The sequence below is a fragment of the Isoptericola nanjingensis genome (assembly GCF_050311635.1).
Lineage (GTDB): Bacteria > Actinomycetota > Actinomycetes > Actinomycetales > Cellulomonadaceae > Isoptericola > Isoptericola nanjingensis.
In genome coordinates, this window is the sequence record NZ_JBNOZL010000011.1 from 1 (window position 1) to 54733 (window position 54733).

48 protein-coding genes and 2 pseudogenes are annotated in these 54733 nt (G+C 72.5%); 21 read left to right on the plus strand and 29 right to left on the minus strand.

The features are described from left to right. The 3 genes and pseudogenes from ACQP6G_RS20500 to ACQP6G_RS20510 form a co-directional block, all read left to right on the plus strand. A pseudogene (locus ACQP6G_RS20500) lies at window positions 1–143 on the plus strand (carbohydrate ABC transporter permease); the annotation flags it as partial. A gap of 44 nt (window positions 144–187) precedes the next feature. Further along, complete coding sequence (locus ACQP6G_RS20505; RefSeq protein WP_429767135.1) at window positions 188–1369, plus strand: Gfo/Idh/MocA family protein; 1182 nt, start codon at window positions 188–190, stop codon at window positions 1367–1369. Further along, on the plus strand, window positions 1366–2331 hold the full coding sequence (locus ACQP6G_RS20510) for a DUF6807 domain-containing protein (protein WP_429767136.1): 966 nt from the start codon (window positions 1366–1368) through the stop codon (window positions 2329–2331). The genes ACQP6G_RS20505 and ACQP6G_RS20510 overlap by 4 nt, the downstream gene beginning before the upstream one ends. 156 nt (window positions 2332–2487) lie before the next feature. On the opposite strand, the gene ACQP6G_RS20515 is transcribed toward ACQP6G_RS20510, so the two are convergent. Next, window positions 2488–3870: a hypothetical protein gene (locus tag ACQP6G_RS20515; protein WP_429767138.1), complete on the minus strand. Its 1383-nt coding sequence runs from the start codon at window positions 3868–3870 to the stop codon at window positions 2488–2490. A 12-nt stretch (window positions 3871–3882) separates the two neighbouring features. Further along, the gene (locus ACQP6G_RS20520) at window positions 3883–4596 is read right to left on the minus strand and encodes a hypothetical protein (RefSeq protein ID WP_429767140.1); all 714 of its coding nucleotides are present in this window, start codon (window positions 4594–4596) and stop codon (window positions 3883–3885) included. A 282-nt stretch (window positions 4597–4878) separates the two neighbouring features. Between ACQP6G_RS20520 and ACQP6G_RS20525 the strand changes: the two genes are divergently transcribed. Both ACQP6G_RS20525 and ACQP6G_RS20530 read left to right on the plus strand, forming a co-directional pair. After that, window positions 4879–6158 (plus strand): IS3 family transposase gene (locus tag ACQP6G_RS20525; RefSeq protein WP_429767141.1). Its coding sequence is split into 2 segments (ribosomal slippage): window positions 4879–5182 and window positions 5182–6158, totalling 1281 coding nucleotides; the frame shifts between segments, so codons are not numbered across the junction. Window positions 6159–6183: 25 nt separating this feature from the next. After that, a pseudogene (locus ACQP6G_RS20530) lies at window positions 6184–7304 on the plus strand (IS3 family transposase); the annotation flags it as partial. Window positions 7305–7375: 71 nt separating this feature from the next. On the opposite strand, the gene ACQP6G_RS20535 reads toward ACQP6G_RS20530, so the two are convergent. The 3 genes from ACQP6G_RS20535 to ACQP6G_RS20545 form a co-directional block, all read right to left on the minus strand. Next, on the minus strand, window positions 7376–8080 hold the full coding sequence (locus tag ACQP6G_RS20535) for a GNAT family N-acetyltransferase (protein ID WP_429767143.1): 705 nt from the start codon (window positions 8078–8080) through the stop codon (window positions 7376–7378). 168 nt (window positions 8081–8248) lie between these two features. Continuing rightward, window positions 8249–9211 carry a hypothetical protein gene (locus ACQP6G_RS20540; RefSeq protein WP_429767145.1) on the minus strand — a complete coding sequence of 321 codons (963 nt, stop codon included), beginning with the start codon at window positions 9209–9211 and terminating at the stop codon, window positions 8249–8251. A 327-nt stretch (window positions 9212–9538) separates the two neighbouring features. Beyond that, window positions 9539–10279, minus strand: a complete 741-nt coding sequence (locus ACQP6G_RS20545) for a restriction endonuclease (protein WP_429767146.1) — start codon at window positions 10277–10279, stop codon at window positions 9539–9541. A 637-nt stretch (window positions 10280–10916) separates the two neighbouring features. Here ACQP6G_RS20545 and ACQP6G_RS20550 point away from each other — a divergent pair. Both ACQP6G_RS20550 and ACQP6G_RS20555 read left to right on the plus strand, forming a co-directional pair. Further along, a complete protein-coding gene (locus tag ACQP6G_RS20550) occupies window positions 10917–11078 on the plus strand; it encodes a hypothetical protein (protein WP_429767147.1) in 162 nt (53 codons plus the stop codon). Further along, window positions 11075–11773, plus strand: a complete 699-nt coding sequence (locus ACQP6G_RS20555) for a DUF6338 family protein (protein WP_429767149.1) — start codon at window positions 11075–11077, stop codon at window positions 11771–11773. The genes ACQP6G_RS20550 and ACQP6G_RS20555 overlap by 4 nt, the downstream gene beginning before the upstream one ends. On the opposite strand, the gene ACQP6G_RS20560 is transcribed toward ACQP6G_RS20555, so the two are convergent. Next, window positions 11770–12726 carry a DDE-type integrase/transposase/recombinase gene (locus ACQP6G_RS20560; RefSeq protein WP_429767150.1) on the minus strand — a complete coding sequence of 319 codons (957 nt, stop codon included), beginning with the start codon at window positions 12724–12726 and terminating at the stop codon, window positions 11770–11772. The two genes, ACQP6G_RS20555 and ACQP6G_RS20560, sit on opposite strands and share 4 nt — an antisense overlap. Window positions 12727–13662: 936 nt before the next feature. Between ACQP6G_RS20560 and ACQP6G_RS20565 the strand changes: the two genes are divergently transcribed. The 8 genes from ACQP6G_RS20565 (at window position 13663) to ACQP6G_RS20600 (ending at window position 21471) form a co-directional block, all read left to right on the plus strand. Continuing rightward, window positions 13663–14133: a hypothetical protein gene (locus ACQP6G_RS20565; RefSeq protein ID WP_429767151.1), complete on the plus strand. Its 471-nt coding sequence runs from the start codon at window positions 13663–13665 to the stop codon at window positions 14131–14133. Beyond that, window positions 14130–15677: an ATP-binding protein gene (locus ACQP6G_RS20570; protein ID WP_429767152.1), complete on the plus strand. Its 1548-nt coding sequence runs from the start codon at window positions 14130–14132 to the stop codon at window positions 15675–15677. Before ACQP6G_RS20565 ends, ACQP6G_RS20570 begins: the two co-directional genes overlap by 4 nt. Further along, window positions 15674–16735, plus strand: coding sequence for an ArdC-like ssDNA-binding domain-containing protein (locus ACQP6G_RS20575; protein ID WP_429767154.1), 1062 nt, complete (start codon window positions 15674–15676; stop codon window positions 16733–16735). Before ACQP6G_RS20570 ends, ACQP6G_RS20575 begins: the two co-directional genes overlap by 4 nt. Next, window positions 16732–17322 carry a hypothetical protein gene (locus ACQP6G_RS20580; RefSeq protein WP_429767155.1) on the plus strand — a complete coding sequence of 197 codons (591 nt, stop codon included), beginning with the start codon at window positions 16732–16734 and terminating at the stop codon, window positions 17320–17322. Before ACQP6G_RS20575 ends, ACQP6G_RS20580 begins: the two co-directional genes overlap by 4 nt. Beyond that, window positions 17319–19076: a type IV secretory system conjugative DNA transfer family protein gene (locus ACQP6G_RS20585; protein WP_429767157.1), complete on the plus strand. Its 1758-nt coding sequence runs from the start codon at window positions 17319–17321 to the stop codon at window positions 19074–19076. The genes ACQP6G_RS20580 and ACQP6G_RS20585 overlap by 4 nt, the downstream gene beginning before the upstream one ends. Before the next feature lie 123 nt (window positions 19077–19199). Continuing rightward, window positions 19200–19757 carry a single-stranded DNA-binding protein gene (locus ACQP6G_RS20590; protein WP_429767158.1) on the plus strand — a complete coding sequence of 186 codons (558 nt, stop codon included), beginning with the start codon at window positions 19200–19202 and terminating at the stop codon, window positions 19755–19757. Continuing rightward, window positions 19754–20470 carry a hypothetical protein gene (locus ACQP6G_RS20595; protein ID WP_429767160.1) on the plus strand — a complete coding sequence of 239 codons (717 nt, stop codon included), beginning with the start codon at window positions 19754–19756 and terminating at the stop codon, window positions 20468–20470. Before ACQP6G_RS20590 ends, ACQP6G_RS20595 begins: the two co-directional genes overlap by 4 nt. Beyond that, entirely contained in the window at window positions 20470–21471 is a 1002-nt protein-coding gene (locus tag ACQP6G_RS20600; protein WP_429767162.1) for a hypothetical protein, read from the plus strand. The genes ACQP6G_RS20595 and ACQP6G_RS20600 overlap by 1 nt, the downstream gene beginning before the upstream one ends. A 378-nt stretch (window positions 21472–21849) precedes the next feature. Here ACQP6G_RS20600 and ACQP6G_RS20605 read toward each other — a convergent pair whose 3' ends face one another. From ACQP6G_RS20605 to ACQP6G_RS20650, 10 genes are all read right to left on the minus strand, one after another. Beyond that, window positions 21850–23121 carry a tyrosine-type recombinase/integrase gene (locus ACQP6G_RS20605; RefSeq protein ID WP_429767163.1) on the minus strand — a complete coding sequence of 424 codons (1272 nt, stop codon included), beginning with the start codon at window positions 23119–23121 and terminating at the stop codon, window positions 21850–21852. Window positions 23122–23367: 246 nt separating this feature from the next. After that, complete coding sequence (locus ACQP6G_RS20610; protein WP_429767164.1) at window positions 23368–23739, minus strand: metal-sulfur cluster assembly factor; 372 nt, start codon at window positions 23737–23739, stop codon at window positions 23368–23370. A 26-nt stretch (window positions 23740–23765) separates the two neighbouring features. Then, window positions 23766–24230: a Fe-S cluster assembly sulfur transfer protein SufU gene (gene sufU / locus ACQP6G_RS20615; RefSeq protein WP_429767165.1), complete on the minus strand. Its 465-nt coding sequence runs from the start codon at window positions 24228–24230 to the stop codon at window positions 23766–23768. Between the two features lie 20 nt (window positions 24231–24250). Then, the gene (locus tag ACQP6G_RS20620) at window positions 24251–25549 is read right to left on the minus strand and encodes a cysteine desulfurase (protein ID WP_429767167.1); all 1299 of its coding nucleotides are present in this window, start codon (window positions 25547–25549) and stop codon (window positions 24251–24253) included. Between the two features lie 46 nt (window positions 25550–25595). Beyond that, window positions 25596–26363, minus strand: coding sequence for a Fe-S cluster assembly ATPase SufC (gene sufC, locus ACQP6G_RS20625; protein ID WP_429767169.1), 768 nt, complete (start codon window positions 26361–26363; stop codon window positions 25596–25598). A 42-nt stretch (window positions 26364–26405) separates the two neighbouring features. Beyond that, window positions 26406–26753: a non-heme iron oxygenase ferredoxin subunit gene (locus ACQP6G_RS20630; RefSeq protein WP_380316062.1), complete on the minus strand. Its 348-nt coding sequence runs from the start codon at window positions 26751–26753 to the stop codon at window positions 26406–26408. Between the two features lie 7 nt (window positions 26754–26760). Further along, window positions 26761–27957 (minus strand): Fe-S cluster assembly protein SufD, encoded by a 1197-nt coding sequence (gene sufD / locus ACQP6G_RS20635; RefSeq protein ID WP_429767170.1) that lies wholly within the window; start codon window positions 27955–27957, stop codon window positions 26761–26763. Then, on the minus strand, window positions 27957–29420 hold the full coding sequence (gene sufB, locus ACQP6G_RS20640; RefSeq protein ID WP_429767171.1) for a Fe-S cluster assembly protein SufB: 1464 nt from the start codon (window positions 29418–29420) through the stop codon (window positions 27957–27959). The genes sufD and sufB overlap by 1 nt, the downstream gene beginning before the upstream one ends. Continuing rightward, the gene (locus ACQP6G_RS20645) at window positions 29417–30193 is read right to left on the minus strand and encodes a helix-turn-helix transcriptional regulator (protein WP_429767173.1); all 777 of its coding nucleotides are present in this window, start codon (window positions 30191–30193) and stop codon (window positions 29417–29419) included. Before ACQP6G_RS20645 ends, sufB begins: the two co-directional genes overlap by 4 nt. Window positions 30194–30343: 150 nt before the next feature. After that, window positions 30344–30982: an HdeD family acid-resistance protein gene (locus ACQP6G_RS20650; protein WP_429767175.1), complete on the minus strand. Its 639-nt coding sequence runs from the start codon at window positions 30980–30982 to the stop codon at window positions 30344–30346. A 179-nt stretch (window positions 30983–31161) separates the two neighbouring features. On the opposite strand from ACQP6G_RS20650, the gene ACQP6G_RS20655 reads away from it, so the two are divergent. From ACQP6G_RS20655 to ACQP6G_RS20680, 6 genes are all read left to right on the plus strand, one after another. Continuing rightward, the gene (locus ACQP6G_RS20655; protein ID WP_429767206.1) at window positions 31162–32079 is read left to right on the plus strand and encodes an ABC transporter ATP-binding protein; all 918 of its coding nucleotides are present in this window, start codon (window positions 31162–31164) and stop codon (window positions 32077–32079) included. Continuing rightward, complete coding sequence (locus ACQP6G_RS20660; RefSeq protein ID WP_429767176.1) at window positions 32076–32867, plus strand: ABC transporter permease; 792 nt, start codon at window positions 32076–32078, stop codon at window positions 32865–32867. Before ACQP6G_RS20655 ends, ACQP6G_RS20660 begins: the two co-directional genes overlap by 4 nt. Window positions 32868–32954: 87 nt before the next feature. Then, window positions 32955–33926 (plus strand): COX15/CtaA family protein, encoded by a 972-nt coding sequence (locus ACQP6G_RS20665; RefSeq protein ID WP_429767177.1) that lies wholly within the window; start codon window positions 32955–32957, stop codon window positions 33924–33926. Between the two features lie 29 nt (window positions 33927–33955). Further along, the gene (locus tag ACQP6G_RS20670; protein WP_429767179.1) at window positions 33956–34684 is read left to right on the plus strand and encodes an aminotransferase class IV; all 729 of its coding nucleotides are present in this window, start codon (window positions 33956–33958) and stop codon (window positions 34682–34684) included. Between the two features lie 89 nt (window positions 34685–34773). After that, on the plus strand, window positions 34774–35772 hold the full coding sequence (locus ACQP6G_RS20675; RefSeq protein WP_429767181.1) for an ATP-binding cassette domain-containing protein: 999 nt from the start codon (window positions 34774–34776) through the stop codon (window positions 35770–35772). Next, the gene (locus ACQP6G_RS20680) at window positions 35769–36617 is read left to right on the plus strand and encodes an ABC transporter permease (protein WP_429767182.1); all 849 of its coding nucleotides are present in this window, start codon (window positions 35769–35771) and stop codon (window positions 36615–36617) included. Before ACQP6G_RS20675 ends, ACQP6G_RS20680 begins: the two co-directional genes overlap by 4 nt. Here the strand turns inward: ACQP6G_RS20680 and ACQP6G_RS20685 are convergent. From ACQP6G_RS20685 to ACQP6G_RS20745, 13 genes are all read right to left on the minus strand, one after another. Further along, on the minus strand, window positions 36599–39997 hold the full coding sequence (locus tag ACQP6G_RS20685) for an AfsR/SARP family transcriptional regulator (RefSeq protein WP_429767184.1): 3399 nt from the start codon (window positions 39995–39997) through the stop codon (window positions 36599–36601). The genes ACQP6G_RS20680 and ACQP6G_RS20685 overlap by 19 nt on opposite strands. A gap of 22 nt (window positions 39998–40019) precedes the next feature. After that, entirely contained in the window at window positions 40020–40670 is a 651-nt protein-coding gene (locus tag ACQP6G_RS20690) for an NUDIX domain-containing protein (RefSeq protein WP_429767186.1), read from the minus strand. Beyond that, window positions 40667–42349: a CTP synthase gene (gene pyrG, locus ACQP6G_RS20695; protein ID WP_429767188.1), complete on the minus strand. Its 1683-nt coding sequence runs from the start codon at window positions 42347–42349 to the stop codon at window positions 40667–40669. The genes ACQP6G_RS20690 and pyrG overlap by 4 nt, the downstream gene beginning before the upstream one ends. A 58-nt stretch (window positions 42350–42407) precedes the next feature. Further along, window positions 42408–44096, minus strand: a complete 1689-nt coding sequence (murJ, locus tag ACQP6G_RS20700; protein WP_429767190.1) for a murein biosynthesis integral membrane protein MurJ — start codon at window positions 44094–44096, stop codon at window positions 42408–42410. 4 nt (window positions 44097–44100) lie between these two features. After that, window positions 44101–44985, minus strand: coding sequence for a hypothetical protein (locus ACQP6G_RS20705; RefSeq protein WP_429767192.1), 885 nt, complete (start codon window positions 44983–44985; stop codon window positions 44101–44103). Next, entirely contained in the window at window positions 44985–45995 is a 1011-nt protein-coding gene (locus ACQP6G_RS20710) for a copper transporter (RefSeq protein ID WP_429767194.1), read from the minus strand. The genes ACQP6G_RS20705 and ACQP6G_RS20710 overlap by 1 nt, the downstream gene beginning before the upstream one ends. A gap of 93 nt (window positions 45996–46088) precedes the next feature. Then, window positions 46089–47282 carry a putative cytokinetic ring protein SteA gene (steA, locus tag ACQP6G_RS20715; RefSeq protein WP_429767195.1) on the minus strand — a complete coding sequence of 398 codons (1194 nt, stop codon included), beginning with the start codon at window positions 47280–47282 and terminating at the stop codon, window positions 46089–46091. 5 nt (window positions 47283–47287) lie between these two features. Continuing rightward, window positions 47288–49057, minus strand: coding sequence for a DNA repair protein RecN (gene recN, locus ACQP6G_RS20720; RefSeq protein WP_429767197.1), 1770 nt, complete (start codon window positions 49055–49057; stop codon window positions 47288–47290). Window position 49058: 1 nt separating this feature from the next. After that, on the minus strand, window positions 49059–50024 hold the full coding sequence (locus ACQP6G_RS20725) for an NAD kinase (protein ID WP_429767199.1): 966 nt from the start codon (window positions 50022–50024) through the stop codon (window positions 49059–49061). Further along, the gene (locus tag ACQP6G_RS20730) at window positions 50021–50932 is read right to left on the minus strand and encodes a TlyA family RNA methyltransferase (protein WP_429767200.1); all 912 of its coding nucleotides are present in this window, start codon (window positions 50930–50932) and stop codon (window positions 50021–50023) included. Before ACQP6G_RS20730 ends, ACQP6G_RS20725 begins: the two co-directional genes overlap by 4 nt. Before the next feature lie 5 nt (window positions 50933–50937). After that, on the minus strand, window positions 50938–51213 hold the full coding sequence (locus ACQP6G_RS20735; RefSeq protein ID WP_429767202.1) for a hypothetical protein: 276 nt from the start codon (window positions 51211–51213) through the stop codon (window positions 50938–50940). 253 nt (window positions 51214–51466) lie between these two features. Next, window positions 51467–52480: an HAD-IIA family hydrolase gene (locus tag ACQP6G_RS20740; protein WP_429767204.1), complete on the minus strand. Its 1014-nt coding sequence runs from the start codon at window positions 52478–52480 to the stop codon at window positions 51467–51469. After that, complete coding sequence (locus tag ACQP6G_RS20745; protein WP_429767205.1) at window positions 52477–53355, minus strand: hypothetical protein; 879 nt, start codon at window positions 53353–53355, stop codon at window positions 52477–52479. Before ACQP6G_RS20745 ends, ACQP6G_RS20740 begins: the two co-directional genes overlap by 4 nt. Window positions 53356–54733 lie beyond the last annotated feature (1378 nt).

The following is a 54733-nucleotide window of genomic DNA, read 5'->3' on the forward strand; positions in this document are numbered from 1 at the left end:
TCTACGTCGACCAAACCTCCGTGTCCGACTACGGCGCCCAGATGGCCATGGCCGTCCTCGCCCTGCTGCCCGTGATGCTCTTCTTCATCCTCTTCCAGCGCTACATCGTCGACGGCGTCGCCACCCAAGGCCTCAAGGGCTAGCTGGGGAATCGGCAGTCAGGGCAGCAACTCGACGAGGGAGCAGTATGAAGGTCACGATCCTGGGCGCCGGCGCGATCGCCGGCGCCCACGCCCAGGCGATCCGGGCCCTGGCGGCCCACGGCGGCCCGGCGGGCGTGGAGCTGACGCACGTCGTCGACGTCGACGTCGACGCCGACCGCGCGGCCGCGTTCGCCGCCGAGCACGGCGTGCCGCACCACGGCACGGACCTGCAGGCGCTGCTCGACGCCGGCGAGGTGGACGTCGTGCACGTCTGCACGCCGCCGTCGGTGCACCTGGACGCGGCCGTGGCGGCGCTGCGGGCGGGGGCGCACGTGGTGGTGGAGAAGCCGGCGGTGCTGTCGCTGGCGGAGGCGGACGCGCTCGCCGACGCCGAGCGGCAGGCGGTCGACGCCGGGCTGCCGGGCCGGTTCACGCAGGTCGTGCAGCACCGGTTCGGGGCGGGGATCCAGCGGCTGCGCCGGTTCCTCGACGACGGCACGCTGGGGCCCGCGTACGTCGCGCAGTGCGACACGCTGTGGTTCCGCACCCCGGAGTACTTCGAGGTGCCGTGGCGGGGTCGCTTCGACACCGAGGGCGGCGGCACCACCATGGGCCACGGCATCCACCAGTTCGACCTGCTGCTGGCCGTGCTCGGCCCGTGGACCGAGGTGCGGGCGATGGCCGGGCGCCTCGCGCGGCACACGGACACGGAGGACGTCTCGACGGCGCTGGTGCGGTTCGCGGGCGGCACGATGGCGACGATCACGAACTCCGCGATCTCGCCGCGCCAGACGTCGCGCCTGCGCTTCGACACCGAGGCCGCGACCGTCGAGCTGGAGCACCTGTACGGCTACGACGACACGAGCTGGACGGTCACCCCCGTGGCCGGGCGGGAGGACGTCGCCGACGCCTGGGCGGCGGACGCGGCGGCGCACGAGGCGTCGGACGGCGGCGCGAGCGGCCACCTCGCCCAGCTCGTGCCCACCTACCTCGCCCTCGCCGAAGGACGCACGCCGCCGGTGACCATCGCGGACACCCGGGCCACGCTCGAGCTGGCCGCCGCGATCTACAAGTCCGCGTTCACCGGCGCCGTCGTGCACGCCGGCGAGATCGTCGACGGCGACCCGTTCCACGCGTCCATGGCGGGCACCGGCACCCCGTGGCCGCCGGTCAAGGACTTCGCCACCGACCTACTCCCCCACGTAGCCACGGTGGCCTCCCGATGAGCCTGCTGTGGCACGACAGTGGCGACGCGCTCGCCGCGCACGGGGCGGACGGTGCGGAGCTGTTCACCTACGTGTACCGGCCGGCCGACGTGTCGTACGAGAGCCCGCGACCCTACCTGCACCCGCTGCGCACGCGGGGCGGCGACCTCGTCTCGGCCTACCGGCCGTGGGACCACGTGTGGCACAAGGGAATCGCGTGGTCCCTACCCCACGTGGGACCGTGGAACTTCTGGGGTGGCCCCAACTACGTGCGCGAGCGCGGCTCTTACGTCGATCTCGACAACGACGGGTCGATGGATCACGAGCGATTCAGGTCGATCGACGACACGCACGTCGTCGAGGAGCTTTCGTGGCGGACGCCAGCGGGACGCGTCGTCGTCCGGGAGCGTCGTAAGCTCGCCGCGTATGTACCCGATGACGATCCGTCGGCGTGGGTTCTGACGTTCCGTTCCACGATGACCAACGTGTCCGACGGCCCGCTGCCCATCGGCAGTCCGACGACGAACGGCCGGGAGAATGCCGGTTACGGCGGCCTGTTCTGGCGCGGACCGCGGTCGTTCACGGGCGGGCACGTGTTGCGCCCGGATTCCCACGGGTCCGTGACGAGCGCCGACGCCGAGGCGGCACGTGGCCTGCGGTCGCCCTGGCTTGGGTATGTCGGACGGCACGACGGTTCCGCGACCGGAACCGACGGCGGGTCTCGCGCCTCCACGGTGCTCATCGTGGACCCTGGCACAAATCCGGGACGAACGCCGCAGTGGTTCGTGCGTTCGGAGCCGTTCGCCTGCCTGTGCCCTGCTCCGGCCTTCAGCGAAGAGATTACGTTCGCGTCAAGTCAGATTCTGACCTTTGAGTACGCCGTAGTCGTCGCGGACGGCGACAGCGACGGGACTCGTGCAACGGCACTGGTTGACCTCGGCCGAACGAGCTTCGACCTACTGCGATTGGCCCACACGGCTTAGGCCACGGCAGTCTGCAGCCTGTCCATCTGGTCGGCTGTGCTGCTCTCCGCCGCTCAGCGAAGCCGGTCACGATTCCGGTGCGGGATCGCGTTTCACGCATCGCAGTTCGGCTTCGACACACATCGGTTCAGAGTGCGACATCACGGTAGAGACACCTTATGACGTCGACAAAGCTAGGCTTGAGGCCTGAGCCCGTGAACGTTGGACGGCATTTGAACTGCCATTCACCAGTTCGGCAAAGCGTAGCCGCGACCGTACGTGCGACCGGGATGGCTCGGGAGCGGCGACCTCCGGCCGAAGGTCCGTCGCTAACACCAGAATCCGCGGGTGAACATCCTTGGTCACTGCCACGTGACGAGGAACGCACCGGCGTATTCCCCCCGGTCCAGGCACCGTACCGAGCTGCGTGCCTGCGGGAGCGAAGTACAGGTGCTTGGCCACACCGCGATGAACTGCCCAGGAGACTCGGTCGTCGGTGAAGCGGAATACGGCGGACAGCCGCTCCAGCTGCGCCGTGGAAAGCTGGCTGACACCGTTCATCCGCTCCATGCCGACGTGGACTTCGTCGAGGACCTGTGGTCCGGTGCCGAGGGTCCCGGCGAGGTTGATCAGCTCATCGAAGAGCTGGCGGTACCGCTCGGAGCGATCGGCGAAGGCGCGCGCAAACCGGATATCGCCTGCCGCTCCGGCGAGCTGCGATGCGGTCACCGAAATCTCGCCGTGGAGGCGGACCAGGGTACGCAGCACCGAGGCGCTCGGAGCGCCAGCCGTCAGGTAGAGCGCGGCATTGCGCAATGCGGCGATCGCGCCCTCGACGCCGTCGGGATGAGGGCGGGGTGTGAGCATCGGCCGTGGGTGGGCGCCGCGCAGGTCGATCTCGTACCCGGACGGTTCGATCCGGGCGTCGGCCCACCTGGCGCAGTTGCGGACGTTGGCGAGGAGTCCGACCACGCGCCCGGTAGTCCGCGGCCTACTTGGATGGGCGCGGCTGCTTGCACCTGTGGTGCTCCGGCCGAGGTGACGCCAGCCGGGGAACCGACTGCAGCGGTCGTCGAGTTGGACGATGGCGGTGGCGAAGTCAGCGACGTCCTTGAGGACGACGATCTTCTGTGGGGCTAGCAAGCGGTCGATGACGATGGTCAGGTCGCGCTCTCGTGCCGTGAAGGCAGTGCACGCCGCCTGGCGCCAGAGTTCGACGAAGGGTGTGTCGCGGCGGGTGCCCATCTCCCAGGGGTCGGCCAGCCGTGCTCCGGGCAGGGTCTCGATGCTTGGTCCGCCGGCCTCGAGCCAGCGGAGCATCCGGCGGGGCGGCTCCTGCTTTGGGCGATCGTTCGCCGCCGCGCGCGTGAGGTCGACGAGGTATCGCCACAGGACGGCACGGTAGCGCTGTACGTGGTCTGCCCGGAACTGCACCGCTTCAGGGTCGACGTTCTCGCGACGGTGTGGGTGTGGTCCGCCGATCGCGAAGTACGGATACCGCATCGCCAGCAGGTCGGTGAGGATCCGGCGCAACTCGGATGAACTCTGCCCGTAGGTCATGGCGCGTCCTCGTCACGCAGGAACGCCAGGTGGTTCGCTCGCCCAGACGGCGTCGAGCCGGTCGCGGGCGGCAAGGAGCGCGGCCGGGTCGGGCCCGTGCCCGCTGAGCTCCTGGATGGCGGCGCTGGCCGCGGCTCGCATGACGGGCCGCGTGACACTGACGAGAGGTAGCGCCGGGACGAGCGCCGCTGGTGCCCTCAGCATGTCGACCCGGTCAAGGACCTCGGCGTAGCCGGACCACTGCTCGAGTGGTGCGGTAGTGCACAGGCCGGCGAGATGGGTTCGCGCGATCTCGTATGCGACGTGGTGCCTGTAGTACAGGGTCGAGGTGCCCGGCGTCTCGTGGTCGGCTGCGTCGGCCGATGGCGTGGCCGTCAGGTCATGGCCCCAAGCCTCGTCGAGCGCAGCGAGCAGGTGTTCGACCCGCTTCCACGGTGTCCCGAAGGCTACAAGGGTGCCGATGGCTGCGCGTGCGGCGTCGTAAAGATCGTCGCGGTTCGTTCCTTCGGTGAAGGTGGTAGCGATCTCGACGGGATAGCCCACGATTTCGAGGGCGTCGGATGCTCCAGCTTCCGGTGGCCGGTCCGCATTGCCCAGCGCATGCTCGATGACTGTGAAAGCGTCGGCGGCCGCCTGGCTGCGGGATGTCCGCTTGAGCGCGGCGACGCAGCTGGCGGCCGATCGACGGGCCGATCGGTGGGCGGTGCTCCATCGTTCGGTTGTCATGTCACTCCCCCGTCAGGTGGCCGGCGGCGCGATGCGGCGCGGCATATCTGTCAGGTGTGCAACCGTCCCCGGCCACTGTTGCTAGGCACGTGGCCTGGGACTGCTGCACGGATAGGTGACACCTGACCTGTGGTGCCGTGAGGCACTGCTGGAAGGATGTGTCCCGTGCCCAGACCCCACCCCAAGGAGTTCCGCGACGACGTCGTGGCGATCGCCCGCCAGGGCGAGTGAATCGCCCTGGGTTTCTTGGAGGCTCCTGACCTTGGAAACGAGGATGGAGCCATGCCGAAGGAGCAGACGCCCGGGAAGCCGCAGACGCGGCGGTACTCGGATGAGGAGAAGGCCGCGGCGGTGCGGATGGTGCGCACCCTACGGGCGGAGCTGGGGACCGAGCACGGCACGGTGCAGCGGGTCGCCTCGCAGCTGGGCTACGGCGTGGAGTCGGTGCGCCAGTGGGTCAAGCAGGCCGAGATCGACGACGGCTACGCGCCCGGGGTGCCCGCGGGCGAGGCCCGGCGGATCAAGGAGCTGGAGCAGGAGAACCGGGAGCTGCGGCGCGCGAACGAGATCTTGAAGCGGGCTGCGAGTTTCTTCGGGGCGGAGCTCGACCGCCAGCACAAGAGGTAGTGGCGTTCATCGACGCCAACCGTGGCGATGTCGTCGACGGGGCGCGGCTCACAGTCGTGTCCATCTGCACCGTGCTGCGCGCGGCAGGGGTGCAGGTGGCTGTGAGCACGTACTACGCCGCGAAGAAGCGCCCTGCCTCGGCGCGGGCGTTGCGTGACGCCGAGCTGCGCCCGCGGCTGCGGGCGCTGTGGGATGACAACTACCGGGTCTACGGGGCGCGGAAGCTGTGGAAGGCCGCCCGCCGCGCAGGGCATGACGTGGGGCGTGACCAGGTTGCCCGGTTGATGCGCGCCGAGGGCATCGAAGGTGCCCGACGGACCAAGCGGGTCCGCACCACCAAGGCGGCCGAGGGCGTGCCGCGGCATCCGGACCTGGTCGGTCGGGACTTTAACGCCATGGGGCCGAACCAGCTGTGGGTCACCGACCTGACCTACGTCCCGACCTGGGCCGGCGTGGCCTACGTGTGCTTCATCATCGACGCCTACTCGCGCATGATCGTCGGCTGGCGGGTCGCGGCGCACATGCGCACCACGATGGTCCTGGACGCGATCGAGATGGCCCGGTGGTCTCGCGGCACCCGCCTCGAGGGACTGAGGTGTCACAGCGACGCCGGATCTCAGTTCACGAGCCTGCGCTACGGCGAACGCCTGGCCGAGATCGGCGCGGTTGCGTCGATCGGGACGGTGGGCGACTCGTATGACAACGCGTTAGCCGAGACCGTCAACGGCTACTACAAGGCCGAACTCATCCGCGGACCCGCCCGACCCGGACCGTGGAAGAGCGTCGAGGACGTCGAGCTCGCGACCCTGGGGTGGGTCCACTGGCACAACACCGAGCGCCTGCACGGCTACCTCGGCGACGTCCCGCCCGCCGAGTTCGAGAACGCCCTCTACGCTACCCAGCAGGGGTCGAGGGCCCTGGCCGAAATCAAATAACCAGAGCCTCCATCAGACCCAGGGCGATTCAGAGTCCACGGTCAAGCAGGTCGCGAAGGACTTCGGCATCAGTGAGTCGTGCCTGCGCAACTGGCTTCACCAGGCTGACGTCGAGGACGGCGCGAAGCCCGGCGTGACCTCCTCGGAGTCCGCCGAGCTGCGCGAGGCAAGGAAGCGTGTGCGGCTGCTGGAGCAGGAGAACGAGGTCCTGCGCCGCGCCGCGGCGTACTTCGCCCAGGCGCACCTGCCGGGAAAATGACCTACCCGCTCGTCCGTGAACTTGCTGCTGACGGTGTCCCCGTCGCGGTGACGTGCCGGGTCCTGGGCCTCGCCCGCCAGCCGTACTACCGATGGCTCGCTGACCCGGTCACTGCGACCGAGCTCGAGCAGGCCTACCTCGCGAACGCCCTGTTCGACGCCCACCGAGACGACCCGGAGTTCGGCTACCGGCTGCTCGGCGACGAGGCCCGCTCGGTGGGTCACAAAGCGTGTGACCGCACGATGTGGGCCCGGTGCGCCGAGGGTGGCTGGTGGTCGGTGTTCGGCAAGAAGCGCGGGTCCAAGGGCGGCAAGAAACCCGGCCCACCCGCGCACGACGACCTCGTGCTCCGTGACTTCACTGCCAGTGAACCCAACGAACTGTGGCTGACCGACATCACCGAGCACCCCACCGCCGGCGGCAAGGTCTACCTCTGCGCGATCAAGGACGTGTACTCCAACCGGATCGTGGGGTACTCCATCAGCGACCGCATGAAGTCCTCTCTCGCGGTCGACGCCCTGAACTCCGCGGTCGCCCGCCGTGGCATCGACGGCAGTCAGGTGGCCGGCTGCACCGTGCACTCCGACCGCGGATCCCAGTTCAGGTCCAGGAAGTTCCTGGCCGCGCTGCGCCACCATGACCTGGTCGGATCCATGGGCCAGGTCGCCTCCGCGGGCGACAACGCAGCCATGGAGTCCTTCTTCGCCCTGCTGCAGAAGAACGTCCTGGACCGGCGTCGCTGGACCACGCGCGAGCAGCTGCGGATCGCGATCATCACCTGGATCGAACGCACCTACCACCGACGTCGCCGCCAGCAACGTCTTGGACGCTTGACCCCCATCGAGTACGAAGCAATCATCACGACTCAGGTCGCACTCGCCGCCTGACAACCGCTGTCACCTATCCGTGCAGCAGTCCCTCCTCTCCGAGGTGGTGCGTTGGTGGGTTGAGATCGCCGTCAGTTTTGAAGCACTGCTTCCGCTTGTGCGATCGGACAGACGGGGTGCTCCTCGGGCCTGCGCTCGAATGTCACGGCGTATGGAGGTGCGCCGCAGCCCGATTGCAGCAAGCCAGCAACTCGATGAGGCGGGCGAGCACGCCACCGCCGACGACAAACCCCCGTCACAGCGCCCGGACCAGCACGAGCTCCTCGCCCTGCTCGAGAGTTGAAGCGCAGGCCCGACGGCGTGAAGCCGAGCTTGGCGTAGGCCGCCCGGGCGCGCGGGTTGTCGACATGCACGCCCATCCGAGCACGCTCGATGCCCCGGCCCCGCGCCCAGTCGAGTAACCCGTCGATGAGCCGGCCCAACAGGCCGACGCCCCGGTCCTCGGGGCGCACGAAGACACCCACGATCTGCACCTGGTGGCGCTCCACCGGCTGCCCGAGAACGTCCATGGCACCCGGCTCCTCGACGAGACCAGTAACCGTCCCCATCCAGCGGCCGTCCTCGTCCACGGCGACGAACCCCGCCACGACCTCGCTCGTCGAGTTGCCCCGTGCCCGGACCTTCCAGAAGTCGTCCGGACGCGCCGCCGCTTCCTCATACGACTCCAGGAACGCGACCGGGGCTGCCGGGTCCCGCAGTGCTGTGAGCCGAAGGTCTCGGATCTCGCGCCACTCGTCGGCACTGGTGTGGCGTACCGTCGGCATCTTCGTAGTCATGCCGAGGACCTTGCCACTCGCCGCCGCACCGTGTCCCCGAAATTCCTGTTGCTCGCTGGCGAGGTTTCGAAACATCCAGAACCGGCTTCTGGTGCACCTCAGAATCGGTCGATTCTGAGACGGTCGACGTCGCGCGGTCGAGGCCTGTCGTCCGGGCAAGACCACGCGCTAGCTTTCGGCCTTCGTGCGCGATATGTGGCCGGCCTGGAAGTACTGGACCAAGGTGACCGCCGCGAAGGTCGCCGCTTCCGCGTCTGCGCCACTGACTCCGAGAGGGACCTCCGGGTCATCGGTCCCGTGACGGTCGAACTCACTGCGCCACACCATCCCCATCAGGTGGTGGATCGTGTCGCGTGAGTCGTTGTGCTCGTCGCCATCGAGTCGGACGCAGAAGTTCGAGCGGCCAGTACGAAGGTTGCTCATCAGCTTCCCGAGAGTCGCGTCGTCGTCATCTGGAGCGAGCGTGCTCTTGCCCGCGGCTTCGATCGCCTTCACCGCGTGCCAGTAGGCCCCGCTCGGATCAGGGTGCAGGCCGTAAAGCTTGGACCAGGCCAGGCGCAGGTGTTCTCCCGCTCGTCGTTTCGGACCTGAAGCCGCCAGGTGGGCCGCGGAATCGGCGGTCGGCGAGACCTCCTGGCGGAGGCCGTAGTAGCCGCGACCGCGCTCGTCGGTGCCAAGCATCACGACGCGCCAGACCGAGTGAGCCTCTTCGAAGAGACCGCTCAGCATCTGACGTCGCTCAACGGACTGGTCGTCGAGGTCACTGCACAGCCCGCGCAGGGTGAAGTCGATGAAGTGGAGGAGGGTGGCTTGCCGGTCTTCCAGTTCCAGTTGGTAGAGGAGGGCCTGGGCTTCGTTCGTCGGCGCTCCGAGGCGAGGCCCAGTCGTTTTGAGGGCATCGTCGTTCTGCACGAGGAACGTCTTCAGGGCGCCGTACGCCTCAGGGGTCATCTGGGTCCGCGTGGGGTAGAACAGTTCCAGCCACTCCCGCAGCCATCGGCGACCATGCTCGTTGAAGGTCCTGCGCGGCGTGAGCCACTCGTCGATGGGGGTCCACCCCTCCCGGACCGGCAGCGGGAGCATCCATTCCGCACTCTGCTGATCGTCGACGGTGTCGCCCTCGTCACCCATGCGAGGAGGCTACGCGGCGACGGGAAGAAGGGGCGCGGCGCGGTGCCCCTTTCACCCGTGGCCAGCTGCAGAAGTCTCGGCGGAGGCCTTACAGCACCTACGCCACGAGGAGGGATCTTCTCAAGGAATCGTGCATCAGATGCACGAAATCTACGGTGGCCTGCGGTGACACGGGCAAGAGGCCGGCGAACCTGGCGACGTCAGGACCGGGCGATGGGCGCCCTGACCTGCACAGACGGCGATCTTCGCCGCGGGGTGCGAGCACTTGCATCAGATGCAACTCGCACTCCTCCCAGGCCGATAAACCCGATTATGCCGGATTGTCTGTTATGAGGCGTCTCGCTGGGCCCTGTCTTTCTCGTCCCGATCGCGCGCCTCCAGGTCTTCCAACTCGACCTCGAACTCGTCGAGCGTGTGGGCGAGCCCGTCGATGAACGCCGCCAAGTCCCGGGCGAGACGTGTCCGGTCATTCGCGAAATCCCAAGCGTACGGCGCGGGCCAACGCCCAATCTCTGCACGCTGTAAGCCGTCTTCCACGATGGCCACGGTTGCGCTGAGCTGCAAGGGCTCCCAACGTCCGGGCGGAGTCTTCGGGTAGCTGTGCGACATCTGCCCGGGGCCGTGGTGGCGTACCTGACCGATCTTGCCGAACCGCTCGCTCAGAAGTGCCAGGCGCCGCCGGTACTGGCCTAGGCGGAGCTCCAGCAGTTCGGCCGTGGTCCTCTCGCATAGCTCGGCCAAGCTTGTGAGAGTGAGGTTGCTGTTGCTGGCCATCCGCGGGGCGCCCGACTGGAAACCTGCCTCGGTGAGGATTATCCCGCGATCGGCGCCGACGTCGTTCACGATCTGTGCCAGGAGCGCGACGCGCGACTTGTCCACCGGGCGCTTCCAGTGTTTGCACTCCACGACCCACGTCTGGTCGAGTCCTGCGCGGCGGAGGCGCACGACGACGTCGATGTCATGCTCGCCGCGTGCGCCCTTGACGGTCACGTCCGTCTCCGCCTCCAGACCCAGGGAGCGGTAGAACGCGGCCGCCTCCTCTTGGTACTCCTGCCACGTCGTCGCCACACGACCAGTGTGGACGGATCTGCGGCTTGTGCACACTAGCCGTCCCCCACCACCGTGAGTCGAGCTTGACAGCGCATGGTGACCTGGACCGTGCGTCGCCGGCCACTGGGAAGTTCTGGCACACGACGACCACGTCCAGGTTCGTGTCGGTCAAGGACGTCGCGGCCGTGCTCGCGATCACCGAGACGGCCGTGTACACGCTGCTCAAGACCGGTAGCTGCCGGCGAATCAGGTCGTGCCGAAGCGGGTATGGCGGATCGAGCCGGCGAAGCTCGAGGAGCACATCGAGCGGCAGTACGCGGCCGCGCGTGACGCCCTCTCCAAGGGCCAGGTCGCGCCCGAGGACGACGAGGAAGAGGTCAGCCGCGCGCCGCCCGGGCGCCGGACTTGGCTTCGTTGCCGAGTTTGAACACTTCGCGGCCAGGCGCTCACTGGACGCGGATCGTGATGAGTTGCTCGCCGTCCTGGAGCTGTTCGTGGAGGAGTGCGCGCCCGCCCTCGTATGTCGCGGCCTCGACCTCGACCTGCCGGCCTGCAGTCGCAGGATGAAATCAGCTAGGCTCGGCGGCCTGGCGGATGGGCTCGAAGCCGATCCACCCACAACCCCGAGCGGGCCGAGCGGACACAGGAGTGCGCGATGAGTGACAACGACAAGTCCATCCTCAGGGGAGTCGACCCGTCCAAGCGGCAGGAGCTCGAGGAGAAGAGCCTGATCGGCTCGGGATACTCGTTCAACGACAGCGGCCAGGCGACCAACGTGGTTAAGCAGGACCTGCAGAACGACGACAACGACGATTGATCCCCAGCGGCTCTGCGGCGCTCGTCAGCTTCTTGCTGCTCGTGGCGCCAGGGATGGTGTGGCAGTTCCAGCAGGCACGTCACGAGCCGGCCGTGAAGGAGACGGTCCTCGTCGAGGCCTCCCGCGTAGTCATTGCCTCGCTCGTGGCCACGGGTGCGGCCGGTCTCGCGTTGTCGTGGATGTGGGTCCCCCTCTACGAGCGTGTGCGGACCGCAGACCCCGACGCCCTCTCTCTTCCAGGTGCGACGGTGCCCTACTTCGCGGCGGCCGCCGCCACTTCGCTGCTCGCCTGCGGGTTGGCGCTACTTGCAGCCGCTTTCAAATGGCCGGGCCGGGCGCCCATCAGTGCGGGACGGGCTTGGAGCCAGGCATTCGTGGGCCGGCGGCCGCCCAACACCGAGCAGCCCTGGCTCATCGTCGAGCTCCTGGACGGGACCGTCTGGAAGGGAACGCTGCAGCACTTCGATACCGACCCTGACGACGACCACCGGGCGCTGCTGCTGGGCGAAGACCTCATGCGCAGGGACCCCGGCGCCAAGGAGTTCAAGCCGGTCGGTGACGCAGGCCGGAACGTCATCCTCCCGGAGTCCCAGATCAAGAGCACCCAAGTGCAGTACATCGCTCTGAGGCCGTCCGAGGTCGCGGCGCCCGCGGGTGCCGAACCATCGGACGGCGAGACAGAGGTAGGTCGTTAGGACCAGCGAGCCCGGCGCTCGAACGACGTGGCGGCGAACGGTCGACACCGACACGCCCGGTGACGATGATCTTGTCCCCGTCGCGGACGACCAGAACCTCGGCGAAAGCGTGCTGACCGCCGACGAGGTAGGTGACCTTGCTCAGGGTGAAGGTGCCGGCGCTGGTCAAAGTCTTGACGAGGGTGTCTGCGGGCAGGTTCGAGGACACCTTCTGCGGCACGGGCCGCGGCCGCCGGGCGGTGGGCGGGGGGTCCGGCTTGGGGCGCGGCGCGGCGGCCTTCGGTGTCGCTTCCCAGGCCGTCAGGGGGGTGACGCGACCGGGCAGCGCCTCGTGTGGGCGCTCGGTGTTGTGGATGCGGTCGAACTCGTCGACCTGGGCTGTGCAGTTGCTCGAGCGTGTCGGCCAGGGGCTGCTTGTCGAGGTAGCGGAACAAGGTCTGGTGGAACCGTTCGTTCTTGCCCTGGGTCGTCGGCTTGGTCGGCTTGCCGGTGATCGGCTCGGTTCCCAGAGCGCTCACGTGTGCCACGAGCTGGCCGACGTAGCCGCGGCGGGACGGGTTGAGCGCCGCGCCGTTGTCGCTGAGCAGCCGTTGGGGCACGCCGTGGGCGGCGATGGCCTTGTCCACTACGGCGATCGCGCCTTCGGCGGTCTCGCCCCATGCCACGTGAGACGCGACCGCGTAGCGCGAGTGGTCGTCGATGAGCTGGAAGATCACGCACTCGCACCCACCGGTCAGGACGTACTCCGTCGCATCCAGCTGCCAGCAGGCGTTCGGCGCCGGATACACGAACCGCCGCCACGCTGAGCGGGGCTTCTTCTTCGGCTCCAGGCGAGCGACGCCAGATCCGCGACAACGACGCCGTCGAGGGCACGACGGGCAGCCCCATCGCGTGCATCTTGTCGTGCACGCTGATCGGCCCGTGGTCCAGGCCGGAGGCCTCCAAAGCCGCACGGACCCCGATCGCCTGCTTCTTGACCTCCTCGCTCAACCTCGCCGGGCTCGTCGCGGGGCGCCGGGTCCTCGGTTCGAGTACTGCGGCCGGCCCCTCGGCCCGGGCACGCTTGCGCAGCTCGTAGAACGACTTGCGGGAGATGCCGTGCTCGGCGCAGAACGTCGTCACCGCCCCGCGGGGCGCGTCAACGGGCCACTGCGAGATCGCGAGGCGGACACGAGGATCGATGGGTTCACTGACAGCCACCGACGAAGCCTGGGGGCTGAAGTGTCACCATCAAGACGACTTGAAGTGTCACCGATGTCCTGATGCAGAACTGTCACCGATGTCCTGCGACATGACACCGGCGCGGTCATGGTCACCCGTCCAGTATCGAACAACTGTTCGAGTCGGCTCTACCATGAGGGGGTGACAGGCGAAGGGCGGCGAGACGATCGCCAGGTGTGGCAGCGACCCGACGGCAGAAAGTACTGGCCGGCGGAGCGGCCCCTGAATGTCGCCCCCGTGCCGCGGGCAGTCCCCGTGAGGCCGCAGGGTTCCTACGCGGTGATCGTTCGCCTTCTCTGGGAGACGTGGGAGGAGATGATCCCGGGCACGGCCATCCGGTGGGCCGAGGGCCGAGTTCTGGTGACCGTGAAGCCGCCGAACGCCCCGAGCAACGTCACCGAGCTGCTGTGCTGGCTGCACCAAGAGGACGTCTACCGAACCCTCCCCCGGCGCCCCCGCGCAGTCCCGACGTTGGGCGACGAGGGCGCGCACAGTTGAGTCGCTTGCAGGCACGACAGAAGTGCGACGCCACGCCGACCGCCCGGCGCTCCCAAGCTCCGATAGAAGCGCCGACACGATGGGCCGGTCGGACATCCGCCGGCTTCCCTCCTGCCACTGGGTCGACAGGCACACCTGTTGGGTGCCCACCTGCGCCCTGGAGGTATTCGATGCCGGACTACGAACGTCCTGTGACGTCGGCCGAGGAGGCCGGCGAACACCTACGAGCCTTGGCGCACGCGACACGCTGGTTCGACAACCCCGGGGACACGTACTGGGTGACCGCCGACCTGCTCGCGATCACGCGGCGCCTGGGGTCAGTGCTGGTGCACGTCGCGTCGGCGCACCTATGCCACCGGGAGCAGGCTCACACCGACGACGGCAACGTAGTCGAGGGCGCCGAACATGCATATGACGCGGCGATCTTGCTGCGCAGGGCGTCGCTGCAGCTAGATCGCGTCCAGGCTCTTGTCACCGAGGCGCAGTCCCACTCGGGACGGATCGCCTGGTACGAGCCAGCCGCCCAGGCGCCAGGAGCGGACGAGACGGCGCGCCCTGCTCCGCCGCCGACCGAACGGCGGAAGGTGGTCGACCTCCCGACCAAGCACGCCCGGGACGCGCGGCGCGGCATCACGCTATGACCGGCCAACGGGTCCACGCGGCCGTGTTGGTCGCACCTGCCGGCGAGCGTCGCCGGTGGCGCAAGGCGCGCCGTCGGGCCGCCGCCCAGGTCGTCGCCCGGGAACGCGCGGCTCGCAAGGCCGAGGCCCAGGCGCGAGGGGATGCCGAACGCGCCGAGCGTCGGGCAACGGTCGTTCTGCCGAAGGCCGGCGAGCGTGGCCCTGCAGCACTGCGCACGGCGGGGCGACTGCGGATCCCGCAGCATCAGGACACGTCGGCGACGTGGGGTGGGGCGTATCCGTTCCTGGCCGAGGGCGGTCTCGGGTCGGACGGGATGTTTGTCGGGCAGGACCTGTACTCCGGGTCGGCGTTCGTCTTCGACCCCTGGGTGCTGTACTCCCGGGGGTTGATCACCGCGCCGAACGTGGTCGTCGCGGGCATCGTCGGATCCGGGAAGTCGTCGCTGGCCAAGTCTCTGTGCACCCGGTCGGTTCCGTTCGGACGGCGGGTGTACGTGCCGTGCGACCCGAAGGGCGAATGGACCCCCGTCGCGGCCGCGGTCGGCGGGATGACGATCAGGCTCGGGCACGGGCTGCCCGCAAGGTTGAACCCGCTGGACGAGGGCCACCGTCCCGGGGGCGTCGACGACGCCGAATGGGCAGCGCAGCTGACGGCCCGCCGCCGCGATCTGCTCGGGGCGCTCGCCGAGACCGTGCTGGAGCGGCGGTTGTCGCCGCTGGAGCACACGGCGATCGACGTCGGCCTGACCGCAGCCGTCCGCTCAGCGCAGGTCCTCACGTTGCCGCTGGTTGTGGACCGGTTGCTGTCCCCCGACCCAGGGGACGACGTCGACGGGCGGCTCGTCGAGGACGGACGCCTGCCCGGTCACGCGCTGCGGCGCCTGGTCGCCGGGGACCTGGCGGGCATGTTCGACGGGCCGTCCACGGTGCGGTTCGACCCGACGCTGCCGATGGTGACGCTGGACCTGTCGGCGGTGGCGGAGAACTCGACGGCGATCTCGCTGCTGATGACATGTGCCTCGGCGTGGATGGAGGCGGCTCTTGCCGACCCGGACGGTGGGCAGAGGTGGGTGGTCTACGACGAGGCGTGGCGGCTCATGTCGTACCCGGCGCTCCTGCGGCGCATGGACGCACACTGGCGCCTGGCCCGCTGGTATGGGATCGCGAACATGCTCGTGTTCCACAAGCTGTCCGACCTGGAGAACGTCGGCGACGCCGGCTCGGCGATGCGAGCCCTGGCATCCTCACTGCTCGCGAACGCCGAGACCCGAGTCATCTACCGGCAGGAGTCCGACCAGCTCGGCCCCACCACGGCAGCACTCGGCCTGTCGCGAACCGAGCGTTCCCTGCTGCCGACTCTGAGCACCGGCCAGGGGCTGTGGCGCATCCGGGAGCGGGCGTTCGTCGTGCAGCACCAGCTCCACCCCGACGAGGCCGCGCTGTTCGACACCTCCGCACGCCTCGAAGGCCGCCCCACCACCTCGCGTCCGCTTGGCGGACCGGGCACACCTGGAAGGCAACCGGACGGCGGAGGAACGATATGACCAGGCACGGGGATGACGAGGCGCGGGCAGCCGCGCGAGCGCAGAAGCTCGATGCCGCGCACACGCGCCTCGTCGACGCGGTCAGTGCGCTCACGTCAGGGGCGGACTGGCGGCGCGCGCTGGCGTTCGCGGCACGGTTCCGGTCGCGGTCGTTCAACAACACTCTGCTGATCTACGTCCAGCACCTCGAGGCGTACGAGCAGGGGCGGGTGCCCGAACCGATGCCGACCTACGTCGCGGGCTTCCACCAGTGGCAGCGCCTGGGCCGGCACGTGCTCAAGGGGCGGGCCGGGTACACGATCCTCGCGCCCGTCACCGCCCGCTACGCCAGCGCAGACCCCAGCGGCGATGAGTGGCACCGCCTCCCGCCACGGGAGCGGCCGGCCCCGGGCGAGGAGGTCCGCAGCCGGATGATCGGGGTGCGGCCCGCGTACGTGTGGGACGTGTCCCAGACCGACGGCAAGCCGCTGCCCGCGCCGCCCGCACCACAGCTCCTGCAGGGTCAAGCGCCCGACGGGCTCTGGGATGGGCTGGCCGCGCAGGTCGCCGCCCGAGGCTTCGCCCTGCGCGCTGTCCCGGCGGCCTCCGCGATCGGCGGCGCGAACGGGCTGACCGACTACCTCGCCCACACCGTCACGGTGCGTGCGGATATGGACGACGCTGCCAGGGCGAAGACCTTGGCGCATGAGCTCGGACACGTGATCCTGCATGGTCCAGATCACGACGATGCCCGTTCGCACACCGGGATCGCGGAGGTCGAGGCCGAGTCCCTCGCCCTGATGATCGGCGTCGCGCACGGCCTAGACACCACCGACTACACCGTCCCGTACGTGTCCTCCTGGGCCGCATCCGTACCCGGCAAGGACCCTGTCGACGTCGTCGCGTCCACGGCCTCCCGCGTGCGGGCCGCCGCCCTGTCGGTCCTCGACCAGCTCGACACCACCCAGATCGGCACCGGCGAACCGCCAGGTCTCAACACCGCCCTCGAGCCACCGCGGGAGCGGCCGCTCACATCGCGCTCCCGCGGCGCGGACCGGGCGGCGACGGTGACTCGATGACGCGCCACGCCACGGAGGTGCAGACCGACCTGCCTCGCCTGCAAATCTCGTACGCGACCGACTGGACACCGACCCTCACACTGAACAGCGAGCCCTACGAACTGCCGACACCGACACCTGGGGTGAACCGGCGCGACCCCCGCGATCTCGGCCGGCTGGTCGCGCTCGCCCTCGACCGAGCCGTGCACGTCCTAGCCATCAACCCCGAGGGCGGCACCTACACCACGATCGCCGCCCCCGACCCGAGCACCGACGACGGCGGCGGAGTTGAGCGCCCCGTCGCGAGCGCCGAGGACCAATCCGCTGGCACCGCAGACAACGGGACAACGGAACTCTCCGAACCCGAGTGGCGCTACCCCTTCGGCGTCGTCGGAACCGGCTTCCTTCCCGGCGAACCGGTCTGTGTCGCCGTCGTGGTCGCCACCCGCGAGGCACACGACGACGGCACCGCCGAGCTCCCCCTACCCGCCGCGCTGCTCGACCACCTGCCCGCGGCGATCGTGCTCCTCGGTCGCGCCTCGGGCACCCTCGTCGTCCACGACCCCGCCGACGTCGCCCCCGCCACCAACGTCACGGCGTCGGCATGAAGGGCACCTGCGGGTCGGACGGGCTGACCAACCTGGCCCTCGCGCTCCTTGCCACGGCCGCGGGCCTGGGCCTCCTTCTGCGCGCGGCAGGCTCGATCACCGCCCACCTCACAAGCACTACGGCCCCGTCGAAGGGCCTCGCGGGCGGACTGCGCGTCCTGCTCACCCCTACCGACCCCGCCACCGCATTGGACGCGCCCGGGCTGCACCCGGTGTGGTTCTGGACCGTAGCCGCAGCACTCCTTGCTGTCACCGCCACTCTGGCATGGGGTGCTTGGTACGTCTTGCGCCAGTCGCACGGCAAGAGCTCCCGTGATCCGCACCAGTTGGCCGGCACCGCCACCCCTCGCGACGTCGCCAAGGCAGCCTCCCGAAAGGTGCTCCTGGGCCGCTCGAGCCAGCTGCGCCCGTCCCTGGCACGCCCGCGGCCGCAGGACGTCGGCTACCTGCTCGGCACCTGCCGAGGCAAGGACGTCTGGGCCTCGGTTGAGGACTCCGTCCTGGTGCTCGGCCCGCCCCGCTCCGGCAAGGGCCTGCACCTGGTCATCAACGCCATCCTCGACGCCCCCGGGGCGGTCATCACCACCTCGACCCGGCCGGACAACCTCACCGCCACCATGCGCGCGCGCAGCCGCCACGGCCCAGTCGCGATCTTCGACCCGCAGCACCTCGCCGAAGGGCTGCCACGCGGGCTGCGCTGGTCGCCCCTGCGCGGCTGCGAGAACCCGCTGACCGCCATGATCCGCGCCAACGGGTTCGCCTCCGCCACCGGCCTGTCCACCGGCGGCGTCGAGTCCGGCGGATTCTGGGAAGGCAAGACCCGCACCGCCCTCCAAGCCCTCCTGCACGCCGCCGCCCTCGGCCACTGCACCCCCAGAGACCTGTTCGCCTGGTCCCTGTCCCCCGCCGCCGCGGCCGACGCCGTCGCCATCCTGTCCGCCCACCCCGACGCCGCCCCCGGTTGGGCCGAGTCCCTCGAGACCACCATCCACTCCGACCCCCGCACCCGAGACTCCATCTGGATGGGCGTCTCGCTAGCGCTGACCTGCCTCGCCGACCCTCGCGTCATGGACGCCGTCACCCCCCGCCCGGGTGAAGAGTTTGACCCCGTCCAGTTCTTGCGGGCCGACGGCACTCTCTACCTGCTCGCCACCGGCGCCGGAGCATCCGCGTCCTGGTCCCTGGTCGCCGCCTTTATCGAAGACCTCGTCGAGACGGCACGCACCCTCGCCGCCAGCTCTCCCGCCGCGCGCCTGGACCCACCACTGCTGCTCGCGCTCGACGAGATCGGCAATCTCTCGCCACTGCCGTCCCTGCCGACGTTGATGGCCGAGGGCGGCGGCACAGGCATCACCACCATGCCCGTACTGCAGTCGCTGTCCCAGGCCCGCGCGAAATGGGGCGACCACAACGCCGGCGCCATCTGGGACGCCTCCATCATCAAGATCGTCCTCGGCGGCGCGTCCGTCGCCCGCGACCTGCAAGACGTCTCCGCCCTCATCGGCGACCGCGACGAAAACACCGACACCGTCTCCTCCGGCGACCACGGCGCCCGCTCCGTGCAACGCTCCACCCGCCGAGTACCGGTCATGCCACCCGAGACCATCCGCACCCTGCCGTTCGGCACCGCACTCCTCCTGCTGCGGTCGGCAGCGCCCCTGATCACCGACCTGCGCCCCTGGACCGCCAGGCCCGACGCCAGCGAGCTACAGGCCGACCGGGCCCGCCTCGAACGCGAGCTGCGCCGCAACTGACCAGCCGACGCTCGGGCCGAGTACCCAGCGGTGAACGTCCGGTGCTGGTGCACACGACACACCTCCAGGACGAGCGGGCCTTCTTCACGACCAAGCCCGCAGAGGCCCTTCAGGAGGATCGTCATGACCATCCCGACACACGAGTCACTGGCAGGGTTCATCGTCAACGACGCGGACATCTCGTTCACCGACGACGGCACCACCCGCGCCCACTTCCGCGTCGGCGTCGAGCACTGGCACCGCGAGGACGACGGCACCTTCACCCAGCTCGACAGCTCGTTCCACGACCTTCTCCTGTACGGCAAGACCGCCGAACGAGCCGCCGACCAGTTCCGCAAGGGCGACCAGTTCGTCGCACACGGCCACGCCACCACCTTTTACGCCGAACCCCCCGCCCGGCCGGCCGAACGCGAGGTCTTCATCGCCCGCCGCATCGGACACGACCTGGCACGCACCACCTACGAGGTCGACCGCACCCACGCACCCCGCCAGAGCGTCGACTCCGCCCCCACGCCCGCGGCGCCAACGCTCGAGAGCGCGGGTACCTCGCCCTCCGGCGACACCAGGATCGCGCGCCAGGCGCCGTCCCCGCCGACTCCTCCGTCTCCGGTAGGTACAGGCGCCGAGGCACCTGCCCCACAGCGCAGCAGCAGCCCCGGTTCCCGCGCGATCGGCCTGTGACCGACGTGGCTACCCCCGACAGCAATTCGTGGCCGGACGAACGCAGTGCGCCAGCTCCGCAGGATGACCAGGTCGACGACACTTCCGCCGAGCCTGACACGGCGTGGCGCACGCGCCGTACCCTCGACGCCGAAGCCACGGACGAGACCGTCCTTGGGGCCTGGCTCGGCGCCGGACTGGACGACGCTGCACCCGACGCCGATGCACTCCCCACGCCGGCCGAGCCCGTGGACTGGCGAACCCTGAGCGCAGACGACGCGAGGACCGAGTGGCAATCCCTGGACACCTTCGTCAGGTGGTTGCGGACCACCTACGGCCTGCCACCCGCCATCCTGCCGCCACTGTGGCACCGCCACCCCGAGCTCGTGTGGGAGTTGTCGGCCCTGCACACCCACTGGCTCGCCTGCTACGAACCCGGCTCCTCCGGCTCCGGACCGATCGCCTGGCACGCCGACTTCGCCGACGCCCGCGAGCGCCTGCGCGAGTGGGTGTCCACGAGCGGCACGCACGCCGACCGGGACCGACCAACCCGGATCAGCACCTGGCCCGGAGAACCACCGACACCGTCCGGCGAGGAACGGCCCATCCTCGATCGGGATGCCGACTTCGCCGCATTCGTCGAGGCCGACGTCCAGGCCCGCCACTCCACCCATGAGGCCGTACACCCGGTGGACACCCCCATCGCCCAGCGGCACGCACCCGGAGGATCGTGATGAGCGTCGACAGCAACGAACGACGGCGCCAGGCCGACAAGATCGCCGCCTACGACCACGCAAGCACCAGCGCACGACCGGCGCACCGCATCATCGCGCGACACCTGTGGCACGCGCTCCGCGACCTCGGCTTCGACCAGGGACGGGTACTCGCGGTTGGTGAGGACGCAGCAACGCTGCTCGGCCTCCCGCACACCGACGGCTTCTCGTTCGCGTCCCTGGCCGCCGATGTCACCGCGGAACACCGGCCGGGCGACCGTCTCCAAACGGCCCGCTACCGACCCCATGCCGACGATCGCTTCGACGTCGTGATCGGGTTGCTGCCGTACAACGACGTCCGCCTGCAAGACCCGGCCGACGTCGTGCTGCGGCGCGCCACCCAGGGACGTCTCGCGGTCACCCTCGAAGGCCTCACCCGCCCCGGAGGGCTGACCGCAATGCTCGCCTCGCACGACCTCATGGACAACCTCTACCCCGGCGTCCGCGGCCTGATACACGATCGCGGAGACCTCCTCGGCGCCGTCCGGTTGCCCGCAGGCGCTCACCGCCAGCTGCCCGGCCTCGATCTGCCCACCGACCTGATCCTGCTGCGACGCCGCACGTTCAACGAACCAGCCCGCGGGGAGGCCTTCACGGACTCCGTCACCGTCACCGTGGAGGGCCGCACCGCATCGATCAACACCTATTACGACTCACATCCAGTCCACATGCTCGGCACCGTCGCCACCGACCCCCTCGCGTGGGGACCAACGTCCATCACGGTCACCAACTCCCCGGACCAGCTCGGCGACGACCTCGACAGGATGCTCAGCAAGATCATCTCGTCCGCCCTCCGCATCGGGCTCACGGTGACCCCAACACCCTTGCGGGGTACTGAAACACAGCGGCCGAGGGCCCCGGAACGTTCTCCCGTGTCCCGGGCACCCCGCGCCCACGCGCCCTCGCGAGGCGACGCGGACGCAGGCCGGCGAATCCATCGCCATCCAGGGCTTGAACGCTGAGATCGCGTCGCGCAGGTGAGCACCGAGATCGGTCGCCGACCTCGGTGCTCGAGCTATCTCAGCCGGCGCGCCGACCTGTTCGAACGGCGACGACGAGCCGCTCCCGCAGCTCGTCGATATCAACACGGATCAGTCTCCCGATCCGATACCCGGTCACTGTGCCGTCAGCGATGCGGCGTCGGAGCGTCTTGACCGAAACACTCAGTTCGTCCGCTGCCGTCCCGAGGGTGACAAGGCGGGATCTACTCGTTTCCGCAATTCTGGTCCTCGGTGCCATGGCGGCCCTCCTCATGGTTCCTTCAGCAGGGAATGCACGACTGCTGACGATCCTTAGGTGTGCACGCCGGTCCACTGCTGACCACGGTCGCCGGGCGACGATCAGCCGGTTCCGGCATCGCCGTTCGCATCCCTGCCCCGACGCGCACGACGTTCGCTGAGTTCGTCGTGGAATGCGGACCCGACCCGTTCGGCGATCGCGTGCATACGTTCCTCGTCGCCGACGTGCTGGTACCGCAGCACGATCGTCGGGTTGTTGTGTCCGGCGATCGCCATGAGTTCGGCGAGCGTCGCGCCGGCCCGGGCGGCCCAGGTCAGGGCGGTGTGGCGCAGGTCGTGGATGTGCTGGTCGTCCAGGCCGACCTGCACCCTGACAGCTTGCCAGTTGCGCTCGACGATCGATGCGTGCAGGATGCCGCCGCGCTTGGCTCGAAAGACCATGCCATCTGGCCCTGGGCCCGCGAACTGTTCCAGGTGCTCGCGCAGAATCGGCACTACGAACGACGGGATCGCGACGTCCCGTTTGGAAGCCTTCGTCTTCGGTTCGCCGATCTCGTTGTAGCGCCCTGCCTGCTTGAGGTTGGAGGCGGATCCACGCACAGAAACTGAGGCACGCATGGGGTCGTCGAGGTTCAGGTGCCGACGCTGCAGCGCCCGCAGCTCGCCATTGCGCAACCCGGTGACCGCAGCCAACGGGACCAAGGCGGCCAGGTAGTCCGGCATGAGATCCGTCATCTGCCACATCTGCTCAGGCGTGAGCACGACCGGATCATGGACCGCCTCGTACCGCAGTGCCCCTTTGACCTTCGTGGGCGAGGCGTCAAGGAGCTCGTGGCCCACGGCGTCGTTGAGGATCGACGAGAGCACTTGGTATGCCGCGAACGCCGCTCCGCGCCCATCGTGCTTCTCAGTCCCACGACGGTGACGCGCACGCGCCTCCCGAGCGACCTGCGCGCGGAGCTCCGTGTACCAGTTGGTGACGTCGAGCCTCGTCAGTTGTGCGAGTGGGATGTCACCCAGTCCGGGCGCGATCCATTTCCTGAGGTTGTACTCGTAGCGGTACCTCGTGGACGGGCGGAGCTTCTTGCCGTCGATGGATCGTCGCGCCCATTCGCTCACAGTGATAGCTCGAGCCTGCGCCTGTCGGGCCTCGGCCTCGCGCACTCTGGGCGACTTCCACTGGCCGCGCTCGATGAGGATGCGCTCGTCGTTGAGCCATGCTTCAGCGGCCATCTTGTCGGCGAACACCCGCGAGTGCCGAGCGAAGTCGGGCCCGGTGTAGCGCGCCCGCCACCCGGTGGTCTTCTTCGTCTTGGCGTTCTTGCGGGCTTCCAGTTCGCCGAACGTGCGCTTCTGTCCGGACTTGCGTGCCATGGGCGGTCCTCCACCCATCAGGTGTCCCGCCGCCCCCATCTCGGTGGGGGAACGCGCGCACGCCCACACGCCACTTCGGAGGGCCGACCTGCGCAGACGTCCCGAATCTCATGGGGGAACAGTGGGGGAACGGGTGGCCCCTCGGGGCCACCCAGGTCCATCTGTGTCCACCCAGCGATTTCGGGAAATCGCAGGCCAGACGGCGTTTCTGCCGGTCATCGGACCGGCCGAAGCACCGAACCTCCTTTAGACGTTGAACCCCAGCATCCGCAGCTGCTCACGGCCCTCGTCGGTGATCTTCTCCGGACCCCACGGCGGCATCCAGACCCAGTTGATGCGGAAGCCGTCGACGAGCCCCTCCAGCGCGGTGCCGGCCTGGTCCTCGATGACGTCCGTGAGCGGGCAGGCCGCTGACGTGAGCGTCATGTCGATCGTGGACATGTTGTTCTGGTCCACCTGGATGCCGTAGACGAGGCCCAGGTCGACGACGTTGATGCCCAGCTCGGGGTCGATGACGTCGCGCAGGGCCTCCTCGACGTCCGCCGCCGTGGTGGGCGTGGGGGCCGCGGCCGGCTCGGCGACGGGCGGGGCGGCCGCCTCGGTCGTGTTCTCGGTCATCGTGTCCTCTCAGGTTCAGGTCGGCTTCAGCCCAGCGCGCCGCTGCGCGCCAGCGAGTCCTTGAGCGCCGCCCAGCCGAGCAGCGCGCACTTGATGCGGGCGGGGTACTGCGAGACGCCGGTGAACGCGCTCGCGTCGCCGAGGGCGTCCAGCGCGTCCTCGTCGTCCAGACCCTTGCCCCGCGAGGCCATGAGGTCGTGGAAGACGGCGTCCATGCGGGCGACGTCGGACAGGTCGTGCCCGGTGACGAGCTCCGTCATCACGGAGGCGGACGCCTGCGAGATGGAGCAGCCCTGGCCCTCCCAGGACACGCCGGACACGGTGGAGCCGTCGACGTCCACGCGCAGCGTGATCTCGTCGCCGCAGGTCGGGTTCACCTGGTGCGACTCCCCCGACCGGTGGTCGGCGGGCGGGTCGACGAGGCCCCGTCCGTGCGGGCGCTTCGCATGGTCCAGGATCACCTGCTGGTACATCTGCTCGAGCGAGCTCACTGCTGTCCTCTCCGCCTACGTCAGTCCACACCGAAGAACGCGCGCACGCCCGACAATGCTTCCCGGAACGCCGCGATCTCTTCGGCCGTGGTGTACACGGAGGCCGACGCGCGCGCCGTCGCGGCCACGCCGAACCGGCGGTGCAGCGGCTGCGCGCAGTGGTGCCCCACCCGGACGGCGATGCCCTTGTCGTCGAGCACCTGCCCGACGTCGTGCGCGTGCACGCCGTCGACGACGAACGAGACGACCGCGAGGCGGTCGCGCGCGTCGGCCGGCCCGACGATCCGCACGCCGGGGATCTCGCCGATACGCACCAGCTCGGCCGCGAGCTCCCGCTCGTGCTCGGCCACGCGGTCCATGCCGAGCTCGTCCAGCCACTGCGCGGCCACGCCCATGCCGACGGCCTGCGCGACCATCTGCGTGCCCGCCTCGAACCGCTGCGGCGGCGGGGCGTAGGTGGTCTCGGCCATGGTCACGACCTCGACCATCGACCCGCCCGTGGTCACGGGCGGCATGGCCTCGAGCAGCTCGCGCCGCCCGTACAGCGCGCCGACGCCCGTGGGGCCGAGCATCTTGTGCGCGCTGAAGGCGGCGAGGTCGACGTCCAGGGCGTGCAGGTCCACCGGCAGGTGCGGCACCGACTGGCACGCGTCGAGCACCGTGACGGCCCCGACCCTCTTCGCGGCGGCGACCAGCTCCGCCACCGGGGCGATCGCGCCCGTCACGTTCGACACGTGGCCGAACGCCACCACGCGCGTGCGCTCGGTGATCACGCTCGCGACGTCCGACAGGTCGATCCGCCCGTCGTCGTCGACGCCGAACCAGCGCAGGACGGCGCCGGTACGGGCGCACAGCTCCTGCCACGGCACGAGGTTGGCGTGGTGCTCCGCCTCGGTGACGACGATCTCGTCGCCCGGGGACAGGCGGAACCGCTCGGCGGCGGCACCGCCGCGCCCGGCCGTCGCGTTGGAGAACGCGTACGCCACGAGGTTGAGGGCCGCGGACGCGCCCGGCGTCCAGACGATCTCGCCCTCGTCGGCCCCGACGAACCTCGCCACGGCGGCCCGGGCGTCCTCGAACGCCTCGGTCGCCTCCTCGGCGAGCTGGTGCGCGCCGCGGTGCACAGCCGCGTTGCGCTGCTCGTAGAAGTCGACCTCGGCCTCGAGCACGACGTTCGGCTTCTGCGACGTCGCGGCCGAGTCCAGGTAGACCAGCGGCCGGCCACCCCGCACCGTGCGCCCGAGCAGCGGGAAGTCCGCCCGCACGGCCGCGAGCTCCGCCGCGGTGAGCGACGGGCGCACGGTGTCGGTGGTGGTCATGCTGTCCTCCTGGTGACGGCTCCTGGTCGAATGCTCGACGGGGAGGTCAGGCCATCGTCGCGCCGGTGCCGACGTACTTGTCGTAGCCGTTCTCCTCGAGCTGCTCCGCGAGCTCGGGGCCGCCCTCCTCGGCGATCTTGCCGTCGACGAAGACGTGCACGAAGTCCGGCTTGATGTAGCGCAGGATGCGCGTGTAGTGCGTGATGAGCAGCACGCCGACGTCGGTGTTCGACTTGGCGCGGTTCACGCCCTCGGACACGACGCGCAGGGCGTCGACGTCGAGGCCGGAGTCGGTCTCGTCGAGGATCGCGAAGTGCGGCTTGAAGAGCTCCATCTGGAGGATCTCGTGGCGCTTCTTCTCACCGCCGGAGAAGCCCTCGTTGACGGAACGCTCGGCGAAGGTCGAGTCGATGCGGAGGTTCTCCATCGCACCCTTGACCTCCTTGCCCCACGTGCGCAGGGCGGGCGCCTCGCCGTCGATGGCGGTCTTGGCGGTGCGCAGGAAGTTCGCCACGGACACGCCGGGCACCTCGACCGGGTACTGCATGGCGAGGAAGAGGCCGGCGCGGGCGCGCTCGTCGACGGTCATCGCGAGGAGGTCCTCGCCGTCGAGCGTGACGGTGCCGGAGGTCACCGTGTACTTCGGGTGGCCGGCGAGGGCCGAGGCGAGGGTCGACTTGCCGGAGCCGTTCGGCCCCATGATGGCGTGCGTCTCGCCCGAGTTGATGGTCAGGTCGACGCCGCGCAGGATCGGCTTGGCGCCTTCCTTGGTCTCGACGCTGACGTGCAGGTCGCGGATCTCCAGGGTGGGCATGCTTCGTGTCTCCAGGTCTGTGTTGCGAAAGTCTGAGGCAGGTCAGGACGCGACGGCGAGCCGCTCGTCGACGTCCACGAGGATGCGGTCGCCGTCCACGGTCACCGGGTACACCGGCACGGGCTGCGTCGCGGGGAGCTGGACCGGCTTGCCGGTGCGCAGGTCGAACTGCGAGCCGTGCAGCCAGCACTCGACCAGGCAGCCCTCGACCTCCCCGTCGGACAGGGAGACCTGTCCGTGCGAGCAGATGTCCGAGAGGGCGTGCCAGCCGCCGTCGGCGTCGCGGACGACGGCGACCGGGACCGGGGCCCCGTCCGCGCCGTCGAGCTCCACGAGCATGGCCTCCTCGGGGGCGAGGTCGTCGGCCATGCAGGCCAGCTGAGAGGTCATCGCCGCGTCACTCCGCGACGCCGGTGATGGCGCTCATCGACTTCTCCAGCTCCGCCTCGATCGACGCGAGCAGGCGCTCCTCGACCGACGGGACGCCGATCTCGTCGATCAGCTCGGCGAAGAAGCCGCGCACGACGAGGCGACGGGCGTCGACCTCGGGGATGCCGCGGGCCATGAGGTAGAAGAGCTGCTCGTCGTCGAACCGGCCGGTCGCCGACGCGTGCCCCGCGCCCTCGATCTCGCCCGTCTCGATCTCCAGGTTCGGCACCGAGTCGGCGCGGGCGCCGTCGGTGAGGACCAAGTTGCGGTTGAGCTCGTAGGTGTCGGTGCCCTCGGCCTCGGCCTGGATGAGCACGTCCCCGACCCACACCACGTGCGCGCCGGCGCCCTGCAGGGCGCCCTTGTACGTGACGCGCGACTTGCAGCGCGGCACGGCGTGGTCCACGAAGAGGCGGTGCTCCTGGTGCTGGTCGGCGTCGGCGAAGTACAGGCCGACCATCTCGACCTCGCCGCCCTCGCCCGTGAACGTCGCGTCCGGCGTGAGGCGCACGACGTCGCCGCCGAAGGTCACCACGACGTGCTTGAGCTTGGCGTCGCGGCCGATGCGGGCGCGGTGGCTGGAGGCGTGCACGGCGCCGTCGGCCCAGTCCTGCACGCTGACGACGGTGAGGTGCGCGCCCTCGTCGACGACGATCTCGACCGTCTGGTTGAGGGTCGCGTCGCCGCGGTGGTCGATGACGACGACGCCCTCGGCGTGGTGCTCGGCGTGCACCAGCAGGTGCTGCGCCGTGAGGTCCTTCGTCGCGCCCTCGACGCGCACGGAGGTGACGTCGGTGGCGACGGCCTCGGCGGGGAGCGTGACGACGGTGGCCTCGGCGGCCGCGTTCCACGCGGTCACCGCGGTGCGGTCGCCCGGCTTGCCGGTCGTGCCCAGGCGCGGGTCGTCCTTGCCGACGATCTCGACCTTGGCCTCGGGGGCCTCGACGACGGTCGTCAGCACGCCGCCGGCGCCGTGCTCCTCGCCGAACAGCGGCTGGAGCCGCGCCACCGGCGAGAAGCGCCACTCCTCCTCGCGCCCGGTGGGCACGGGGATGTCGGCGAGGTCGAACGACGTCTTGCGCTCGGCGCGCGAGCCCGCCGGCACGACGCCGTGGGAGTGGGCGCCGTCGGCCACGGCGCGGGAGTGATCGGTAGTGATGGCCATCAGCCGACGGACCCTTCCATCTGCAGCTCGATGAGGCGGTTGAGCTCGAGCGCGTACTCCATGGGCAGCTCGCGCGCGATGGGCTCGACGAACCCGCGCACGATCATGGCCATCGCCTCGGTCTCCTCCATGCCTCGGGACATGAGGTAGAACAGCTGGTCCTCGCTCACCCGCGAGACCGTCGCCTCGTGCCCCATGGACACGTCGTCCTCGCGGACGTCGACGTACGGGTAGGTGTCGGACCGGGAGATCTGGTCGACGAGCAGCGCGTCGCACAGCACGGTCGACGCGGAGTGCTTGGCGCCCTCGAGCACCTGCACCAGGCCGCGGTACGACGTGCGGCCGCCGCCGCGGGCGACGGACTTCGACACGATCGACGACGACGTGCGCGGCGCGGCGTGCACCATCTTGCAGCCGGCGTCCTGGTGCTGGCCCTCGCCCGCGAAGGCGATGGACAGCGTCTCGCCGCGGGCGTGCTCGCCCAGCAGGTAGATCGCCGGGTACTTCATGGTCACCTTGGAGCCGATGTTGCCGTCGACCCACTCCATGGTGGCGCCCTCGGCGGCCGTGGCGCGCTTCGTCACCAGGTTGTACACGTTGTTCGACCAGTTCTGGATGGTCGTGTAGCGCACGCGGGCGTTCTTCTTCACGACGATCTCGACGACCGCGGAGTGCAGCGAGTCGCTCGAGTAGATCGGCGCGGTGCAGCCCTCGACGTAGTGCACGTAGGAGCCCTCGTCCGCGATGATCAGCGTCCGCTCGAACTGGCCCATGTTCTCCGTGTTGATGCGGAAGTAGGCCTGCAGCGGGATCTCCACGTGCACGCCCGGCGGCACGTAGACGAACGAGCCGCCGGACCACACGGCGGAGTTCAGCGCGGCGAACTTGTTGTCGCCCGCCGGGATGACCGTGCCGAAGTACTCCTGGAACAGCTCCGGGTAGTCGCGCAGACCGGTGTCGGTGTCGACGAAGATGACGCCCTGGGCCTCGAGATCCTCGCGGATCTGGTGGTACACGACCTCGGACTCGTACTGCGCGGCGACGCCGGCCACGAGGCGCTGCTTCTCCGCCTCGGGGATGCCGAGCCGGTCGTAGGTGGCGCGGATGTCCTCGGGCAGGTCCTCCCAGCTGGCGGCCTGCTTCTCCGTGGAGCGCACGAAGTACTTGATCCGGTCGAAGTCGATCCCGGTGAGGTCGGCGCCCCAGTTCGGCATCGGCTTCTTGTCGAAGAGTCGCAGCGCCTTCAGGCGCGCCTTGCGCATCCACTCGGGCTCGTTCTTGAGCTCGGAGATGTTCTTGACGACGTCCTCGTTCAGACCGCGCTGCGCAGCCTCGCCCGCGGCGTCGCTGTCGCGCCAGCCGTACTCGTACGCACCGATCGAGTCGATGATCTCGTCATCGGACCGCTTCTCGGTGCCCTGCGCCGAAGCCGCCTGGGCGGCGTCCTGGGTGGGAGCGCTCATCGTGTTCCTTCCTGCGTGCCGCGGGTGCGGTGGGCCGGGGTGGGGAGGTTCTGGGGGGACGTCGGGGTGGAGACGATCGGGACGTTCGTGACGCACGCGTGCGCGCCTCCCGCGATCGTGGCGAGGCGCTGGACGTGCGTGCCGAGCAGCTCGGAGAACGCGCGGGCCTCGGCCTCGCACAGCTCGGAGAACTCCTCGGCGACGTGCTGCACCGGGCAGTGGCCCTGGCACAGCTGGACGGTGGGCAGCAGCGGGCCGCTCACCGGGCGGACCGAGGCGGCATAGCCGTCGGCCGACAGCAGGTCGGCGAGCTGGGCCGCGCGCTCCTGCGGGTCGCTGGCGGTCAGGCGCGGCGCGTACCGCGCGACCACGGCGTCGTACCGGTCGGCGGCGAACCGCGCCACGGCGTCCGTTCCGCCGGTCTCGCGCAGGTAGCGCATCACCTGGGCCGCGAGCTCGGAGTAGCCGCCCGCGAGGTCGGACTGCCCGCGGGCACTCACGACGTAGCGGCGGGCGGGGCGGCCCCGGCGGCCCGACGACGGACCGGCCTCGTGCACCGCGATGGTGCCGTCCTCCTCGAGGCAGGCGAGGTGCCGGCGGACGGCGGCGGAGGTGAGGCCGAGCCGGTCGGCGAGCTCCCCCGCCGTCACGGGGCCCTCGCCGGCGACGAGCTCCAGGACGCGGCGACGGGTGGTGCCGTCGGCCTCGGGCGCGCCGTCGAGCAGGCGGGGGTCGACGCGTGCGGGCGTGCGGTCGGTCGTGCTGGTCGGCATGCGCTCACCCCCGTGCGGCTCGTGGACCACCGGGGGCAAACCTCACCCCGGCGACGACGTCGATATAGGGAACATCCTTGTTGCGTAATCCAGGATGTCAAGCAAGGCAAGCCTCACCGGGGCCCGTCGAGAGCCCCGGTGTCGCGAACGTCACTCGTCGGTGACGATGCGGCCCTCGATGACCTCGCCCGGGCGGCCGCCCGCGCCCCCGCCGGACGCCTGCTGCCCGAGCTGGCGCAGCTTGATCCCGAGGGCAATCATCACGATCCCGATGATCACCGCGAACACGCCGATCACGATGGACAGGCCCACGATCGCGTCGGCCGGGTTGACGAAGCACACCACCGCGAGCGCCACCAGCAGCAGGCCCGCGAGCAGGTTCCACACCCACGACGCCCCGCCGCGCCGACGCATGGCCGGGACGACGAACAGCTGCAGGAGGCCGAAGATCAGGGCCCAGATGGCCACGAGGATGAGGACGACGCCGAGGAACACCTTCGGCAGGAGCAGCAGCAGGGCGCCGAACACCAGCGCGACCATCCCGACGCCCGTGTTCACCGAACCCGCCGAGGTGCCGCGCCGGCGGATCCCGTCGACGATGCTCACCAGACCGTCGACCAGCACGAACACCCCGAACACCTGGACGAGCAGCGTCGGCGTCTTGTCGGGCAGGAAGATCGCCAGGAGCCCGAACAGCAGGGCGAGCACGCCACGCACGACCGGCCAGTACCAGAGCCGCCGCGCCAGGGCTGCGACGTCCTGCGGCGGCGTGAACGCGTAGAAGGTCATGTCCGTCGTGCTCCTCGGGTCGTACGAGCGTGCGCCGCCCGGCCGGGCGACGTCCGTAGAATCTTCCGGTGCCCACCTCGATCGCGCCATCGGGCGCGGACGGCGCCACGCCGTCCGCGCACTCTGCCGAGGACCCGCGCGCCGGCTCCGTCGATCCCGCTGCCGGGGCCGCCGTCCGCGTGCGGGGCCTGGTCAAACGCTACGACGGGCGCGACGTCGTCGCAGGTCTGGACCTCGTCGCCGACGCCGGGGCGGTGACGGCCGTGCTCGGGCCGAACGGCGCGGGCAAGACCACCACCGTCGAGTGCTGCGAGGGCCTGCGCTCCCCCGACGGCGGCACGGTGCGCGTCCTCGGCCTCGACCCGGTGGCCGACGCCCGCGCGCTGCGCCCCCGCGTCGGCGTCATGCTGCAGGACGGCGGGCTGCCCACCGGCGCCCGCGCCGGCGAGGTCCTGCGCCACGTCGCCTCCATGTACGCGGCGCCGCGGGACCTGGGCGAGCTCGGCGAGCGCCTGGGCCTCGGGTCGTTCGCCCGCACCACGGTGCGGCGGCTGTCCGGCGGGCAGCGGCAGCGGCTGTCCCTCGCGGCGGCGGTCGTCGGGCGGCCCGAGGTGGTGTTCCTCGACGAGCCGAGCGCGGGCATGGACCCGCAGAGCCGCCACGCCGTGTGGGACCTCGTGCGCGAGCTGCGCGACGAGGGCACCGCCGTCGTCCTCACGACGCACCTCATGGACGAGGCCGAGGACCTCGCCGACCGCGTGCACGTCGTCGACCACGGCCGCCTCATCGCCAGCGGCTCCGTGCCCGAGCTCCTCTCCCCCGACGCCCAGGACGACCGCACGCTGCGCTTCGACGCCGCCGCGGGCCTCGACCCCGCCGCCGTCGCGGCAGCCCTCGACGCCGCCGGCGAGGGGCCTTGGGTGGTCACCGAGCCGCAGCCCGGTTCCTACGTCGTCGCAGGCCCCGCCGGCCCGCGTACCCTGGCCGTCCTCACGGCCTGGCTCGCCGACCACGACGTCCTCGCGAGCCGCCTCACCGTGGGCCGGCGCACGCTGGAGGACGTCTTCCTCGACCTGACGGGACGGCACCTGCGATGACCACCACCACCCCGCACCCGACCAGCGGCACGAGCCGGCCCGGCGCCGCCGCCCCCGCATGGCGCCGCGTGCTGTCCCAGACCGGGTTCGAGACGCGGGCCGTGCTGCGCAACGGCGAGCAGCTCCTCGTCACGATCGTGCTGCCGGTCATGGTGCTCCTCGGCCTGACGCGCACCAGCGTCGTCGAGATCGACACCGGCGGTCTGGACCGGATCGACTTCGTGACGCCGGGCGTGCTCGCGCTCGCCTGCGTCTCGACAGCGTTCACCTCGCAGGCCATCGCCACGGCGTTCGACCGCCGCAACGGCGTGCTGCGACTCCTGGCGACGACGCCGCTCGGGCGCGGCGGGCTGCTCGCCGGCAAGCTGCTCGGCGTCCTGGCCGTCGAGGTCGTGCAGGTCGTCGTCATCGGGGCGGTCGCGCTCGCGCTGGGCTGGCACCCCGCCGCGGGCGGGATCCTCGCGGCCGTCGGCGTCGGGCTGCTCGGCACGGCCTGCTTCACCGCGCTGGCGCTCCTGCTCGCTGGCACGCTGCGCGCCGAGGGCGTGCTCGCGCTCGCGAACCTCGTCCTCGTGCTGCTCGTCGTGGGCGGCGGCCTGCTGGTACCGCCGGCCCAGCTGCCCGGTCCGCTCGAGCAGCTCGCGACGTTCCTGCCGTCGGGCGCCCTCGGCGAGGCGATGCGGGGCGCGCTGCTCGGCACCGGCGTACCCGCGCTCGCGCTGGTGGTGCTCGCCGCCTGGACCGCGCTGCTGGGGTGGGCCGCGGCCCGCTTCTTCCGCTGGCAGTGACCAGGAGCTGACAGGACCGGGCCAACGTCACACCGTGGGGCGGCCGTCGCCGCCCGAACGGTCCGGACCGAGGGATAGCGTGGACCCGTGACCTCGCCGAGCCCCGCCGCGCCCGCCCCCGAGGCGGGTGCCGGCGCCACGCCCGACCGGACCGACCGCCCCGACCGCCTCGCCCGGTTCCGGCCCTGGACCCGCGGCGTGCTCCTGGCGAACGTCATCGGGCAGATCCTCGTCATCGGCACGGGCGGTGCGGTGCGCCTCACCGACTCCGGGCTCGGCTGCTCCACCTGGCCGATGTGCGAGCCCGGGCACTTCACGCCGGTGTTCCACGAGGCGTCCTCGATCCACTCGTTCGTCGAGTTCGGCAACCGCACCATGACGGGCGTGCTGAGCGTCATCGGCGTCATGGTGCTGGTCCTGGTGTGGACCGACCGGCGCCGGACCGAGTCGTACCGGGCCCTGGGCATCGTGCCCCTGGCGGGCGTGCTCACCCAGGCGGTCATCGGGGGCATCGTGGTGCTGCTGCACCTGCACCCCGGCTGGGTCTCCCTCCACTTCGGCGTCTCGGTCGCCCTCGTGTGGTTCAGCGCGTACCTGCTGCACCGGCACGGCGAGGGCGACGGGCCCCCGCAGCGCGTCGCGGGCCGCGGCGTCGCGACCACCGGCGCCCTGCTCGGCCTGCTGCTGATCCCGGTGGTGACGCTGGGCGTGCTCGTCACGGGCTCCGGCCCGCACTCGGGCGACACGGAGGTCGGCTACCGGCTGGCGCTCGACCCGCTGACCATGACGCGGGCGCACTCCGAGTCCGTGTGGCTGTTCCTCATCACCCTCGTCGTGCTCCTGGTGCTGCTGCACCGGGCGCCGGCCGGCCCGCGGGTCGCGGCCGCGCGCAAGGGCGCGTGGGTGCTGCTCGCGGTCACCCTGTCGCAGGGCCTCGTCGGCTACGTGCAGTACTTCACCGGCCTGCCCGAGATCCTCGTCGGCGTGCACCTGGTGGGCGCCGGCTGCCTCGCCTGGGCCACCGCGAACGCCGTCCTGAAGCTGCGCACCCGCGCCTGACGCAGGCGTCCCCGCGCTACGGTGCAGGCGTGCGCATCGAGGTCGACGGCCGCCCCGCGACGGCCGAGCAGGTCGCGTCCACGGACGGTCACTTCACCGCCATGCAGGTGCGTGGCGGCGGTGTGCAGGGCCTGGGCCACCACCTGACCCGGCTCGACGTCGCGCACCGCGAGATCTTCGGTCTCCCGCTCGACGGAGACCGCGTCCGCAGGCTCCTCCGGCACGCCCTCGCCGGTCAGGACGACGCCTCGGTCCGCGTCGTGCTGCGCGATCCGGAGCACGTCGCCGTGCAGGTGGGCGCCCCTCGCCTCGCCCCGACCCGTCCGCAGCGCCTGCGCTCCGTGCCGTACCTGCGCCCGTTCGCGCACCTCAAGCACCTGGGCGGCTTCGCGCAGGCGCAGTGGGCGCGGCAGGTCGGGCGCGAGGGGTACGACGACGCGCTGCTCGTCGGCCCGGACGGCGCCGTCGCGGAGTCGACGATCGCGAACGTCGGCGTGCTCGGGCCCGACGGCGGCGTGCTGTGGCCCGATGCCCCGCACCTGCGCGGCACCGGCCTCGCGCTGGTCGAGGAGACGACGCCGACCCGCACCGGTCCGGTGCACCTCGGCGACCTGCGCCGCGCCTCCGGGGCGTTCCTCGTCAACTCGATCGGCATCGTCGCCGTCGCGTCCGTCGACGGGACGGCCCTCCCGGACGCGACCGGGCGGGTGGAGGAGATCCGGCGCCGGGTCGCCGCCCTCCCGTGGGAGGCGCCGTAGCCGCTGGTCGGCGGGCGCATGACTGCCGAGGCGAGCGCGTGACAGCGCCGTGACAGCACGCTGGGAGCGGCGCCGCGCACGGTGGTGCCATGACCACCACCGCGATCGAGGCCGAGGGCCTCGTCAAGACCTTCGGCGACAACCGCGCCGTGGACGGGGTCGACCTCGAGGTCGCCACCGGCACGGTCTACGGGGTCCTCGGCCCGAACGGCGCCGGGAAGACCACCACGATCCGCATGCTCGCGACGCTCCTGCGGCCGGACGCCGGCCGGGCGTCCGTCTTCGGCCACGACGTGTCGCGGGAGCCGTTCGTCGTGCGCCAGCTGATCGGCGTCACGGGGCAGTACGCGTCCGTCGACGAGACGCTCAGCGCCACCGAGAACCTCCTGCTGTTCTGCCGGCTCAACGGGCTCAAGGGGTCCGCCGCGACGCGCCGCACCCGTGACCTGCTCGAGGAGTTCAGCCTCACCGACGCCGCCGCGCGCCCGCTGAAGAACTTCTCCGGCGGCATGCGGCGCCGCCTCGACCTGGCCGCGAGCCTCATCGCCCAGCCCCCGCTCCTCTTCCTGGACGAGCCGACCACCGGCCTCGACCCGCGCACCCGCGCCCAGATGTGGGAGACCATCCGCCGCCTCGTCGCGACGGGCTCGACCGTGCTGCTCACCACGCAGTACCTCGACGAGGCCGACCAGCTCGCCGACCGCATCGCCGTGATCGACCGCGGCCGCGTGGTCGCCGAGGGCACCGGGGACGAGCTCAAGTCGTCGGTCGGCCAGCAGTCGCTGCAGCTCGCCCTCGTGCGGCCCGACGACGCCCCGGCCGCCCAGGCGGCCGTGCTGGACGTGCTCGGCGTGGCCGCGACGGTCTCCCCCGAGGCGTGCCGCCTCACCGTGCCCGTCGCCGACCCCGCCCGCGTCACCGACCTGCTGGTCCGCCTGCGCGGCGCCGGCGTCGACCTCGACGGGCTGTCGATGGACAAGCCGACCCTCGACGAGGTGTTCCTGACGCTGACCGGCCACGACGCCACCGACCAGTCCACGACCGACCGAGCCGCCGGCTCCCCCGAGCCCGAGGAGATCTCCGCATGACCACCCTCACCACCGCCTCCGCGCCCGTGGCGCCCGGGGGACGCATCGTCCCCGGCGCCGAGCGCACCCTGCGCAACCGCGTGACCGCCGGGCAGGCCGTCTCCGACTCCCTGGCCATGGCGCGCCGCGGCCTCATCAAGATCCGCCGGACGCCGGAGCAGCTCATCGACGTCACGGTGCAGCCGATCATCTTCACGCTGATGTTCACGTACATCTTCGGCGGGGCGATCTCCGGCAGCATCGCGGCCTACCTGCCGGTCATCATCCCCGGCATCCTCGTGCAGACCGTCATCACGGCCTCCGCCGTCACCGGCACCCAGCTGCGCGAGGACATGGACAAGGGCGTGTTCGACCGGTTCAAGTCGTTGCCCATCGCCCGCATCGCCCCGCTCGCCGGGGCCCTGGTCGCGGACCTCGTCCGCTACCTCATCGCCACGACGCTCACGATCGTCATGGGCCTGGTCATGGGCTGGCGACCGGGCGGCGGCGTCGGCGGCGTGCTGCTCGCCGGCCTGCTGGTCATCGTGTGCGCCTGGTCCCTGAGCTGGATCTTCGCGTTCTTCGGCGTCATCGGCAGGTCCGCGTCGTCGGTGCAGGGCATCTCGTTCCTGGTGCTCTTCCCGCTGACGTTCCTGTCCAACGCGTTCGTCCCGGTGGACACGATGCCGGGCTGGCTGCAGGGCTTCGTCAACGTCAACCCGGTGTCGCACCTCGTGACCGCGGTCCGCGACCTCGCCAGCACCGGCAGCGTGACCGGTCAGGTCGGCATCGCGCTGCTGAGCTGCGCCGTCGTCGTGGCGGTCTTCGCCCCGCTCGCCGTGCGGAGCTACATGAAGAAGGCCTGACCGGGCCCGTCCGGCCCGAGCTCCTGGTCCGTCTCCGCCGCGAGACGGACCAGGAGCTCGTCCGCGCGCGCCACCAGGTCGTCCCGGTCGAGGGCCTCGGCCCGCCGCTCCCCCGCGCGCACGACGTCCGCGCCGTGCTCGGCCAGGGCGGTGGCCACCTCCGCGCGCAGCGCGTCGAGCCGGAGGGCGGGCAGGTCCTGGCGCGCCCCCAGCCGGCCCGCGATCGTCAGCAGCTCGACGCCCTCCGTCACCCGCCCGAGGTCCAGGTCGCCCGACCCCACGGGGACGAGGCAGGCCCAGTACGCGACGCCGACCGACGAGGTCGCCAGCACGGGACGGTCGACGAAGCCGCGGCCGCCGCCGCGCACCCTCCGCCCCACGTCGACGATCCGGCGAGCGAGCCCGGTCTCGTCGGCCCCCGCCTGCACCCGCCGGACCAGGGTGGCCGACGCGAGCAGGAGGAACCACGGCGCGGCGTCCCCCTCCGGCTGTCCCGCCCCGAACGTCGCCAGCGACCGCGCGAGGTGCGCGAGCGCCGCCGGGTGGTCGCCCCGCGCCCACGCCAGCTCGCCACGGCCGAGCTCGACGACGCCGCGCGCCTGGGCCTCCCGCCCGTCGTGCGCGCCCTCGGCGGTGGGGACCATCGACGCGACGACGGCTTCGGCCGCGTCGAGGTCCCCGAGGGAGAGGGCGGCGCCCAGCTCGATCCAGCGGACCTGCCACTGCATCTCCTCCGCCCCGATCGCGAGGACACCCTCCTTCGCGGCGGCGACCCAGCGGACCGCCTCCGCCTGCTCGCCCCGCTCCGCGAGGAACGACGCGAGAACCATCGCCGTCATGGCCGACGCCGCGGCGTCGTCGATCCCGCGCGCGACGTCGTGCGCGGCCCGCGCGAGCTCGACGGCACGCGCGATCTCGCCGTCGTTCTCCCGCTGCTGCGCCTCGAACATGTGCCCCAGCAGTGCCGTGTACCCGTCGTCCGACCCCTGGAGCCGGGTGAGGACGGCCTGCGCGTCCTCAGGGGTCCGGGCCAGGACGAGGTCCGCGAGCTCTCGGGTGCGCGACCCCACGGACCCGCTCGTGCGCAGCAGCCGGCGCAGGCGCGCCAGCGGGCGCGCCGCCCGACCGGGGACGCCGAAGACCGAGGACGCCGCGATCGCCTCGAGCGCGATCGCGGTGGCGTCCGCGTGCTCGTCCGGCACCACCCACCCCTCGAGGGAACGCAGCACCCCCGGCACCAGCCCGATGACGCGCTCCTCCGCGCCGCGCACGGCCCAGGTGCCGAGCAGCCCGACGAAGCCGTGCACGACGGCGTCGGGCCGGCCCAGGTCCATCGCGCGCCGCACCGCGAACAGCAGGTTCTCCTGCTCCCGGCCGAGCTCCGCGACGGCCTCGCGCTGCCGCGGGCTCAGCAGCCGCGAGGCGCACCGCCGGGACACGGTCAGCGACCACGCGAGCACGGCCGCGTCGGTGGCCGTCTCCTCCCCCGCCGCGGCGAGCCGCAGCAGCCCGAACTCCCGCACGGTCTCGACCATCCGGTACCGGGTGCCTCCGTCGGCCTCCTCGACGCGCACGAGGGACTGCAGCTCCAGCGTCGTGACGTCGTCGTCCACCTGCCACCCGGGCACGTCGGGCAGCAGGGCGCGCGCTGCCTCCGCCGAGAACCCGTCGGGCAGCGTGGCGGCACGCCGCCACAGCGCCTGCTGACCGGGCGTGAGCAGGTTCCAGCTCCAGTCGAGCACGGCCTCGAGCGTGCGGTGCCGGTCGGGCACCGAGCGGTCGCGCACGCGCAGCAGGGCGAACCGCTCGTCGAGCCGCTCCTCGACCTCGGCGACGCTGAGGGTCCGCACGCGCGCGGCCGCCAGCTCGATGGCCAGCGGGAGCCCGTCCAGGCGGTCGCACAGGCGCGCGACGGCCGCGCGGTCCAGCAGGGCGTCGGGACGCACCGCGCGGGCCCGCTCGACGAACAGGCGCACCGCGGGGCCGCCGTCCTCCTCGTCCGGGTCGGCGCCGAGCGGCGCGGGCGCGTACGTCGACTCCTCGTCCAGCAGCAGCGGCGTCCGGCTGGTGGTCAGCACCCGCAGCCGCGGCGAGACGTCCAGCAGCACGCCGGCCCAGCGGGCAGCTCCCTCGATCACGTGCTCGCAGTTGTCCAGGACGACGAGCGCGTCCGCGTCGCGCAGGCGGGCGGCGACCTGGCTCGCCAGGTCGCCGGCCTGGAGCCGGTCGGCCAGGCGCAGGGTGCTCGAGCCGGGCGCCACGCCCAGCGCGTCGGCGAGCGCCAGGACGACGTCGTCGTCGGCCCGCACGCCGACCAGCTCGACGACGACCACGAGCCCGGTGCCGGCGACCGCGCGGCGCGCCACCTCCTGCGCGAGCCGCGTCTTCCCCAGCCCGCCCGGCCCCAGGACGGTGACGAGCCGGGCCGTCCCGAGGGCGTCGCGCACGGCGGCGACGTCGGCCTCCCGGCCCAGCAGGGGCGTCGGGTAGCGCCGGAGGCCGCGGGCCGTCCCGGCGGCCGCCCGGGCCGGGGTCCCGACTGCTCCCGTGCCGGTCGGAACGGGCGACGGCGGGGCCGATGACGGCGCCGACGGCGTGCCCTCCCTGGCGACGTCGGCGGCGAGCCGCTCGTAGAGCGAGACGGTGGCGGGTCCGGGCTCGCTGGCCAGCTCGCGCACCAGGACCGACCGCAGCCGGGTGAAGACGCGCAGCGCCTCCGCCGGCCGGCCGAGCCCGCCCAGGGCGCCCATGAGCGCGCGGGCGGCGTCCTCGTCCGTGGGGTCCGCGGCGACGTCCGCCCCGGCGACCTCGGCGACGACCGCGTGCCGGCCCGCGGCCTCGGCCGCGTCGCGGCGCACGAGCCGCAGCTCGTCGCGCCAACGCTGCGCGACGGTCGCGAGCTCGCGCGCGACGTCGGCGAACTCGCCCCCCTCGAGGTCTCCGCCGGGTGTGCCCGCCCACAGGCGCAGGGCGTCCTCCGCGGTCGCCTGGGCGGCGGCCGGGTCGCCCGAGACGACCTCGCGGCGCGCCCGGGTCAGCCCGTCGCGCACCCGGTCCAGGTCGGAGGCGACGCCCAGGGCGTAGCCGGTCTCCGTCGCGCGCACGACACCGCGACCGGCGACCGCCCGCAGCCGGGAGACCAGGTTCTGGAGCGCGGCCCGCGGGTCGCCGGGCAGCGACTCCTGCCACAGCCGGTCGACGAGGCCGCCGGAGGAGACACCCCGGGGCCCCGCGAGCGCGAGGAGCGCGACCAGCGCCGCGGCGCGAGCCCCGCGGGGAGCGCGTTCGGCGCCGTCCGGACCCGCGACCCGGACCGGGCCGAGGACCCGCACCGCGGGCGCGTCGTCGGCAACGGGACCGGGGTCGGTGGCGTCACGCACGCCTGTGGAGCCTACCGGCCGATCAGGCGCCCCGCCGCGACGGCCAGGGTGCGTCCGCCGGCCGCAGCGACGCCCACCCGCCCGCGCGGCTCGCGGCGGCGGCGAGGACGCCCACGACGGCCGACGGGTTGTGCAGGCTGCCGTCGAGCACCCGGGCGACCGCCTCGTCCAGCGGCACCCACCGGAGCTCGATCTCGGCCTCCTCGCCCGTGCGCGTGTGGCGGTCGGCGTCGGGCACCGGGCCGAGGCCGCGGGCGAGGAAGACGCGCACCGCCTCGTCGCTGCTGCCCGGCGACGACGCGAAGTCGGCCAGCACGTGCCACCGCGCCGCGGTGGTGTCGGTCTCCTCCGCGAGCTCGCGGGCAGCCGCCTCCGCAGGGGGCTCGCCGTCGACGTCGAGGAGCCCGGCCGGGACCTCCCACATCCGTGACCGCACCGGGTGCCGGTACTGCCGCAGCAGCAGGACCCGGTCGGCGTCGTCGAGGGCGACGACCGCGACCGCACCCGGGTGCACCACGTACTCCCGGGTCACGGTCCCCGCGGCGCCGAGGTCGACGTCGTCGCGCACCAGGTCGACGATGCGGCCACGCTGCAGCACCTCGTGCCGCAGCACCGGCCGCGGGGCCCGCTCGTCCGCGACGGACGGGCCCGCCCCGCCGTCGGGCGCCGTCACGCGCCCTGGCGCTCGAGCGCCGCCGCGACCAGCCCCGAGAAGAGCGGGTGCGAGCGGGTGGGGCGCGACTTGAACTCCGGGTGCGCCTGGGTGCTCACGTAGTACGGGTGCACGTCGGCGGGCAGCTCCACGAACTCCACGAGCTGCGCGTCGGGCGACGTGCCGGAGAACACCAGTCCCGCCTCCTCGAGCTGCGCGCGGTACGCGTTGTTGACCTCGTACCGGTGGCGGTGGCGCTCCGACACCCGCTCGCTGCCGTACGCCTTGGCGACGACGGAGCCGGCCCCGAGGTGGGCGTCGTACGCGCCGAGGCGCATGGTGCCGCCCAGGTCGCCCTCGCCGCCCACGATCGCGAGCTGCTCGGCCATCGTCGCGATGACCGGGTGCGTGCTGTTCGGGTCGAACTCGGTCGACGAGGCGTCCTCGAGGTCGAGCACGTTGCGCGCGTACTCGATGACCATCGACTGCAGGCCCAGGCAGATGCCCAGCGTCGGCACGAGGTTCTCGCGCGCCCAGCGCAGCGCACCGACCTTGCCGTCGATGCCGCGCACGCCGAAGCCGCCGGGCACGAGCACGGCGTCGACGCCCTCCAGCGCCTCCTGCGCGCCCTCGGGCGTCTGGCAGTCGTCGGCGGCCACCCACCGGATGCCGACCTTCGCGTCGTTGTCGAAGCCGCCGGCGCGCAGCGCCTCGGTCACCGACAGGTACGCGTCGGGCAGGTCGATGTACTTACCGACGAGCGCGATCTCGACGTTGTGCTCCGGCTCGTGCACGCGCTCCAGGAGCTGGCTCCAGCCGTCCCAGTCGACGTCGTGGAAGGGCAGGTCGAGGCGGCGCACGACGTAGGCGTCCAGGCCCTCGGCGTGCAGCACGCGCGGGATGTCGTAGATGCTCGGCGCGTCGACGGCGTTGACGACGGCCTCGTTGTCCACGTCGCACATGAGCGCGATCTTGCGCTTGATGGGCTCCGGGACCACGCGGTCGGCCCGCAGCACGATCGCGTCGGGCTGGATACCGATGGAGCGCAGCGCGGCCACCGAGTGCTGGGTCGGCTTGGTCTTCAGCTCGCCCGACGGGCCGATGTACGGCACGAGGGAGACGTGCAGGAAGAAGCAGTCGTCACGGCCGAGCTCGTGCCGCACCTGGCGCGCGGCCTCGAGGAACGGCTGGGACTCGATGTCGCCGACGGTGCCGCCGATCTCGGTGATGATCACGTCGACGTCGGGGCCCGCCTGGTCGCGCATGCGCGACTTGATCTCGTCCGTGATGTGCGGGATCACCTGGACCGTGTCGCCCAGGTACTCGCCGCGGCGCTCCTTGGCGATCACGCGGGAGTAGACCTGGCCGGTGGTGACGTTCGAGGAGGCCGGGAGCTCCACGTCGAGGAACCGCTCGTAGTGGCCGATGTCGAGGTCGGTCTCGGCGCCGTCCTCGGTGACGAAGACCTCGCCGTGCTGGAACGGGTTCATCGTGCCCGGGTCCACGTTGAGGTACGGGTCGAGCTTCTGCATGGTGACGCGCAGGCCCCGCGAGCGCAGCAGGCGCCCGAGCGAGGAGGCGGTGAGTCCCTTGCCGAGAGACGAGGCCACACCGCCCGTCACGAAGATGTGCCGCGTCTGGTGCGTCGCACCCGTACGGCTGGAGGAGCGGGGCTGGAGTCTGTTCGCGCTGTCGGCCACGGAACTCCATCCTAACAGCGGGTCGGACGGCGGCACGCGGGCCGCGCGGTGCGCCTGGTCACTCCGCGGGTCGGTCGGCCGGTTCCGCAGCCTCGGCGGGCTCGCCAGGCTCGCCAGGCTCGTCGGTGGGCGCGGGGCCGCGGCGGCGCACGATCCCCGTCACGGCGGACCGGTCGGCCAGCAGGAAGCCGCCCACGACGACGACGCCCCCGACCACGGCGGCGAGCACCCCGACGCCCAGAGCCGGGAGGATCGAGGCGTCCGCCGGGAGCAGCGCGCCCGACACCAGCGACCCGGCCCACGCACCGAGCCCGGTCGCGACGACGAGCACGACGAGGGTCCGCGGGATCCCCCGCAGCGCCTCGCGGCCGGCGTACCGGCCCACCGCCGCGAGCAGGCCCGCCCCGGCGATCGTCATGCCCAGTGCCGTGGCCAGGCCGAGCTGGGCCAGCACGCCCGCCTGGTCCCGGACTCCCGTCACGGCGGGCAGCGCGAACGCCGCCACGGCCACGACCAGCCACCCGGCCGCCGTGACGACCACCGCCACCCGTTGGTGGTCGATCGCGTACAGCGCCCGCGACAGGTGCAGGATCAGCGCGAACCCGACGATCCCCGGCGCCATCCACGCGACGGCGCCGCCGAGCCCCGCGACCGACCCGCTCGCGATGCGGGCGAACACGGCCTCCACGGCCCCTGACGCGGCGACGAGCGCACCCACGCCCAGCCCGGACACCACGAGCAGCGTGCGGGTGGTCGTGGCGAGCAGGCCGCGGAACCGGTCGTGGCGTCCGTGCGCCACGTGCTCGGCGAGCCGCGGGAACGCGCTCGTCGCGAGCGGGAACGCCAGCACGGCGTAGGGCAACAGGTAGACCTGCTGCGCGAACGTGTACGTGGGGAACGTCTGCTCCGGCCCGAACTGGAACGCCGCCCCCATCACGGCAAGCACGGACAGCTGCTGCGCCACCAGCGCACCGACGCCGGCCAGCGCGAGGTTGCGGGCACGGACGCCCTCGCCCCCGGGGAAGCGCAGCGTGGGGCGCAGCCGCGTCCCCGTCCGGAGCACCGGGAGGACGAGCGGCAGCGCGAGGAACGCGACGCCCGCCGTCGTCCCCCAGCCCAGCCAGCCGATCGCCGTCGTCGAGAGCGCCGCGACGTCGCCCTGGTCGCCGTCGGCCATGCCGACGAACACGAGGTAGACGGCGATCACGGCGAGGCTGGACAGCAGCGGCGCGAACGCCTGCCAGAAGAAGCGCTTGTGGGCCTGCAGGATGCCGCCGAGCACCACCGCGAGCCCGTACAGCGGCACCTGGAGCGCGAACGTCCGCACGAAGGTGGCGGTGACGTCCACGAGCTCGGGGTGCTTGTCGCCCATGAGGAGCGACGCGATCGGCCCGGCGAGGATCGCGAGCAGGGCGCCGAGCGGCACCAGGACGGCGAGGGTCCAGCCGAGCAGCGCCGAGGCCACCCCGGAGGTCTCCTTCGCGGAGCGCCGCGCGATCGGCCCGGCGAGCAGCGGGACGACGGCGCCCGCGAGCGCGCCGCCCGCGGCGACCTCGAACAGCACGTTCGGCAGCTGGTTCGCCGCGGTGTACGCGGGGCCGACACCCTCCGTGCCCACGGCCCACGACAGCACCAGCGACCGGGCGAACCCGACCAGCCGGCTCGCCACCGTCACGACGGTGATCATCGCGGCGGCGCCGGCGAGGGTCTGGGTCGCCGCCCGCAGCCCGCCCGGGCGCGACGTCATGGGTTCACTCCCCCGAGGCGGGTTCCTGCGCCGGGCCCGGCGTCGCCGCCGGGCGGCGACCCCAGCCGTCCGCGGCGCGCAGCCACGGCGTGCGCTCGACGACGGCGGAGAAGCTCACGCGCTCGGACGCGAGCGTGAGCCCGACGACGGACGCCAGCGCGGCGAGCCGCACCGCGCGCGGGGCGCCGAACGCCCACTGCGCGCCGACCAGCGCGCCGAGCGCGTTCGCGCCGCCGTCGCCCAGCATGTCCCGCTCGGCGAGGTCGCCGGGGGCCGCGACGGCGGCCGCACCGAGGACGACCCCGGTCGCCGCGCCCGCGGTGCCGCCCGCGACGGGCAGGCTCAGGGCGGCCGACGCCTTGAGCGCCCTGCCGGGACGCAGGTCGAGGAGGTTGAGCAGGTTGGCCGTGCCCGCGACGAGGGCGCCGTTCACCGCGACGTCCAGCAGGTGCCCCGCCGCGCCACCGGTCCGTCGGGTACCGACCGCGGCACCGACGAGCGCGGTCGCGCCGATGCCGAGCACCTTGAGCCCGCCGGTCGTGAGGCGGCCCTCGGCGAGCGCGCCGAGGTGTCCCCGCAGCCCCTTGACGCGCGTGCTCGTGTCCTCGGCGAGGTCGTCCACGAGCCCGAACGCGGCCGCGCCGGCGGTCGCGAGCGCGGCGCCGGCCCGCTCCCGGCCGCCGCCCGCAGCGAGCGTCCCGGCGACGAGCCCGGCCGCGACGGCCGGGCCTTCGAGCATGCTCACCGGTTCGCCGCGGTGGTTGGTGCGGGTCCAGCGCGCGGCGCCGCCGGGCGGGTCGGTGTCCAGGGCTCGCCGGGCGAGCGCCGTGCCCGCCGCCGCGACGACCGCGCCGCGCAGCAGCGCGCCCACGCCGGCCCCGCCGGCCATCAGCCGTCCCCCTGCGTCTCGCCCTGCTCGACCACCGGCGGGAGGACGGACGCGCCCTCCTCGAAGCCGTACTGGTCGACGGCGCCGGCGTCCTGGGCGGCGATGGCGAGCGGCACGACGATCTGCCCCGTCGTCTGCTCCACGCCGCTGACCGTGCTCACCAGGTCCGAGAGCCCGTCGTCGGCACGGATCGTGGCGATCAGGTCGCCGTCGTGCGTCGTCGGCCCGGCCACCACCGAGGTCCCCGCGATCTCCGCGGACGTCCCCGCGAGCGCGGCGAGGGCGCCCATCCCCGTCTGCTCCGGGTCGGCGTCCTGCGTCTGCTCCTCCTCGTCGGCACCGGTGGCGCCGCTCGACAGCAGCAGGATCGCGTCCGCGGGCGCGCTCGGCTCGGCCACCTGCTCCACGAGGCCCACCTGCTCCAAGAGGTGCTGCTGCTCGAGGGCGGCCTCGCTGAACACGGACGGGCCCGCGGAGCCCGAGGAGCCCGAGGAGTCGGTGAGCGCCACCGTGAGCGACGCGGCGAGCAGCTCGGCCGGGCCGGAGTCCTCGTCGACGACTCCCTCGACGGCGTCGGCGGGCAGCTTCTCGCGCAGCCCGTCCGCGACGGTCTCCCGCATGGTCAGCTCGTCGGCCGACGTCCACGACGCGGCCAGCCGCTTCTGCGCGACGACCGTGCTGTCCGCCGCCTCCAGCTGGTCCAGCACGGCCTTGCGGTTCGCGTCGCTCACCTCGTCCACCTCGACGACGGCGACGTTCATCCCCGCGAGCGACCCGGCGACGAGCTGGTCGCCGGCGCTCTCGATGAAGCGCCGCTGGTCCTGTGCCGTGGTCTGCGCCTGCCCGAGCTCCTCGCGCAGGGTGTTGCGCTCGGTGCGCAGCGCGTCGACCTGCTCGGTGAGCTGGTCCCCGAGGGTGCCCTGGAGCGGGCCGGCACCGAGGATGATGCCCACCGCGAGGGCGAGGAAGACGGAGATCAGCGAGACGAGGTGATACCTGAAGTCGATCACGGTCGGCAGAGGTTCCTTGTCGGGTCGGAGCGGTCGGGTCGCAGCGGTCGGGTCGGGTCGAGCAGGATGCTGGGAGGGCGCGCGGGGGGGGCGTCACCCGCCGAAGAGGCTACCCACCCAGGAGACGAGGTCGTCGATCCGGGCACCGATCAGCCCGAAGAGCGTCTGCCCCGCGGCGGTGGACCACAGCGCCGCGACGACGGCAGCCACGCCCGCCAGGGACAGCAGCGTGAGCTGCAGGTTCGAGATCCGGGTGCGGTACAGCCGGGACACGCCCTTGGCGTCCACGAGCTTGCCGCCCACGCGCAGCCGGGTGAGGAAGGTGCTGGCCATGCCCGCCCGCCCCTTGTCGAGGAACTCGACCAGCGTCGCGTGGGTGCCGACCGCGACGATCAGCTCGGCGCCCTTGTCGTCTGCGAGGAGCATGGCGATGTCCTCGCTGGTCCCCGTCGCGGGGAACACCACGGGCTCGACGCCGAGCGCCTGCACGCGGTCCAGCCCGGGCGAGTTGCCGTCGCGGTACGCGTGCACCACGATCTCCGCGCCCGACGACAGTGCCCGGTCGGACACCGAGTCCATGTCGCCGACGATCATGTCCGGCTTCCAGCCCGCGTCGATGACTGCGTCGGCGCCGCCGTCGACGCCGACCAGCACCGGCCGGTTCTCCGTGATGTAGGACCGCAGCATCGCCAGGTCCTCGCGGTAGTGGTAGCCGCGGACGACGATCAGCACGTGCCGGCCCTCGAACTTCGTCCGCACGTCCGGCACGCCGACGCCGTCGAGCAGGAGGTCCCGCTCACGCCGCAGGTACGTCATCGTGTTCTCGGCGAAGTTCTCGATCTCTTCCGACAGCCCCTCACGCGCCGCGACCATGTCCGCCGCGACGGTCTCCGGGGACTGGCGGACGCCCTCCGCCACGGTGGTGCCGTCGACGACCACGGTGCCGCCGTCGATCCGCACCGTGGCGCCCTCGGGCAGCGCCATCACGGCGGGGCCGAGGTCGTCGACCAGCGTGATGCCGGCGTCGACGAGGATGCCCGGCCCCGCGTTCGGGTAGCGGCCCGACGTCGAGCGGGCGGCGTTGAGCACCGCCGCCGGGCCGACCGCCACCAGCGCGTCCGCCGCGACCCGGTCGATGTCGACGTGGTCGATGACGGCCACGTCGCCGGCGTGCAGGCGCTTGGTCAGGTCCTTGGTCCGCGTACCGACCCGGGCGGGCCCTGTCACGTCGGTGCTCTCGTCGCCGGCGTCGGGCGCACGCTCGGACTTGCGCAGGATCATTCTCATCGCCCCTATCGTCCCACGGTGGAGGACTCCAGGAGCTCGACCGCGTGCTGACGGGCGGTCGCGGACTCCTCCTGCCCTGAGAGCATCCGCGCCAGCTCGCGGACCCGCGCGTCGTCCGTGACCTCGCGCACGCCCGTCACCGTGACGCCGGCCCGGTCGTCGGGAGCGTCGTCGGGAGCGCCGTCGGGGGTGGACTTCGTCACCACCAGGTGCGAGTCCGCGAACGCGGCCACCTGGGCGAGGTGCGTCACGACGACGACCTGCGTGCTGCGCGCGAGCACCGCCAGGCGCCGGCCGACCTCGACCGCCGCGCGACCGCCGACGCCGGCGTCGACCTCGTCGAAGACGAACGTCGGCAGGGGCGCCGTGGCCCGGCCCGAGCCCGCGCCGGACCCGGCCTCGACGCGCGCGGTGGCGAGCGCCACCTCGACGGCGAGCATCACCCGGGACAGCTCGCCGCCCGACGCGCCCTTGCCCAGCTGGCGGGCGGGCGCGCCGGGGTGCGGCTCGAGGAGGAACGCGACCTGGTCGGCACCCCAGGGCCCCGGCTCGTCGGCGGGCGCGACGTCGACGACGAGCCGCGCGCCCTTCATGGCCAGACCCGACAGCTCCTGCGTCACCGCGTCCGAGAGCGCCTCCGCGGCCTTGCGCCGGCCGGTCGTCAGCCGCTCCGCCGCGCCCGCGAGCTCGGCGTCCAGCTCGGCCGTGCGCTCGCGCATGCCGGCGAGCCGCTCGCCGCCGTCGTCCAGGTCGAGCAGCCGCAGCCCCGCGTCGCTCGCCCACCGCAGCACGTCGTCGATGGTCTCGCCGTAGCTCCGGGTGAGCGTCGTGAGCTCCGCGAGGCGTGCGTGCGCGGTCTCGAGGCCCGCCGGGTCCGCCTGCAGGTCGTCCACGTACGACGACAGCTCGGTCGCGACGTCGGCGAGGAGGTACCCCGCCTCGGCGAGCCGGGTCGCGTGGCCGCCGAGAGTCGGGTCGTCGGAGGCCGCCGCCTCCAGCGCCCGACGTGCACGCTCGACCGCCTCCACCGCGCTGCCCGCCGTCTCCACGTCGTCGCCCGCGACGGCGTCGTGCGCCTCCTGGGCCGCGACGCGCAGCTGCTCGGCGTTGCCCAGCCGCCCGACGAGGGCCGTGAGCTCGGCGTCCTCCCCCGACTGCGGGTCCACGCGCTCCACCTCGGCCAGGCCGAGCCGCAGGAGCTCCGCCTCCCGGGCGCGCTCGGCGGCCCGCGCGGTGAGGTCGTCGATCTCCGCCTGCAGCCCGGCACGCTCGGACCACGCCGCCCGGTAGGTGTCGAGGTCGTCCTGGTGGTCGGGGCCCGCGAAGGAGTCCAGCGCCTCGCGCTGCTTGGCCGCCGTGCGCAGCCGCAGCTGGTCGGCCTGGCCGTGCACGGTCACGAGCTCGTCCGCGATCTCCGCGAGCACCGCCTGCGGCACGCCGCGCCCGCCCAGGTGGGCGCGGGAGCGGCCGGCCGCCGCGACGGTGCGGAGCACGACGACGGTCCCGTCGTCGTCGACCTCGCCGCCCGCCTCGTCGACCCGCGCGGCGACGCCCGGGTGCGCGGCGACGCGGAGCCGCCCCTCGACGACGGCGCCGTCCGCGCCCGGTCGGACCGCGGCGGGGTCGGCCTTGCCGCCCATGAGCAGGCCCAGCCCGGTGAGCACCATCGTCTTTCCCGCGCCCGTCTCGCCCGTGATGACGGTCAGCCCGTCGGCCAGGGGCACCCGGGCGGCGCGGATCACGCCCAGGTTCTCGATCGCGATCTCCTCGAGCACCTCACGCCTCCTTGTCGTGCTCGTCGAGCTTCTCGTCGTCGCCCGGCCCGGGCGCCGGCGCCCGATGGTCCGGGCGCTGGGCCGCCAGCTCGCGCCACCCGACGACCGGCAGCGAGAACTTGGACACCAGCCGGTCGGTGAACGGCGCGGGCGAGAGCCGCGCGAACCGCAGCGGCAGCGCGCCCCGCCGCACCTCCACGAACGACCCGACCGGCAGGTCGATGCGTCGCCGGCCGTCGCAGGTCAGCACCGCCGGGACCGGGCTGCGCTCGAGCACCTTGACCGTGTACGTCGACCGGGGGCCGATCACCAAAGGGCGCGCGAACAGGGCGTGCGCCGACAACGGCACCAGCAGCACACCGTCCACCTCGGGCCACATCACCGGCCCGCCCGCGGAGAACGCGTGCGCCGTCGACCCGGTCGCCGTGGACATCACCACGCCGTCGCAGCCGAACGACGAGAGCGGGCGACCGTCGACGGCGATGCCGACCTCGACCATCCGCTCGCGCCGCGCCTTCTCCACGGTCGCCTCGTTGAGCGCCCACCCCGTCCGGGGGGTCTCCTCCCCCGGCAGGTGCACGGCGACGTCGACGACGGCGCGCTCCTCGACCTCGTAGTCGCGGGCGGCCAGCCGCCGCACCGCGTGCCGCAGGTCGTCGCGCTCGCTCTCGGCGAGGAAGCCGACGTGCCCCAGGTTGACCCCCAGGAGCGGGACCCCGGTACCGTGCGTCAGCTCGGCGGCCCGCAGGATCGTGCCGTCGCCGCCCAGGACCATGACGGCCTCGGAGTCGGTGACGCCCTCGCGGACGCGCGCCGCGGCCATGTGGTCGCCGAACGACTCGGCGAGGTCGTCGTCGTGCAGGGCCACCTCGAAGCCCGCCTCGGTGAGCTCGCGCAGGGCCTCGGAGAGCGCCGCCACGGCCTCCGGGCGGCCCCCGTGGGTGACGATCAGGACTCGGCGGGTCACTGTGCTCCTCCGACGGGCAGGACGGGCGGGACGGACGGCGGCGTGCCGGGGTCGCCGGGCCGCCAGGCGACGGCGGCCGCCACGGCCTCGTCGGCCGGCTCGGCGGCGGACTCGGATGCGGCCGCCGGATCCCCGCCGTCGGGTCGGAACCAGCAGAAGTACTCGCGGTTGCCGCTGGGCCCCGGCAGCGGGCTCGGCACCACCGCGCGCGCCCGCAGGCCGTGCCCCGCCGCGGCCCGCAGGACGGCGAGCACGGCCTCGGCGTGCAGGGTCGGGTCGCGGACCACGCCGCCGCTGCCGAGCCGCTCTCGGCCGACCTCGAACTGCGGCTTCACCAGCAGCAGGGCGTGACCCTCCGGGGAGAGCACCGCGGCGAGCGGCCCCAGCACGAGCGTGAGGGAGATGAAGGACAGGTCCCCCACCACGACGTCGGGTGCGCGCTCCAGGTCGGACGGCGTGAGGTCGCGCAGGTTGAACCCCTCGACGACCGTGACCCGCGGGTCGGTCCGCAGCGCCGGCACGAGCTGGTCGTGCCCGACGTCGAGGGCCACCACCTGCCGTGCACCCCGGCGCAGCAGGACGTCCGTGAAGCCGCCGGTCGAGGCGCCGACGTCCAGGCACCACCCGTCGTCGACCGCACGCAGCAGCTCCTGGCCGGCCGGGTCGGCGGCGAGCGCGTCCAGCGCACCGGCCAGCTTGCCCCCGGCGCGCGACGCGTACCCCGGGTCCTCGGGATCCGTGTGCACCGCGACGGGCGCGCCGTCGGGCACCGGCGTGGACGGCTTCGTGACCACGCGGCCATCGAGCCGCACGCGTCCGGCGTCGATCAGCTCCACCGCCTGCCGCCTCGAGCGGGCCAGGCCGCGGCGGACGAGCTCCGCGTCCATCCGCGCGTCCGTGCGTGCCACCGCCGTCAACGCCGTGGCCCCGTGTCCTGCACCCCGTCCAGCCCGGTGGTGCCCGGCGCGCCGTCGAGGCGCGCCCGCAGACCGTCGTGCACCGCGGTGAAGCGCTCCACGTGCTCGGCGAGGGGGAGGTCGTCCAGGCCCTCGAGCTCGTCGGTGCCGGACGCCGAGCCGGTCCCGGCAGGAGCCCGAGGGGTCGGCCGGGCCCCGACAGGGGCATCGGCAGCGGGGTCGTCCGCCGACCCGGCCGCCGCCGCTCCGGGCGTCGACTGATCCTGTGTCATGGTCCCTCCCTACCGCTCGCGGTCTCTTCGCCAGCACCGTTGACGGGTGCGCACGGACCGCCGGTCCGAGGGGCGGCTGGTCGCGCGGGTGTGCCGCCGTCCGAGGTCCGGGTCCACGCTACCTGCTGGCACGGACGTCCCGTGCACGACGCACAGCCCGCGACCAGGTCCGTGGCCGGCGTCCGAGCCGTCGGCCGTCGTCGTGCCCGCCCGGCGGGAGCGCGTCACCCCGCGCCCGCTCGTCACGCCGCGGTCAGGCGTGCAGCTCCGGGACGGTCGACGCCGACGCCGGGGCGCCCCGGTCCGCGGCGTCCCACGCGGCCGCGCAGGCCGCGCGGACGACGTCGATCCCGTGGGGCCCCTCTCGATCGAGCTCCAGCGCTCCGTCCACGATCCGCGCCGCGCGACCCTCGCACGTCCACCAGCCCTCGGCGGTCCGCTCCGGGACGGGGTGCGGCTCGAGCAGGGCACGGAGGTCGGCACCCACGAAGTCCGGGCGCAGGCCGGGCTCGGCCAGCACGGCGTCGCGTGCCGTGGACACTCCCGTGAGCACGTGCAGGCCGGGGTAGCCGCCGGCGCGCGCGCCGGCGAGGTCCGTGTCGAGGCGGTCGCCGATCACCAACGGCCGTTCCGCGCCCGCCCGGTCGACCGCCAGGTGGTACATCGTGGGCGACGGCTTGCCCGCGCTGTCCGGCTCGACACCGGTCGCCGCCACGACCGCGCCGACGAGCGCGCCGTTGCCGGGAGCGAAGCCCCGCGCCGTCGGGAGCGACAGGTCGAGGTTGCTCGCCACGTGCCAGGCGCCGCCGGCCACGGCGTAGGCCGCCTCGGCCAGGTCGCTCCAGGCCAGGCCCGCCGCGTAGCCCTGGGCCACCGCGTCGGGGGCGTCGTCCGCGGAGTCGACGACCGTCAGCCCCGCGGCGGCGACCGCCGTCCTCAGACCCGCCCCGCCGACGACGAGGACCCGAGCGCCCGGCTCCAGCCGCGTGCGCAGCAGCGCCGCGCACGCCTGGGCCGCCGTCATGACCTCGTCCGCGCCCGTCGGGATGTCCAGGCCCGTGAGCTGGCCGGCCACCTCCTCCGGCTCGCGCGACGCGTTGTTCGTCACGAAGACCAGCCGTAGACCCGCGGTCCGTGCCGCCGTCAGGCTGTCCGCGGCGTGCGGGATGGGCAGGTGGCCCTTGTATGCGACGCCGTCGAGGTCGACCAGCGCCAGGTCGTGCGCCGACGCGAGCGGGACGGCGCTCCCCGCCAGGGTCGCCGTCATGCCTGGCTCGCGTCCGGGGCGCCGGCCTCCGTGTCCGGCTCGGCGCCCGCCGCCTGCTCTGTCCGAGCGGCCTCGGTCTCGCCGGCGTCAGCGTCGAGCTCGTCGGCGTCACCGTCGAGCTCGCCGGAGCTGTCGGCCTCGTGCGCGTCCTCGCTCGCGGTGGGCGCACCTGCAAGGACGTCGCCGTCCTCGGGGTCGTCCTCCGTGTCGAGGTCCTCGTCCACGGCGTCCTCGTCGTACGTGTCGTAGACGACGACGTCGTCGGACTCCTGCGTCAGGCCGGACGCCCGCTCGAGCTCGGCCGGGTCGACCCCTGCCAGGAGCCGCGCCGCCTCGTCCTCACGGCCCGCAGCCTCCAGGGCGGCCGCCCGTGCCTGCAGCACCCGGAGGCCCAGGTCTCCCCGCCGCTCGGCGGCGGGGATCCGGTCGAGCACGGCGATAGCGGCGTCGTGCTCCCCGAGGTCGCTCCGCGCTCCGCTCGCGACGATGGCGAGCTCGGTGCGCCCCTCGGCATCGAGCGTCCGCGCCTCCTCGCTCGCGGCGAGAGCCAGGGCGCGCTCCGGGCGCCCGAGGCCGCGCTCCGCGTCCGCCATCAGCGGCAGGTGCTCGGAGGAGCCGTTGAGGCGTCGTACCGTGCGCAGCTCGCGCAGCGCCTCCGCGAACCTCCCGGTGCGGTACGCCGCGATCCCCGCGGCTTCCCGCACCACGTCCACCCGACCTCCGCGACGCACCGCCGCCTGGGTGTGCTCGTAGGCACGCTCCGGGTCGACGTCGAGGAGTCGGCCCGCCATCACGAGGTGCAGGCCGATGCGCTCGGCGTTCTCCTTCGTCAGGCCGCGCAGACGCCCCCGGACGTCGCGGCTGAGCTGACCCATCGACGCGTCCTCGGCGATCTCCGGCTCGACGGCGCGCGGGCGCCGCTCGGCACCGGCCGCCGGACGGGCGGGTCGTCCGCCGCCCGCGCGGCCCTGCCCCTCTCCGCTGCGCCGTCCGGTCGCCGGACCGCGAGAGCCAGCACCATGGGAGCCGGCACCACGGGAGTCCTGCCGCGGCCCGCCGCTCCTGCCGTCGCGCGGCGCCGTACGGTCGCTCCCGTAGCCGCGGCGGTCACCCCGGTCGTCCGAGCGTCCTCGGTCCCCCGCGTAGCCACGACGGTCACCCGAACCCGCCCGGTCGTCCCGGCCGCGGCCGTCGCGGGACGACGGACGCCGGTCTCCGCGGTCGTCGCTACGCCCTCGCGCGTCGTGCTGCCCGGCCCGTCGGGAGAAGTCGCCCCGGTCACGGCCGTCACCCTGGCTCGGACGGTGCTCCGCCCCTCGGCGGGCGCCGCCACGCTCGTCCCGGCGGTCGTACCCGTCACGAGACTGCTCACGACCGCGCGAGGGCCGCTCCTCCCGGCGATCGCGGGACGCGGGGCCCCGACGGTCCCCCGTGTCACGGGACGAACGCTCGGTGCGACGGCCGTCGCCGTACGCGCGCCCGCCCTCGGGTCGCCGTCCGGAACGCTCCTGGTCGCCTCGCTCGCGGTCGGCCGGACGGCCGCGACGCTCCGCTGTGCGGTCCGTGCGGTCCGCGCGACCCCGGCCGCCGTACCCGCCTCGGCCGTCTCGCGCCGCGTCACCTCGCGCCGGACGTCCCTCGCCCTGCCGGCGCTGCATGCCCTCGCGCTGCGGACGCTCATCGCGTCCGCCCTGCGAGCCTCGGCTCCCGTTCCGCGAGCCCCCGCGCGCGCCCCCTTCACGGGACGACGGTGCACGACCCCCCGCACCGCCCTTGCTCTCGTCCCGCGGTGAATCGTTCACGGTCTTCCTTTCCGACGCCGACACGACCGGTATTCTCCCACGCCACATCCTCGGAAGAGTGGTCGCGAAGCCTCCTCCGGATGTGATGGCAGGCACGGGGCCGAGCCCTCACGATCCATGCCACCACGGGCCCTGCGCCCATGCCAGGCGCACGCGCTCCGCGGCGGCGCCGAACCCGTGCTGCCGTCATGACGGGCTCCGCGGCAATGGGACTCGTCGAAGCCCGAGTGGCGCCGAGCGAAGCCGTCCGAGCACGACGTGCTCACAGGAGGGCGGACCTCGTGGTCGTCCCGGCTCCACGCACGCGCGCACAAGGCGCGCACACGGCACACAAGGCGCACACGGCGCACAAGGCGCAGTGCACCGCACCGGGATATGCGAAAGGCCCACCCCGGTGTGGGGTGGGCCTTTCGTGAATGGGTGTCCGGCGGCGTCCTACTCTCCCACCCCC

Excerpts from the sequence above, each read along its gene's own strand:
- sufB (WP_429767171.1), bottom strand. The coding sequence starts at position 29,420 with ATGAGCGCTCCCACCCAGGACGCCGCCCAGGCGGCTTCGGCGCAGGGC.
- steA (WP_429767195.1), bottom strand. The coding sequence starts at position 47,282 with ATGAGAATGATCCTGCGCAAGTCCGAGCGTGCGCCCGACGCCGGCGAC.
- ACQP6G_RS20520 (WP_429767140.1), bottom strand. The coding sequence starts at position 4,596 with ATGACAACCGAACGATGGAGCACCGCCCACCGATCGGCCCGTCGATCG.
- ACQP6G_RS20675 (WP_429767181.1), top strand. The coding sequence starts at position 34,774 with ATGACCACCACCGCGATCGAGGCCGAGGGCCTCGTCAAGACCTTCGGC.
- sufD (WP_429767170.1), bottom strand. The coding sequence starts at position 27,957 with ATGGCCATCACTACCGATCACTCCCGCGCCGTGGCCGACGGCGCCCAC.
- sufC (WP_429767169.1), bottom strand. The coding sequence starts at position 26,363 with ATGCCCACCCTGGAGATCCGCGACCTGCACGTCAGCGTCGAGACCAAG.
- ACQP6G_RS20580 (WP_429767155.1), top strand. The coding sequence starts at position 16,732 with ATGACGCGCCACGCCACGGAGGTGCAGACCGACCTGCCTCGCCTGCAA.
- ACQP6G_RS20620 (WP_429767167.1), bottom strand. The coding sequence starts at position 25,549 with ATGACCACCACCGACACCGTGCGCCCGTCGCTCACCGCGGCGGAGCTC.
- ACQP6G_RS20735 (WP_429767202.1), bottom strand. The coding sequence starts at position 51,213 with ATGACACAGGATCAGTCGACGCCCGGAGCGGCGGCGGCCGGGTCGGCG.
- ACQP6G_RS20515 (WP_429767138.1), bottom strand. The coding sequence starts at position 3,870 with ATGACCTACGGGCAGAGTTCATCCGAGTTGCGCCGGATCCTCACCGAC.
- ACQP6G_RS20570 (WP_429767152.1), top strand. The coding sequence starts at position 14,130 with ATGACCGGCCAACGGGTCCACGCGGCCGTGTTGGTCGCACCTGCCGGC.
- ACQP6G_RS20540 (WP_429767145.1), bottom strand. The coding sequence starts at position 9,211 with ATGGGTGACGAGGGCGACACCGTCGACGATCAGCAGAGTGCGGAATGG.
- ACQP6G_RS20510 (WP_429767136.1), top strand. The coding sequence starts at position 1,366 with ATGAGCCTGCTGTGGCACGACAGTGGCGACGCGCTCGCCGCGCACGGG.
- ACQP6G_RS20575 (WP_429767154.1), top strand. The coding sequence starts at position 15,674 with ATGACCAGGCACGGGGATGACGAGGCGCGGGCAGCCGCGCGAGCGCAG.
- ACQP6G_RS20680 (WP_429767182.1), top strand. The coding sequence starts at position 35,769 with ATGACCACCCTCACCACCGCCTCCGCGCCCGTGGCGCCCGGGGGACGC.
- ACQP6G_RS20550 (WP_429767147.1), top strand. The coding sequence starts at position 10,917 with ATGAGTGACAACGACAAGTCCATCCTCAGGGGAGTCGACCCGTCCAAG.
- ACQP6G_RS20705 (WP_429767192.1), bottom strand. The coding sequence starts at position 44,985 with ATGGCCGGCGGGGCCGGCGTGGGCGCGCTGCTGCGCGGCGCGGTCGTC.
- murJ (WP_429767190.1), bottom strand. The coding sequence starts at position 44,096 with ATGACGTCGCGCCCGGGCGGGCTGCGGGCGGCGACCCAGACCCTCGCC.
- ACQP6G_RS20630 (WP_380316062.1), bottom strand. The coding sequence starts at position 26,753 with ATGACCTCTCAGCTGGCCTGCATGGCCGACGACCTCGCCCCCGAGGAG.
- ACQP6G_RS20505 (WP_429767135.1), top strand. The coding sequence starts at position 188 with ATGAAGGTCACGATCCTGGGCGCCGGCGCGATCGCCGGCGCCCACGCC.
- ACQP6G_RS20565 (WP_429767151.1), top strand. The coding sequence starts at position 13,663 with ATGCCGGACTACGAACGTCCTGTGACGTCGGCCGAGGAGGCCGGCGAA.
- ACQP6G_RS20535 (WP_429767143.1), bottom strand. The coding sequence starts at position 8,080 with ATGACTACGAAGATGCCGACGGTACGCCACACCAGTGCCGACGAGTGG.
- ACQP6G_RS20600 (WP_429767162.1), top strand. The coding sequence starts at position 20,470 with ATGAGCGTCGACAGCAACGAACGACGGCGCCAGGCCGACAAGATCGCC.
- ACQP6G_RS20645 (WP_429767173.1), bottom strand. The coding sequence starts at position 30,193 with ATGCCGACCAGCACGACCGACCGCACGCCCGCACGCGTCGACCCCCGC.
- ACQP6G_RS20650 (WP_429767175.1), bottom strand. The coding sequence starts at position 30,982 with ATGACCTTCTACGCGTTCACGCCGCCGCAGGACGTCGCAGCCCTGGCG.
- ACQP6G_RS20660 (WP_429767176.1), top strand. The coding sequence starts at position 32,076 with ATGACCACCACCACCCCGCACCCGACCAGCGGCACGAGCCGGCCCGGC.
- ACQP6G_RS20590 (WP_429767158.1), top strand. The coding sequence starts at position 19,200 with ATGACCATCCCGACACACGAGTCACTGGCAGGGTTCATCGTCAACGAC.
- ACQP6G_RS20605 (WP_429767163.1), bottom strand. The coding sequence starts at position 23,121 with ATGGCACGCAAGTCCGGACAGAAGCGCACGTTCGGCGAACTGGAAGCC.
- ACQP6G_RS20745 (WP_429767205.1), bottom strand. The coding sequence starts at position 53,355 with ATGGGTCAGCTCAGCCGCGACGTCCGGGGGCGTCTGCGCGGCCTGACG.
- ACQP6G_RS20740 (WP_429767204.1), bottom strand. The coding sequence starts at position 52,480 with ATGACGGCGACCCTGGCGGGGAGCGCCGTCCCGCTCGCGTCGGCGCAC.
- ACQP6G_RS20610 (WP_429767164.1), bottom strand. The coding sequence starts at position 23,739 with ATGACCGAGAACACGACCGAGGCGGCCGCCCCGCCCGTCGCCGAGCCG.
- ACQP6G_RS20585 (WP_429767157.1), top strand. The coding sequence starts at position 17,319 with ATGAAGGGCACCTGCGGGTCGGACGGGCTGACCAACCTGGCCCTCGCG.